Source organism: Bacillus sp. D386 (assembly GCF_006346415.1).
The window spans coordinates 57,672-115,342 of sequence record NZ_VEMV01000003.1 but is presented as its reverse complement, the minus strand read 5'-3'; the positions used below and the strand labels follow the sequence as shown (position 1 = coordinate 115,342).

Below are 57,671 nucleotides of genomic sequence, written 5' to 3'. Positions count from 1 at the left end.
TGGTCGTATCATTCCTCTCGCTGACGCCGCCTAATTTATATCTGCCCATTCCAAAAATCCTAATTTGTCCCCCATGTGTATGGCCGCTCAATACTAAATCAATTCCATATGATTTCTCAATTTCCTTTTCAATTTTCGGAGTATGACTGGCTAGAATTCTAAAACTGTCAGATTCCACTTCTTCCATTGCCAAATCAAGCCGCCCCGTTTGTTCCTCTTCATCATAAAAGTCAATTCCAAGCAGGCGTATTTTACCGCCATCCTTTGTTTCAAACAGTACGCTTGTATCTAGTAATTCATGGATATCCAACTCTACAAAAAGTGCATCCAGTTCATGTCTATCTATTTCATAATCATTATTACCCCATATGAAATAAACAGGACCTACACTTTTTAATTTAGTTAAATTTTCTTTTATTCTATCTAGCGGTACCCCTTTTTCAGCTAGGTCACCGCCAATTAAAACAAAATCAGCCTTCCCTTTTACCTGCCCAATAATTTCATTACTGATGACCCGCCTATGTATATCTGAAATAAAAAAGATTGTGATGGTCTCATCACTTGGAAATGTACTGAATTCAAACGTATGATCAATCACTCGGTCCTGATGCGCAAGCCTGTACATATATATGAGTAAGCACACACATAAAGCAATTAATAAACCAAAAAAGAACAGCACTGCCATAGTATCTCCCTTTCAATCCTTTATATCTTATAACTAAAAGAAGCCAGCCTAATAAATGACTAGCTCTACATTTATTTATATCTTTATTTTTGATCAATATGCAAAACTTTTTCATCAATATGCAAGACTCTAAAGCCTGATTCCTCTAATTTACGGATAAATTTATCTACATTCGGCGCTTTCACTACTTTAATGACAATGCGCCTTAAAAGTTTATCGGTTTCATCAAAGGTAACTAATGAAATTATTTGTTGCTGATATTGCCTTGCAATCTCAGTTAACCTGGCAATACGCCCCTTGGTTTCGACTGTAGTTAATGCTATCCTCACACCAGGTACATGAACGCCAAAGGTACTCTGGAACTGTTCAATTATATCATAGCGCGTAACAATGCCATGGAAATACTCGTAATCATCCACTACGGCTAATAAAGGTGTCTCTTTTAAGTCCAAAAATATATTTTCGTATATTTCGTCTTCTTTTAATGTTTTGTTTACCTCAGCGATCGATTCTGCTTTTGTTTCCTTTAAAAAAATATCTCTCGGCAGCTCTGATAAGAAGGCTGCTTTGTATACTCGATACCTTGTGATCGTACCTATATACTTATTTCCTTTAAGAACTGGCACTCCCTCAATTTGATGTTCATCCAGCACCGAGAAAACCTCTTGAAGAGTATCATTGTAAGAAACCGTATGACAATGATATTTTGAAATCATGATATTCTTTACAAACATCAAAGCACCCCCACCGCAATCTAGTATAAACATTCCCTATAATTGATACTTATTCGACAAATCTCAGACTTTACCTGCCTATTTTGTGAAAAATTATTTATTTTCGTGAAAAAGATTAATATCATATAAATCTTTAAATTTATTAAAGAGGATATGTCTATTTTTCCAAGCTACATCATTTTTCCATAGATCCTTACTCCTATCTATAATCTCACATCGCAGTGCGTGAAATTCCTTTTCTGCCTTGTCCATCTTTTTTTTGTAATAAAGCATCCCTCCATACATAAAGGCAAGCATTAGCATACAGAGAATGATAAACTCATTGTCAAAAAAATAGTTATACATGGACATAAAAGAATAAGAATAAAGAGGAATAATGTTCTTATATACATAAACAACTAGAATTGCTGTTAAACCTAATGTAATGTAAATAAATAAAAAATGACGGGATTTATAATGATCGAACTTGCGTTTTCTTTTCACCACATTGTTGAGCATTATTTTTGTAGCCTCATCGGTATGTTCGTCCAAATCATTGATATACGCTTCCATAAACCACCTCTCCTTTTCATAATCATGTTTATGAAAAGAAGCGGTCAATTATGTAATTCTTGTCCATTATTTATTTACCCGTTCCCTATACATGCTTACTTTTACTAAATCTATTATAAGACTGCTTTTACCTTGCCAGCTTGCTTATTTATGACAAATCCAAGGATTAAATCAATGGTGAAATGCATCGCGATTGTAACAAATAAATTGCCTGTCCACTCATAGATAAACCCAATAAAGAAACTTAACAGTAAGATATTCACAAACAAGTATACATTATATAAATACCTTATATGGATTAGTGCAAATATGAGGCTGGCCATCCATAAACCAACATATGTTTGAATGATTCCCCTGAATAATAATTCCTCACTGATAGAAACTAAAAGGACAATAAAGACTAGTTGCCGTCCATTGAGAGAACTAAAAATACGTTGATTGATTCCGCCATCATTAAAGTATCTCTCGGGAAGATACCTCATCGAAAGTAAGTCGTAGAGAACTACCAGCAATCCTGCTGGGATTCCTATAAGAAGGATAGACCAATCTTGAAAATCAAATAACAATAAAAACTCCTGTATATCATCAAAGACCCATATCCCCAAAAAAGAGGAGATTATAAGCAAAAGCAATTGAGTTTGAATCAATGCCTTGTATAGTTCTTCATCCTTTAACTGACTCACGAGCTCTGCCTGTTTATTTTTCATTTGTTTACTCTGCCCTTCCAGTAAATAATTGTTTCAATTGCATACGCCAATTTTGATCTTCCCGAGGAATGTCTTGCCGTTGTTTTGGAAGGATAGCGATAAGTGCATCTAGTGTTGCTCCACACCGGTCACAGCAAGTCTTTGTTTTATTCTGTAGCTCCTGATTAAAATAGGAAGCGATGCTGCTCTTTCTGCACTCAGTGGAAAGAATCCATTTTTTCAATAGATATAATTTCATGAGTTTTTCTTTTTTTCGATTTTCCAGTTCTACATCTATTCGCTCAATTCGTTCATAGGGGTCAAGAATATTCCCCTTTAATAAAGCCTTATTTAATTCTTTTATCCGTTCTATTTTGTCATCACCAATAAACTCCTCAGCTGTAAGATTGGAGGCCTCATGATGAATAACCCATTCAATTTCTGAACTAATTGGAAAATCTCTTTCAATCAGATGGGAAGCTTGCCATTCATCTCCTTCTGAATATAACAATATGGCCACTGCCGGCAATCCATCTCTTCCAGCCCTGCCTATTTCCTGTACATATGCCTCCACACTCAACGGCATGTTTACATGTAAAATAAATCGTATATCATTTTTATTAATCCCCATACCAAATGCATTGGTGGCCACGATGATTCTTAACTGCCCAGATAAAAATTGCTGCTGAATCAGGATTCGGTCACTAGTTTCCATACCGCCATGATAATAAGCAACACCATCAAAGCCCTTTTCTAGTAGAAATCCACTTAATTGTTCAGCAAGTTTTCGGCTGGATACATATATAACCCCTGCACCTGGCACTTTATTCAGTGCATCAATTAAAATTTGAAGCTTATGCTGATAATCAGCGGCTTCTTCTACCAGGATACTGATATTCTCCCTGTTCACACTATGGATTACTCTCGCCGCATCCTCCATACATAAATTTTTTAAAATATCCTCTTGAACCTCAGGAGTAGCAGTAGCTGTTAAAGCTAAGGTCAATGGGTTATTCAGTTCTTCTCTAATACGGCCGAGCTGCAAATAACTCGGTCTGAAATCATAACCCCATTGTGATATACAGTGCGCTTCATCTACAACAAACAATGCAATGTTGAGCTTTTTTAATTTATCTAAAATAAATCTGGATTGCAGCATTTCTGGCGAGATATATAAAAATTTTAATAATGATAATGACCTCAGCACCATATCCCGTTCCTGCAGGGTTAAAAATGAATTTAAGGAGGCAACCTTTTTTTCGCCTTTCGCCTTCATTTGTTCTACCTGATCTTGCATAAGAGCCAACAATGGTGAAATGATAATAACCAATCCATCCATCAAGTATCCGGGCATCTGAAAACACAAGGTTTTACCGGTCCCAGTTGGCAGCATAGCAAGTGTATCTTTGCCGGTGATAATGGATTCTATTACTTCCTTCTGTCCAGTTCGAAACGTTTGGAATCCGAACATTTTTTCTAATTGAGCTTCTAGCGGCTGCATACTTACACTTCCTTTATAGTTGCCATAACGAGCCTGATTTTAAAATAAGTTATCTCAGATGGAAGGACCATTTTTAAAGATCTTAACTGTTTTGTTTCATTAGTAGCAATGGCCTGTTTGATTTGTTCTTTCTCTGTTGCACTTACAAAATCATCTATCGGAAAATCAGGTACGTTTGAAACGATTTCAACAAGATGATCTTCAATCGTATTCGTTTTTAAATTCCGTACGGCTGCTACTTCTTCTTTGGACATCCCGGCTTGCAGCATTTTTAATGTTCTTTGCGTAGAAGCAGTTAAAAGAGATTGAACAGGTTTACCTATAAGCACAAGTTCTTTCAATAGTATATAAGGAGACTGAACACTGGCTTTAAGCATATAATGAATAGTATCCCAAAAGAGAAGTCTCGCATAAAATACATCTATATTAAGCTTTCGTGCAGCCTGTTCGATTGTCAAACCCGCATGCTGGTGACCTGAGAAGGCTGAAACAATTAATTCTGCTCCGGCTTCATTTACATTACTTAATAAATCATCAAGCTCCTGATATAGAAGCTGGGCCAATTCCATTGAAGAGAGAGGAATCTTTTTAAATAATTTTTTCACTAACAGTTGTTCCTCTTGATTACGGGAAACCGCAATGAAAGAATGATTGCCATTTAGCAAACAGGAAGACGTTTGTACCAATAATTGCAGCCTCATCCAAAATCCATGAGCTGCATCTTGAAAGGTACGACCATCCAGGTTAGTTAACTGAGGATAATCCTTTTTCCAAAAGGAAAGTGCTTGTTTACCATGCTGCGTACAGACATAGGTATTAATACCTGTTTCTTTTATATATCCTTTTTTGGTTAATTCAATAATCTTTTGATCCCAAGTCTCTCTTTTTAACTTTGGAAGTACGCCAAAAAACCGAGATATATTAAACAAACGAGCATCTTGAATGGGCTGAGAGGATTTTTTCCCATTAAGTATATGTAAAGGGGAATATACTGTTCTTTGCCCCTTTAATGCATTTATTAAATACAGTATTAATCCGTCAAAATATGGTATAATCATGTTTTAACCCCTTTATCCTACATGTCTGACACTTTTTATCTTACCAAATAGTTGTACCCTCATGCTTAAAATTCAATAGCCTATTTTTCCTTTATTCGCTAAAAACACGCGAAATATTGGCTATTGAAAAGTTATACCATGAGTTTTACAATAAGGTGAGGGGTTTGATATCCAGTTCGGTATCAAAATATATATTTTTTTACCTGGGAGGTATTTAGCATGGCTAAATTTACTATTGTTGACAAAGAAACTTGCATTGCTTGTGGTGCTTGCGGAGCAGCAGCTCCAGATATTTACGATTATGATGATGAAGGTATTGCATTTGTTACTTTAGATGATAACCAAGGTATTGTCGAAATTCCAGATGTTCTGCTTGATGACATGATGGATGCTTTCGAAGGTTGCCCAACAGATTCTATTAAAGTTGCTGACGAATCCTTTGACGGAGACGCATTAAAATTCGAATAGTCTCCCATTAATAAAAGCCTCTGCGGTTTCGCAGAGGCTTTTATTTAATCTATTTTATACATTTCGCAATACAGATTGCTTCGAAAACCAGCCCTGCATTTTAGTGAATAACAGCATAAATACAATGGCAATTAAGGTTCCTTTTATTAAATTGAAAGGAATGATCGCCGTGGTGATCATTGCTCGAATCTCTGTACCAGACATGTTCCAATTCATTAACACACTGTAGCTTGGCAGCAAAATGAAGTAATTGACAAGACTCATAAATAAAGCTAATACGATTGTGCCTCCTACAAGTCCGTACACCATGCCTCTTTTGGTGCCGATTTTTTTATAAAAATAGTAGGCTGGAAGGATAAACGCGACGCCTCCGATAAAGTTAGCAAAATGCCCAATCGGAATTCCTGTGTCGCTTCCTGTCATCATGTAATCCAGAATATTTTTTAATAATTCTACCAGGATACCCGCAACCGGCCCAAAAATGATGGCCGCAATTAAAGCTGGAATATCACTAAAATCAATTTGTAGAAATGTTGGAAAACCAGGGAATGGAAAATTAATAATCATCAGAACATATCCAATCGCACCCAACATCCCAATCGTAACCATTTTTTGAATCTTACTTACACCACTGCTTTTCATTATTTCCTCTCTCCTTTAGGTTTGGTACTACCTCTTCCAGAAGAAAGGCTCTGCCTAAAACGTCAATCATGAAGCCATGCCATAAAAAATCCCTTTATCTTAATTAGATAAAGGGAGAAAAAGGCAATGTGAAACAAAACGTTCACGAAAGATCGTTTTTTGAACGTTAACAGAGACCTCCATCTTCTCCCATCCAGACTATACTGTCGGCTTTGGAATCTCACCAAATCCTGCCTTTACAGGCTCGCGGGCTTAGATTATAAATCATCACCGCCGGTAGGGAATTTCACCCTGCCCCGAAGATAGACCGTATTTAATTAGTAAAATGCTTTAGAAAAATAATCAGGCTAGACATTCCACCTGTATATTTAACTAGACCATTTCTATATTGATTTTATCCCACTAAACTAAATAATACAAGAGATTAGAATCACTATATAAATAGATCAAAAAATATATATTTGTAAAAAATTCATAAATTAATGGCCTCACCTCTATTTTCCTCGAACCAACTAAGCCGTCTAAATTATAGAAAATGAAGTCTTTTTAGTATCTGCCGGCAACAAAAATTAGACTTTTCCAAAATTTTAAAATAGTAAGCGCTTGCAATGTTGAATCTTGATTGACACACAGATTATAAGTCTTGTAGAGTGGAAACAAGATTAAATACTTCTACAGGATGGTGACAAGATTGTTTAAAGTGCTCATAGCTGATTCAATAAAGCCTGATGGTTTAACACCATTCATTGGCAGGAATGACATCGAGGTTGTCCAAAAAAAGATAGATGAAGTAAGCAGTGAATTGCATCTGTTTGATGCACTTTTAGTTAGAAGTGCTACAAAAGTAACAAATGATTTACTTCAAAAAATGACAAACCTAAAAATTGTAGCCCGGGCTGGCGTAGGGATCGACAATATAGATGTTCCTTCCTGTACAAGTCGTGGAATCATTGTGGTCAATGCACCGGATGGCAATACAATTTCTACCGCTGAACACACTTTTGCCATGATGGCATCCCTGGCCCGAAACATTCCTCAGGCTCACCAATCTTTAAAAAATGGTGCTTGGGAGCGAAATCGCTTTGCCGGAGCTGAATTAAAAGGTAAGACGTTAGGAATCGTTGGTATGGGGAGAATTGGTACTGAATTATCCAAGCGGGCGAGAGCTTTTCAGATGAATATTTTTGCCTTTGATCCTTTCATTACGTCAGATCGGGCAAAAGAATTAGGCATAACGGTCGGTTCACTCGATAACCTGCTTCAAGTATCTGATTTCATCACCGTCCACACCCCATTAAATAAGGATACAAGAGGCTTATTAAACAAAAATACAATACATAAATGCAAAGACGGTGTCTATCTGATCAACTGTGCCAGAGGAGGCATAATTGACGAGGACGCTTTATATGATGCGGTTCTTGAGGGAAAAGTAGCCGGAGCTGCACTGGATGTATTTGTAGAAGAACCTCCGGTGAATAATAAATTATTGTCCTTGGATCAAATCATTGTCACACCTCACCTTGGAGCGTCCACTGCTGAAGCGCAATTAAATGTGGCTAAGCAGGTGGCAAAAGAAGTAGTCTCATTTGTGGATGGAATACCAGTTTCAAACTCCATCAATTTACCAGCTATACCTGCTGAATTATTTAATAGAATACAGCCATATTATCAATTAGTGAAAAAACTTGGCTCTTTCCTATCACAATATATAAACGAAGGCATAAAAGAAATTTCCATTACATATGGCGGTGATGCTTTTGATTTTGATTCATCAATTTTAACAAAATCACTTGTTTCTGGATTTTTTAAAGAACGGGCTGATGTCACCATCAACGAAGTAAATGCCCTGTTATACGCTAAGGAACGTTCCATCACTATAGGTGAAAAAATCTCAAACGAAACATATGGTTATTCAAATAGTATAACGGTAAGAATTAAAGGCGATACCAGACAAATTGAAATGAAAGCAACCTATATAAAAGAATATGGGCCGCGTATCATTGCCATCGATGACTTCAAAATCGACTTTTACCCTGATGGCCATATCCTATATATCCAGCACCACGACAGACCAGGCGTGATTGGCATTGTCGGTAAAAAACTCGGCGATCTTAATCTCAATATTGCCACCATGCAGGTAGGACGGAAAGAAGCCGGCGGTGAAGCCATTATGATCCTTACGTTTGATGAAAAAATTCCTCATTCCGTCATAAATGAACTTGCCGGCAATGATGAAATATCCGTCGCCAAAGCAATTAATTTGAGTGAGGCATAGAATAATAAGAATAGGGCATCTCATAAGCTGGCTTAGCTTATCGATGCCCTTTCCTCTTATATTCTATTAAAATTACTTAGTCTCAGTTCAATAAGCCACTTTATTCTCATGTTTTTGGATTTGCTCATGCAATGTCTCTCTTACAGCTCCGGGTCCCCCAATCAGTTGCTTAAAAAATTCTTCGATTGTATTTCCTAAGCCAACTTCGTACAAGTCCACCCCAAAAATTCTTTCGTTTGAAAGAATAGGCTGTAAGTGGTTACTGACTGATTCAGGTTGGCCGAACTCGATTCCATGAAGATACTGCTGCAAATCTTCTAAAATAGGATCAGGACTGATGTTCATTTTTTTACCAGCATCATTCACACCAAGTAGATACCGGCACCAAGCCGCAATCGTTAAAGGAATAAATGTTAAATCAGTTATTTGAAGGTCATTCCTTTGGGCATATAATTTGATAGTCCCCCAAATCGGATTCCTAATTTCTGCGAAGTGTCTGTAGCGATCCTCCCAGGTGTATCCGGAAAAGTGCTTGTACACCGTTCCGTAGAGTTTTTCATGTTAAATACCAGTATCAGGATTCAATAGCTCTCCTATAAAATGTCCAGTATCAGAATGCAAAAAAGCACATCACCTAAGTGATATGCTTTCATCAAACAGTTCCTTGTGTAACAAGAATTATCTTCTTAATTCTACTTTTTCGCTGGCAGGAAAAATGTAAATGTCGTACCCTGTCCAACCTTGCTGTAGACATCTATTTTACCGCCATGACCATGAATAATATTTTTTGCTATTGCAAGGCCAAGGCCTGTGCCAGCTCTCCCTCTTGTTCTTGCTTTATCAACCTTGTAAAACCTTTCGAAAACAAAAGGCAGCTCTTCCTCAGAAATACCTACACCAGAATCCTTCACGTCAAATTGAGTACCATTATCCAATGTTCTTTGGATAATTTGCACTTCACCTCCCCCAGGTGTATGGCGCAGGGCATTATCAATCAAGTTGGTGAATACCTGTTCAATGCGGTCAGGGTCCAGCTCAACAAGCGCCTCAGGATGGTCAAGGGTTGTATAGACATCAACATTTTTTTCCTGAGCTGCCCGCTGGAACTTTTTCGATATTCTACCAAGAAAGCTGCCAACTTCTACTTCCTCAATATTTAAAGTCTGATGTCCTGCTTCCATTCGAGCCAAGTCTAAGAGTTCATTAACCAAGCGTCCCATTCTTAATGATTCATCATATATGACCTGTGCCATTTCTTTTTTCTCATCTGCTGTTTCCGCAATATCATCTATAATTGCTTCACTATATCCTTGAAGCATAGCAATAGGCGTACGAAGCTCATGCGATACATTGGCAATAAAATCTTTTCTCATCTTATCAAGCCGGCGTTCCTCCGTCATATCCCTTAATACAGCTACAGCTCCACGGATATCATTTTGACGGTAAAGGGGATTCATAAGTATTACCCAATCGTGCCCCTGCGTGGTAATCTCGGCTATTTTAGCTTTTCCCGTTCCCTTAACCTCGAGGAATAAATCGCTTAATGCATCAGGGACTTGGTTTCCAGACTGTTTTTTTTGATTGGTTTCATCCAAAAAACTATACCTTAAAAAGTCATCTGCTGGAGGATTCGTTACAAGAATTTCACCGTCTCTGTTAAACATGATCACTCCATCAGCCATATTAATTAAAATATTCGATAAATTCTCTTTCTCCTGCTGTAATGCCGTCATATTATACTTCAGCTGCCGTGCCATTTGATTGAATGCAATCGCCAATTCGCCAATCTCATCGTTTGTTAAAATGGGAACCTTCATGTCAAATTTTCCTCTGGCCAATTCAGATGCTGCTTCCCTCATTTTTCTAAGCGGAGCAGTCACTCTTGATAACAGGAAGAACGCAAAAATCGTCGTTAAAACAATCCCTATCCCGACAGCTATCAAGATGAAGATTGTCGTTTGTGCGTTTGTACTCTCACTCGAGTCTACAGACTGAAATGCATAGATGGCGCCATCCATTCCGTCATTAGTGATTGGAATTCCGACAATTGTACCCTGAGTAACATTATCCCCGCCCAAAATAGACGATAGATAAGTGGTTTCTGAAACTTGTCTATCATTCACTAATGACTTTTTTAAGGTTTCATCACGAGAAAAGAGTTGATAGACTTCTTTCTTATTCAAATCATTCAAACTGCTGTATATATTGGTATCATCTAAAATAATAACAATATCCTTATTCGGATCGATGATTTGCCAAACAATTTGTGTTGATTGCTCGATATCTGAATGTTCCTCTAAAATCATTTCAACTTGTTTGGCTGTTCGAAACAAAGAAGATTTAGCTTCCTCCATACTTTGATTATGGAAAAACTCCAGCAGTAATACAGTTAAGATGAATAGAACGAAGGAAAACAGCAAAATAATGGTCATCCAAAGTTTCCCGACTACACTTTTCCAAAACATTAGTCGTTGACTACCTCGAATTTATAACCAACACCCCAAACGGTTACAATCATTCTAGCTGCATCCTCAGATACTTTATTTAATTTTTCTCTTAATCTTTTAATATGTGTATCAACGGTACGTAAATCCCCAAAGAATTCATAGTGCCAAACTTCTTTTAGCAATTGTTCCCGATCATACACTTTATCCGGGGTTTTAGCGAGAAAGTATAATAGTTCATATTCTTTAGGTGTTAATGCAACCTCTACACCGTCCGCCAATACTCTATGCGCATCATTATCGATCGTTAGATGATTAAAGACGACAACATCTTTAGTTGAGGTCTCTGATTGAATATAGGAATTTTTCGATGACCTTCTTAACAATGCTTTCACTCGTAAGACTACTTCCCTTGGACTAAAAGGCTTTACGATATAATCATCCGTGCCTGCTTCAAAACCTTGCACTCGGTTTATTTCTTCACCTTTAGCAGTCAACATAATAACAGGTGTTGCCTTTTTTTCACGCAGTTCTTTACAAACCTCAATTCCATCCTTGCCAGGCATCATCAAATCCAGAAGGATTAAATCATAATCATTCGCCAAAGCAAGTTCTAAAGCATCTTCCCCATTAGCAGCCTCATCAATTGTATATTTTTCGCGCTCTAAATACATTTTCAATAGTCTTCTAATACGGTCCTCATCATCTACTATAAGCAATCGTATGTTGTTCTCTTCCATCACCCGGACCTCCTTAAGCATTAACTAATAACGATACAAATTTATCCACGATATCAGTTTTATTATACATGCATACTAAATATTTAGGAATAGAAAAGTGAATATTTACATAAATAAAGCGATTCTATAAAGTTAAATTTATAGAAAAATAATATCTATCATACAACCAGATTTTTTTAATATAAGATTTTGCCTAATTTCCTATTCAGTTGTCATCCAACTTAAAAATAGTAAAAGCATCATAAATCGGAATATAATTGCAGTTAATAGCTTAAGCCTGATTTTCTAAAGAAGAGTTAAGAACAAAGGGCTTCCATACTTGGAAGTCCTCTTTTTTCTTAATTGCTAGCATATGAGTGTAATCCAACGATAATTAAATTCACCGCGATAAGATTAAACATAATGATAATAAATCCTATAACTGCAAGCCAGGCTGACTTTTCGCCATGCCACCCCTTCGATATGCGCAGATGCAGAAATGCTGCATAAAATAGCCATGTAATTAAAGCCCATACTTCTTTAGGATCCCAACCCCAAAATCTTGACCAGGCTATTTGGGCCCAAATCATGGCAAATATCAACCCTCCCAAAGTAAATACAGGGAATCCGATTAGAATGGATCTGTATCCAACCTCGTCAAGTAAATCTAAATTCACTGATTTTGCCAACGGCTGTATAGCTGCTCCTATACGCTTACGTAAAATTAAACGCAGCACTCCATATAGCACGACACCTATCATGATGGACCAAACTACTGTATTCAGTTTTTTTGAATTGATTATTAATGGCAATTCAATTAACGGATCCATCCCTGTACCGGAAACCAATTTTGCTTCCTTCGGGACAAACAACGCCGGCATATTATATTCCTCTGTTTGCTCTGCACCGCTCTTATTGACCCAAGTATATTCAGTTTTATAATCAGCTATAGAAAACATAGTAGTAGATACAACAAAACCAATCGTACAAATTAATCCTAATAAAACGGCTTCCAGCCAAAACGTACTTTTTGATGCTTTCGTTTGTTTAACAGCCCGTATCAGATAAATTAATCCGGCCACAAAACTTATTGCTAAAATAGCTTCTCCCGCTGCTACAGTAGTAACATGTATATACAGCCAATCACTTTTTAATGCCGGAATAAGCGGCGAGATATCCCGTGGAAACATGCTGGCATACGCAATAACTAACAGCGCAATCGGAAGCGCGAATACTCCCAGAATGGCTGTTTTATATATGAAATAAATCATTATAAATGCTCCAACCAACATCATTCCAAAGAATGTTGTAAACTCAAATAGATTACTGACAGGAGCATGTCCTGACACTATCCAACGTGTGATAAAATAACCCAGCTGTGCAATAAATCCAATAATAGTGATAATAATTCCAGCTTTTGCCCATTTTTCATAACTCCACTTATCGTTCTTACCTTTTATGGATCCCGCAAATACAAAAGTTGCTATTAAGTACAGCACAAAAGCAATATATAGCAAATTACTGCTTAAAGTCGCCACTCTGTTTTCCCCCTCTTTCTTGAATCTCTTCCCCTTCGGCTTGATCATACGGTAATGGAATAGAAGTCCCCACTAATATTTCATTAATCTCCCGCCTGATACCAAACCAGTTTTTATTCGTATGAGCGGCCACAAATATTTTATCCCCACTCTTTTGAATCCAAATACGCCTATGATTCCAATAAGCCCCCTGTATAACGCCAATCATAAAGATAAGCCCTCCGAGCGCAAGTACCCATAAAGTTAGGTCTTTACGTACTGTTAATACAGTTGCAAAACCTGTCTCTATATTTTTGAATTTAAGTTTATATTCGGTCTCACCCAAAGGCTCAAGGGTTTGTTTAATCGCAACAAAGCTAACTTCTCCTTCTGGATGCTCTGGTGATACCATTTTGAAGATAAACGCAGGGTTATTTGGAAATCGACTCTTTGTTGTCGGCTGCTCATTCTCATTAAATTCAAAATCAGGAAAATAACTCTCCAGGTGCACGGAGTACCCATTACCCAGGTCATAGCTATCTTTCGGATTATTCAAATCAACGGTTAAGTTGCCATGCTCCTTTTCAGTTGCTTTATCAATTAAGGTGAATGACATTTTAGTCATGTTTTCCTCGTAGGATGTTTGATATAAAGCAAAGGAATCAAATTTCAAAGGTTCATTTACACGTATCGGATAATCTTTAACTTTTTCAAGCTTTACTTCTTCTCCTGGCAAGGTATCCCCTACCGCTTGATAAAGAGTGGCATCTGTTTGATAATTTTTTACGACCGTACCAACCCGGTCAAGCGTTGCCTCAAACTCTTCTTTTTCCTTATCTTTATCATAAACTTCTACAGTAAATTTATGGTTTTCAACAAAGTACTCACCATTCGTTCCAGGTACAGCTTTCTTTTCACCTTCTTGAATTCTGAGGTAATCATTCACATACATCCCTGGAATAAAACGCAACATTCCGCCAATTAAGAAAATGATCAGGCCTATATGATTAACATAAGGACCCCACCTCGAAAAACGGTTCTTCTCTGCTAAAATATTGCCGTTCTCTTCTCTTATGTTATAACGCTTTTCTTTTAATCTCGTTTTGATTAATTCATAGTTTTCTTTTTCCTCTGCTATATCAGCTTCACCAAAAATCCGCTGTCTGCGTAAAAAACCCTCATTCCTGATTACTCTCTGATTCTTTAAAGCTCTGAATAGCGGAATAAAGCGGTCAAGACTGGCGATAACAAGTGAAACTCCTAAGAGGGACACTAACAGTAAAAACCACCATGAACTATATAAATTATGTAATCCTAACTCATAATACACTTCACCAAACCAGCCGTACTTACTTTCATAAAACGTTTCAGCGGGTTCTCCATTTGGAATATACATTTCTTGCGGGAAGATGGTACCGATAGAAGCTGCAATTAATGGAAGAATGATTAAGGTTACGCCAACCTTTACGGATGAGAAAAAATTCCAAATCTTATCAACTACTGATTTATTGTAGGTTTGCGATCTTCTGGCACTGCCTTCATATTTCATATCCAATAATTTTTTTTCTTCTTCTTCCTTATTGAGCACCTTACCGCATGCTTCACAAAATATCGTTCCATATGGATTAACATGACCACATTCACAAGTTATTTCCTTCATCCTTATTACCCCTTGTTATGGCTGTATTTTCTCCATCATCTTTTGAATCTTCTCTTCAGTTAAACTACCAGTGGTTGAATCTACGACCTTACCATTTTTATCAATTAAAAATGTGGCCGGCAAGGGATTAATCAGATACTGATGCTGCACCTGATTGTCCTTATCGATGACAACCGGAAAAGTAAGCCCATGTCTTTGAACAAATTTATTCACGACAAAATCAGATTCATTTACATTGACAGCTAATACCTGTACACCTTTATCTTTGAACACTTCATATTGACTTTGAATATAAGGCATTTCATATTCACATGGTTTACACCACGTCCCCCAGAAATTCAGAAACACTCCCTGCCCCTTATAATCCTCTAACACATGCTTAACCCCTTCAAGATCTGTCAGAGCAAAGTTTGGAGCGGTTTCATTCATTTTAAGGGTTTTTTCCTTGTCCATGGTTAAACTCGAAAATACCACATAAATGACGGCTCCAGCTAAAAGGGCCAGAACCCCTATTCTCATCCATTTACGCTTTTGTTTGGTCAAAAAAGTTCCCTCCCGCTATGCTTTAGACACACAAGAATATAGCGCTGCCAGAAAGGCACTAATTTAGGGCAGCGCTACGGTTGTATTTACTTATCTTTATGAAGCGCCATAGAACGCAGTTGCTTTACTTCATGTGGTGTTAACTCTCTGTAATCTCCAGGACTAACACCGTGCAACGTCAAGAATCCATATCTTTCACGTTTAAGTTTGATAACGGGCATCCCAATCGCTTCAAACATACGGCGGACTTGGCGGTTTCTGCCCTCATGAATCGTCAGCTCTACAATAGAGGACTGTTTTCTGCGATCCATTGATAGCAATTTAGCTTTCGCAGGGGCTGTTTTACCGTCTTCCAATTGAACACCACGTTCCAATTTCTTTATTATTTCGCGGGATGGAATACCTTGAATTTTCGCTACGTACGTTTTTTCTATTTCGTACTTTGGATGCATCAGGGCATTGGCAAACTCACCATCATTCGTCAGCAGGATCAAACCTGATGTATCGTAATCCAGTCTGCCTACCGGATAAATCCGTTGTTTGATCAGTGGAAATAAATCTGTTACGGTCTTTCTCCCTTTGTCATCGTTGGCAGCGGAAATGACACCTCTTGGCTTATAAAGCAGAAAATATACCGGTTCTTCCTTTTCTACAGGTACTCCACTTACCTCTATTTGATCATTTGGGCCAACCTTAACGCCAAGCTCTTTTACAATCTTACCGTTAACAGTTACTTTGCCTTCTACGATTAACTGTTCCGCTTTTCTTCGGGAGGCGATTCCTGCCTGTGCTATCACTTTTTGTAATCTTTCCATTTTAATCACCTGTCTAATTTTACTTTTTCTGTATTCTTTACTCAAATAATAGGCATTCTACCTAGTTGTTCATTATACTTTGTTTTTGCAGAAAGTGATATGTCCTATCACGCATATTATTTCATTACTTACTAAGAAACACAAAAAAATCGGCTTTTTATACCGATTTTTGTTAAATCTGACTATTTTTTTCACTTCTTTTAGCATTTTGTGACAAATTTGTGTCTATTGGAACATAATAGCAGCTAATAAGATTGCCGCACCAATCCCGACAAGATCAGCTAACAATCCCACCTTTAAAGCATCTCCCATTTTCTTAATTCCTACTGCACCGAAATAAACAGTTAAGACATATAAGGTTGTATCCGTGCTCCCCTGGATTGTGGAAGCAACCTTCCCTATAAAAGAGTCAGGTCCATATGTGGCAATCAAATCACTGACCATGCCGAGAGAAGCATTTCCCGATATGGGTCTTATTAAGGCTAAAGGTACTACCTCTGAAGGCACACCTAAGAAGTTTAATACCGGTTTCATCCAGCCTATCAGCAAATCCATAGCACCTGAAGCACGAAAAATAGAAATGGCCACCATCATACCAATGAGATAGGGAATAATCGAAAATGTGATTTTTATCCCATCTTTTCCGCCTTCCACAAAACTCTCGTAGGTCGGGACCTTCTTTATGGCACCCATGACAAGGATGAGCAAGATAACCACAGGTATCATCCAAATTGATATGGTTGAGATCCAGTGCATCAATCCATCCCCTTTCTTACTCTTTTCCAGTAGAAGTACCGATCTAAAATTATAGCTGCTATCGTTGCAATGACGGTTGCCAAAAAGGTCGGGCCGACAATTTCTGTCGGATTGGCTGAATTATAATGAATGCGGATTCCTATGACGGTTGTTGGAATAAGCGTCAGCCCAGAGGTATTCAATGCCAGAAACGTAATCATAGAGCGGCTTGCTGTATCCTTTCCGCCATTTAAGTCCTTTAATTGTTCCATCGCCTTTATACCCAGGGGTGTAGCTGCATTTCCCAGTCCAAATGTGTTCGCCATTATATTGGATACGATATATCCCATTGCAGGATGATTTGGCGGCACATCTGGGAAAAGCCTGGATACGATTGGCTTTGTCAAACGTGTTAAACTATCCAATAGACCTGCCTCTTCTGCAATCTTCATGATGCCCAGCCAAAAAACAAGGACACTCATAAGGCCGAAGCATAGAGTGACCGATTCTTTTGCACTCTTAAAGATCGCTTCATTAACTTCCGCCATTGTTCCAGTAAACATCGCATAAATGATTCCAATTATACTGATTCCGACCCATATATAATTAACCATTTGTGTTTACACCTGAAAAAGTATAGAAGACGTCTTTCCATATATCGAAGACAGTTTGATCTTTTTTATGTAGATAAACCGGTTTAGATATAAGCGTTTGTCCATCAAGAATTAAATTCACCTTTCCAACCTTAGCCGGAAGATTTTTTCCTTTTTTCCACTGTTTTTTGGGCTTTTTCAGTTCATACTTTACTTCGACCTCCTCTTGTTCTTTTTGCGTAAGCGGGTAGGATAACGATGATTTTAAATAAGCTTTATTTTTATAAAATCCTTTTTTTATCGTTTTTATGTCTCCACGCGGTACTACTTCAGTTAATGTGTAATTGTTAAATCCCGCCTCAAAAAGAGCTATATGATCAGCCCAATCTGTAGAATCATCGATAGTAACCGTAATAAGATCCAATCCATCCTTGGATGCAGTTGTCACTAGCGTGCGGCGCGCTTTTTTTGTATAACCTGTTTTACCGCCTGTGGTGTATTTATATTTTTCCGTTAACAGCCTGTTTTTGTTTTTCCAAACACGGTCCCATACTTCATTCGGGTTGGGTGCCCGATGGATCTTAGTTCCGGCAATTTTCTGATACATTTTATTCCCCATCGCATACTTAGTTAGGATTGCCATATCATAGGCTGTGGAATAATGGTTATCAGAATCATCAAGACCATGCGGATTGGTGAAATGACTGTTCTTCATGCCAATCCATTCTGCTTTCTGATTCATTAATGCAGAAAAACCCTCCACACTTCCTCCCACATATTCAGCAATGGCAATCGCCGCATCATTTCCTGATCTGAGCATAAGTCCATAAACAAGGTCGCTTAATTTTATTTTTTCTCCTACCTGCAAATAGATCGCCGATCCCTCTGCTTTTAAAATCGCATCTGTCACCGTTACAGTTTTATCCATCTTCCCCGATTCAATCGCAAGAATTGCGGTCATAATTTTAGTAATACTCGCTATCCTTCGTTTTGTATGAGCATCCTTCTCATATAAAATCCGGCCGGTGCTCTGCTCAATCATAATTGCACTTTTAGCCCCTGTTTGGATTCTTTCAAGTTCTTGCGCTTGTGCAGAAACTGTTTTTATCGGCGAAAGTAAACTTGCCAAACACAAAATCATAATGAGGATGGTGCCTGCCAGCTTCCATAACACTAAGCGGATTGGATCGTTCTTTACTGAAAGATTACGTTTCGAGTTATATTTCTTACGTTTATATTTGAAAGAGTACACTTTCACCACACTCGTCCCCTTCATGTTTTTGTACAAGTCTATGCGCTTAATTTCTTAAATATTCGAAGACAGGTTATTCAGGGTGAGTGATAAGTGAATTAGATTATGTATGAAGGAGGATGCTAAAATTCTTCAGGTAATAATTACATAAAAAAGGCAACTAAAAGTTTATGTAAACTTCGTTGCCCATTTACGATCAGTGATGAATCTTCACTCTTTTTTTAATTGAATCACGAACAGCATGAGAAAAGATAGTAAGAATATAGCTAAAACCCACATCCATGCCATGAGCATGTTGCCCGAATCAAGGGCTGTATAAATAGCTATCGGAACTGTTTGCGTAACGCCTGGAATATTTCCAGCAAACATTAAAGTAGCGCCAAACTCCCCCAATGCTCGAGCAAAGCTTAAAATACCGCCCGTCATAAGCGCTCTCGATGCTAACGGAAGGGAAACATGAAGAAAAACCTGCCATTTACTTGCTCCATCTACTCGAGCAGCATCTTCGATTTCATGGTCAATACCTTGAAAACCAGACTTAGCTGATTGATACATAAGGGGAAAAGCCACAATCGTAGCAGCAATGACAGCCGCCCACCAAGTAAATATGACTGGCTTCTCAAAAATCCACTCAATTGCTTGTCCAATGATACTTTGCTTTCCCAACAAGACAATCAAAATAAATCCTACTACTGATGGCGGCAGAACTAGAGGCAACATAAGAAATGTCTCAAAAGCCGCTTTTCCCTTAAAAGATTTCATAGCTAAATAGCGGCCAATAAATGTCCCTGATATGATAACAATTATTCCCGAAACCACTGCTATTTCAATTGAAAGAATAATAGGTGATAAAAATTCATGTAACATATTCATTCCTCAGTTCACTATGAATCCGTATTCCTCAAATATGGCCGTTGCTTCCTTCGATTGAAGAAAGTCATAATATCTCTTTGCTTCAACAGGAAATTTTGTATCATTTAGAATACCTAAAGGATACATAATAGGTGTATGGTGTTCTTTATTTGCCGTCGAGATGATCCTACTGTTATCTGATACAAGAGCATCTGTTTTATATACAATACCAGCGTCTACATTACCTGTTTCAACATACGACAGAACTTGTCGAACATCTTTTGCTAAAATGAGTTTACTCTCTACCTCATCCCATATTTCTAGTACTTCTAATGTTTCCTTGGCATATTTTCCTGCAGGAACAGATTCAGGAATACCAATTGCGATCTTATCGATTGTTCCATTCATTAAATCTTCAAAACCACTAATTTTGTTAGTTTCATTAGGACTCGGAGCAATTAAAACAAGTTCATTTTCTAATAAATTGATATGCTCCCCGTCCGCAATCATTTCTGCCGTAATTAATGATTCAAACTTATCTTCTGAAGATGATAAAAACAAATCCACAGGAGCACCTTGCATGATTTGCTGCTGAAGCACACCGGAGCCAGCAAAATTATATGTAATATTCATTTCTGGATTTTCTTTTTCAAAAACAGCTTGAATGTCTCTTAGCGCATCCTGCAAACTAGCTGCAGCTGAAATTCTTAGTTCTACTTTTTCTTCTTTAACTTCTTGTTCAGAACATGCAACTAGAGTAATGACTAAAAGGAATAGCATTGTAAAAATCGATACAGATTTTTTCATGTAATCCTCCTTGATGTATACCTACTTAAACAGAAATCATCTCAAGATTCAGTCTAATTTTAATGAAGAGCGTTTCTGATTTCACTTAATCCAGCTTAGTCTCCTGGTTCCTCAAGGGTTTATGGATCCCCTTTAAGATGGGTATCAGGGGGTGTGGGTCACAAAGGCTTAGCCTCATAACGTGATATTCTTAGCCTATGTTCCTTGACCAGTCCTTCTTAGGACTTCACTAAAAAAATCTAGTAAATTGATCTATTAACCACCTATAAAGAACATCCCTATCTTTTTTCTATTAGATATCGTTTGTTCCGTCCGTTCATCAGAATAACGGTCCGCCCTCAATTCCCAAACTTGACGAATGTGGTCCAGCAGTTCCTCATCTGTTACACCTCTACGGATTAATTCTTTTAAATCATAGCCCTTTGAGGCAAACAAGCACGTATAAAGATGTCCATTCGATGAAACCCGTGCCCTTGTACAGGAAGAACAAAAAGAATCCGACACGGATGTGATAAAACCAATTTCGCTCTTGCTATCTTTATAGCGATAGCGTTTAGCTACCTCTCCAAAATATTGCTCATCAACATCCTCTAAATCGAAAACCTTAGACAGCTTTTCATATAGTTCTTTTTTCGCTACAACCTCTTTGAAACTCCATCCATTATCATTACCTACATCCATAAATTCGATAAAGCGCAGAGTTACACCCATCTTTTTAAAATAAGAAGCCATTGGGATGATATCATGATCATTGACTCCCTTTTGTACGACCATATTAACCTTGACCTGAAAGCCAAGGTTAACGGCATTCTCTATATTACGAAGAATAATAGAGGGCTGAATGCCACGACCATTCAACTGACCGAATACTTCGTTATCTAAAGAATCAAGACTAATATTTAAACGTCTTAGCCCAGCATTGTATAAGTCATGAGCATACTTTGAAAGCAAAAGACCATTCGTAGTTAAACCAATATCCTCAATTCCCTCTATTTTCACTAACCTTTCAACTAATTTAGATAAATGACTTCGTAATAAGGGCTCCCCGCCTGTTAAACGCAGCTTTTTTACACCAAGACCTGCAAATAAACGGACTGTTCGTTCTATCTCCTCAAATGTCAGAAGCTCTTGTTTCTTTAAAAACGCATAATCATCTCCAAAGATTTCTTTAGGCATACAATATGTACAGCGGAAATTGCAGCGATCCGTAACTGATAGCCGCAAATCACGAATCGGTCTTTTTAATTTATCCAATAAAGACTGTGAGGTCATGGTTATTCCCTTCTTTTCATTCGGTTTCCAGGTCATTGATATTATCAAATACCACCCTTTGTATTCTCCGGCGGAATTTCATTTATCCATCTAACTCTTACTGTCCTTAACAGCTGTAAAAACGCGTTTTCTTTAACCTCCACTAACTGGAGGTATAAATACCACCACATCTCCATCTCTAATTTTCTCATCTTCTGTCACATATTCTTCGTTTATCGCAACAAGGACTGAATGCTTTTCGAAGTTTGGATAGGTTTCTTCTGCCCATTGCAGCAACTCTCGGACAGACCATTCCATTCGTTCGATGTTCTCTTCCGCTTTACCGGTCAAGTCTCGCATACTTGCAAAATAGAGAATTTTTATCATTTTATTGACTCCTCTGATAATGGCTTTTTATGTTGATTCCCCACCCATACTTCCCCATTTTCCCAAATCTCCTTTTTCCAAATTGGGACAATTTGTTTAATCCGTTCAATCGCATATTCGTTTGCTTCATAAGCATTCTTTCTGTGAGGTGAAGAAATAGCTATAACAACGGCTATATCTGATATTTCCAATTGTCCAATACGATGAGCAATCGCCACTCGTGTACCCGGCCATTTCATTTCAATTTCTCTACCAATTTCCGCCAGCTTTTTTTCAGCCATTGGTCCATACGCTTCATATGCCAAGGATAATGTTCGAATACCGTTTGTCCATTCCCTTACATGACCGGAGAACACGGTTACTGCGCCCGCTCCCTCGTGTAATACATAATCTGCATATTTTTGAACCTCTATTGGATCTTGAACTATTTCAAATGGTTTCATGATCATCACATCCCTGTATAATCTAGCATCCATCACTAGCATCCATCTATTCAATGACTCTTCTTCTACCGACTGCGACATCATATGTTTACTGACGGACATAGATTTTTTGATAATATCCAACCGGTTCCCATAAGTGTTGTTTTCCCCTATTTTTATAAACCTACGATTAATCAAACTTTCATAGCATCCATCGAGATGCACCTTCTTCTACTCCCAATAGCAATAAATCAACTTCATCTCCAGCCTTCCAGCCCTTTTTTCCACCGGGGAGAACGATAAATGCATTTCCCCTAGCAATGGATGTAACCGCATTCGATTTATTAAAACCAGCAGGAGTCGCGCTTAATCCTGAAGAAGTTACTTCATACGTTGCTCGAATAAAACGAGTAAACGGATTAGCATCCAAAAAATCTTCTGCTAATGCAGCCTTTACGTTTGGCATAAACGGTTTACAGCTACCCATCATTTTTAACAGGGTAGGACGAACAAATAATTCAAAGCCCGAATAACAGGCAGATGGATTTCCAGATAAACCAAATAAATACTTTCCATTATTCACTGCTACTGTCGTAACACTACCTGGGCGTATGGCTACTTTATTAAATAAGACATTCGCTCCAAGATGTGAATAAATGACTGGCATAAAATCAAAATCTCCAACTGAAACACCACCAGTTGTAATAAGACAATCTGTCTCTTCAATTGCTCTTTCCACTGTTTGTAGGGATTGCTTTAGATTATCCGCTTGAATACCATATGTATGATTTTCAATTCCCATCCGTTTCAGCTGTGCTTCAATCATGGGTCCGTTACTATTGCGGATTTTGCCTGGTACAAGATCATCCTCTACTGCCAATAATTCTGTACCTGTAGATAAAATACCAACTACTGGCTTCTTGGCTACTTTCACGTGCGTATATCCAAAGGTCGCCAACAACGCAATCACACCTGGAGTAATGAACGCCCCCTCTTCAATAAGCCGTTCATCTTTCCTGGCATCTTCTCCTTTAGGAGAAACATTTTCATTCATTTCAAATGATTTATAAATAGATATGTGATCTTCCTGTTCTATCACCTGTTCAAGCATAACAACAGCATCTGCATCCTTAGGCATCATCGCCCCGGTCATAATCCGAATGGCTTCTCTGGGAGCAAGTGTCTTTTTAGAAATATATCCAGCTCCAACCTCATCAATTACCTGAAAGGATACGTGATGCCCGTCTGAGGCTCCAACTGAATCGGAGGAATGAATGGCAAATCCATCATATGCCGATCGATCAAATGGAGGAACATCATGTTTAGCAATAATCGGTTCCGCTAAAATTCGGCCATATGCTTCTGACAAAGGGACAATTTCAGCTGAAGCAGGTTGTATTTCCTTCATAATTTTCTCTATTGCTGCTGAAATTTGAATTGGTATTCTTTTTTCTACCATTCTTTTATCTCCTTACAAATAGAATGCTATACTATGGATAAATCATATAGAAAGGATGTTTTTCCATGACAGAATTCACTCATTTCAATGAACAGGGTCGTGCCAAAATGGTTGATGTTTCCCATAAAGATAAAACCGTTCGGACTGCTCTTGCTAAATCTTCTATTCTTGTAAACCAACATATTTATGCTCAAATTTTTGATTATTCAAATAAAAAAGGAGATGTCTTTGCCGTTGCCCAGGTTGCTGGAATTATGGCTGCCAAACAAACATCTTCTATTATTCCTATGTGTCACCCTATCCCGCTATCTGGTATCAATATCGAATTCAATTGGGAAATAGATGAAGCAAACTCCCATTATGAAATTAGTATTCTTACTGAAGTTAAAACAATAGGTGCGACCGGTGTCGAAATGGAAGCACTTACGGCAGCATCTGTTTCAGCATTAACCATTTATGATATGTGTAAAGCCTCCGGTAAAGAAATGGTCATTGGGCCAACCATGCTTTTGAAAAAGACTGGTGGCAAAAACGGTGATTACACGCGTAGCTGAAGAGATAAATTGAAGGTTTAGCTACACTTTTCGGTTAGCTATATATTTTATAAAAGTTAACCGAATGGACTTCCTTCCATTTCTCCTGCAGCAAGCTAGACACAGTTGTCCAGTCTTCCATGACCTTTTTCCGACACTGTACTACCCAAACATTTGATGAAATAAATTTCGTCCTTCCGTGCTATCCTTCAACCCATGTATTAACAATCTCCCATTTGTAAACAAGATTATTCGATATTGTTCTGTATGAAATTGGATAAAATAAGGAGTCTTTTTAAATCGATATCCCTGCCTTATTGCCAGTCGCTCTGCATCTTCTAAAGATACACGGCGATTAGCTTGAGGGATGATTTGTATAGTGTCTCTCCCGCATAACACCATCGATTTCATTTCTTCACTTTTTTCGAGCGAAGGATATACAGGACAATGCCCGCATGTAGGACAATCCTCTTTTTTAATACGAGCCACTCCAACCTCTAAGCTGGTGCGATTCCAAACATCAAAATGATATACTTTTTCCCGCAACTTCTCCGGATGACCAGTTAACCATTGCATTACCTCTGTGCATTGATGGGCTGCTGTAATTTGAACGGCTGGAGCAATAACTCCAACCGTATCACAGGTTTCATTTAACGAGGGCAAAGCCGGGAAAAGACATCTGAAACAAGCCGTTTTACCCGGTATGAAAGTGAAAACAGTGCCACTCGCACTTACACAGGCCCCATACACCCAAGGTATCCCATATTTATGTGCAGCATCATTTATAGCCATTCTTGTTTCAAAATTATCAGTTGCGTCTACCAAGATATCACATTTTTCTGCTATGTCTTCGATGAATGGACCATCTGCATTATCTAAATACGTAAAGAGGTGAACATCTGAACGGATTTCCTTCAATCGTTGCTCAGCAGCTATCACTTTAGCTGTCAGATTCAAAGCATCTTTCTCCACAAATAACTGCTGTCTATGTAAGTTGGACATTTCTACAAAGTCACGATCCACTAAATGTATCGCCCCTATACCGGCACGAACAAGTGCCTCCGCTATTACCGATCCAAGTGCACCGCAACCGATAATACCTACTGTTGATTCAGCCAAGCGTATTTGACCATCGCAGCCAATAGGCTTAAACAACTCTTGCCTAGAAAATCGGGTACCCATGTTCATTGGCTCCTTTATTTAAACGAACTATCTACTCATCTCTTTAATAGTCTTACACGTTCTCCAATCTGCCGACCAGATAATGGATTGTATTCCATTTTATATTATCAGAAAATTAAATACAATAGACCTCACCAGTGAATCATTATTTGACTAAAAAAGATGAAACCTATTACATGAAGGCTTCATCTTTTTTATACCTTATAGATCCTTTTTCAGTTCTCTTACGACATGTGCTAACTCCGGCAAAATCAATTTATTCATTGCCAGCTCCACTGCCCCAGTGGAACCAGGTGTTGCGAAGATTACCTTCCCTTGCGTTACTCCGGCGATGGCTCTGGATAAAATAGCTGCGGAACCAATATCCTCCTGATAACTCAGCATTCGAAAAATCTCACCAAACCCTGGCATTTCTTTATCTAGTAAACCCTTAATTGTTTCAATCGTTACATCCCGATAGGCAATCCCAGTACCGCCATTACAAATAATGGCATCAACCTCTTTATCCTCTAACCCAGCTGAGAGTTCCTGCTGAATCGCATCCTGCTCATCCTTCACTATTTGGTAGCGCGTAATGATATGTCCAGCTGACTGCAACAAACGCATCATAAGCTGCCCGCTTCGATCCGTATGCTCATCTCTTGTATCACTTACCGTAAGCACCATTACCTTCACACAATCCGGAGCCGATCCCCGATGCTCTATTAAACTCATGCCTATCCCTCCCTCCCATCATATTATCACAAATATTGGAAGTAATAGATTGCCCAGTAAGGAAGTATAAGGGGATAAACTAGACCTCAACTAAAAAGGTCAACCAAAGTCTTGGTCAACCTTTAAGAATAAACCTGGTGTATTTGAACGTACTTTTATTTCTTATATATTTTCCAGCCAATTTTCCGTGCCTGTTCAAATCGTTCGCTAACATCGTCCCAATTCACCAAATTCCACCAGTTGTTTATATAAGCCGGACGATCGGTCTTGTATTGTAAATAATACGCGTGTTCCCAAACATCCAATACTAATAAAGGGATTGTATCCCATTGCGTCAGTATCATATGCCGTTCAGATTGTAAAATTTCCAGCCGATGGGCTCGATTGGACCAAACTAAAATCGCCCAGCCTACACCTTCCACTTTTTTGGCAGCTTCGGTAAATTCCTTTTTAAATTTTGCAAAGCTGCCAAAATCTCTTTTAATAAAGTTCATTAATTCACCTGTTGGTTCCCCACCGCCATCAGGCTTCATATTGTACCAAAATATAGTGTGCAAATAATGCCCTGATCCGTGAAACGCAGCTTCTCTCTCCCAATGCTTTAAAAGGTCATAGTCATCCTTATCGCGGGCTTCTTTCATTTTAGTTTCGGCTTTATTCAGACCATCTACATATGTCTGATGATGAATAGTATGATGCAATTTCATAATCTCCCGGTCTATAAAGGGCTCCAAAGCATCATAGGAGTATGGCAATGGCGGCAAGGCATGTCTTCCAGGCGGTACATATGAATCGCCATTATGTGCCTTTTGAACAGATTCATCCAGCTCCTCCATCATATTTTGAAGCTTTATTAGCTCATGTTGGGATGGAGTTTTATTTTTCATGCTGTTTAAAAGGGCCGTGAGATTATCAACCCGCTCCATGATCAAGCTTCGAAATGACTCCTCTTGATTGGTTGCCCATTCAACAATCGCAGTCTTCCATTTATCTACTTCTTCCCAATACTTTTTAAAAGGATTCATATTCATCAACCTCCCCGTCATACAACAATATTCAAGAGGAGGTTGACTTAATTCTTATTTTTTCAATGAAATAGGTATGACTTTCCAATTAAAAATAAATCCAAATAAAAATGCGATTACACTATACGTAATCGCACTTCATATCCTGTTAATTTGATTGAACCATCTTTGTCCGATAATCGGTTTCATAGTATTCAAGTTCTTCTCTGATTTTTTGAACATCAAATTCCAGTTTTGTAATCAGGCTTTTCAAGCTTTCTGGTGCTTCTTCACGGAATTTTATACAATTGCGCCCTGTATACGCTGAACGGCTGTCCTCAAACCATAAATCACTTTTTGGAGCAAAATATTCTTCAATACATTTATGATATACGCGGTAAAGAACTCGCTCTGCAGCGCCTTTATTAAATGGTTCGTTTTTAAGGACAATCCTGCAAGCCTCTAAGCCTTCTTCACAATAAACCAGCAGCTTGCGGATTGTTGAAAACAAGCCCTTATAATAGAGCTCATCGCCGCTTTTTTCCTCCATCAAACGATCAATTGTCATTTCATTCATGTAAATCTCGAGAGTTTGTACTGTTTGCTCCAAAAATGTTGTTACATCCTCCAACTGGCTCTTCACTAATGTATTACCCAACCGGAACCCTCCCTTAAAAATTCAAACCCTTTGATCATGTAAAACTCCACTATTCCTTGTGTTCATTTACTTTCTAATAGGACAACAAACTCTTAACCTTCCCTGGCCATAATCGTTTCTTTTAAGCTCAGTTACTAAATAGTTTACCATATTCAACCTACTTTTTATTGTTGATTAACGTTCAGGGAGGAATAATTTACATTATTATACGACAATTCAAGCTCAAACTTCTGGATTTTTTTCCATTTTATTTAAAATTTCTTTTATTCGGGCGTATGGTAAATCTTTAAAAATAGTTAAAAAGATAGCCTCAGAATTTATATATACCCGTTTTCTTTCATGAAAATGCGAATTTTGCAACAAACAAAGGAGGGCAACAATATCTCTCAACGTATATCCAGTCAGTAATTCCCGAACTGGGGACATCCACTCAGCCTTTTGTTCTAACAAAACTTCTTCAAAATACCGAAGATAAATAACCTGAAATTCTTTTATTTTTCCATTTTGCTTGTATGTCACGGTTGAACGATTGAAAAAATCCTCAGGTGAATTGGGTTTTTCCTTTTCTAACTCATATCCTATACAAGACAAGATTTTCAAGCTTCATCCTCCTTATTCCATCTCTTGGAATTTATGAAAAAACAAATCTGCTTCCTCGTCATTAAATCCATCATCTGTGTCATCCTGCAGCGCCGGCAGCTCGTCCAAAGATTTTAAACCGAAGTAATCCAAAAACTCCTTGGTCGTTCCGTATAAATAGGGTCTTCCCACCCCTTCTGCACGACCCGTTTCCTGAATTAAAGCCTTGGCCATTAAGGTTTGTAAAGGGCGTTCCGTTTTGACACCGCGGATAGCCTCAATCTCAATTCTGGTTATAGGCTGTTTATAGGCGATAATCGCCAATGTTTCCAGTGAAGCCTGCGAAAGTGTGTGTGCCGAAGGTGTTTCAACAAGCTTTTTCAAATAGGGTGCATGCACTTTTTTTGTCGCCAATTGGTAGACACCGGCCAATTCAACAACACAGATCCCGCGATCTTCATTTTGATATAGCTCTTTAAGATCATATAACGCATCTTTTGCCTCTTCTTCTGTCACTTCCATTACGGATGAAATTTGCTCAAGAGATAACCCTTCATCACCTGCCGCAAAAAGTAATGCTTCCAATATTGATTTCCAATTAACGATATCCAACTGTAAAATCCTCCTGCTTCCATTCTATGAAAATTTCCTCGAAGTTATTTGTTTGTTCCACCTGAATTTCATTTTGCTTCATCAATTCCAGGACAGCAAGAAAGGTGACAACTAACTGCTCTTTTTCCTCTGTGTTAAAGAGAGAGGTAAATAAGACCTTTTCTCTTTTTTCCTTAAGATAATCCTTTATTTCCTGAATCCGTTTATCTATCGTAATTTCCTGACGTGTAATTCGAGTTTGTAACGGTTTTCTTAATTTTTTTCGTCTCATTAATTTTTGAAAGGCGCTCAGCATATCATAAAGGCTGACATCTAAGTCATGGCGTTCCGTTTTTACATCTTCCGTATATGGCGATAAATCAATCGGAGGTTTAGTAAATAATAACGCCCTTTCAGCTTCCATATTTTTAAACTCATCAGCTGCCTCTTTATATTTTTTATATTCAAGCAGCTGTGTAACTAATTCTTCACGAGGATCGTCACTCATCAAGAATTCATCCTCTTCCTCATCCCATTCCTCTTCATGTTTGGGTAGGAGCATTTTACTTTTAATAGCTAAAAGTGTTGCCGCCATGACTAAATATTCACTGGCTATATCCAGTTCCAGCTCCTTCATGGTGTGGATATAGGCAACATATTGTTCGGTGATTTCAGAAACAGGAATATCATAAATATCTATTTCTAATCGATTTATTAAATGCAGTAATAAATCGAGTGGACCTTCAAATGCATCTATCTTTATTTTATAACTCATCTCTTTATAGGCACTCCTACTTATTTCAACTAGTTTAAGTATAATTTAACTCAAGCTTCTTTCCAATAGAATGAACAAATTGATTTTCTAAAAGGTGGGCAAAAGCCCATACATTCCAGTATGGATTACATAGTATGACAATGTAAAGAAAAGATCCAAAGAGGAGGATTCACAAATGGGAGATGGCGCAGTTGGAGGTTACGGTAGCGGATTTGCGCTAATCGTAGTGTTATTCATTCTACTCGTAATTGTTGGAGTAGCTTGGTGTTAATTAAATGATGAATCTAAGGAACAGGCTGTCGACTAGGTTGATAGCCTGTTTCTATTGTTATCAGCTAGATAATCCCGCTCTTCTCACCATTTAAAATCCTTATTCTTTTCTTATCCATGTTCGTTCATGTATATTTATCTATAATCATAGAGAGATATTGAGGTGACAATAACCAAATGAACTACCCAATTGAGTTCATTCAGTACTTAGCCGAATTTCATGGAAGCAGAGATTATTTTGAATGCCATGAAATACTTGAAGAGTACTGGAAAAAACATCTCCCGTTAGATCGAGAATCTGTATGGGTCGGATTTATCCAGCTGGCCGTCGGTATGTATCATTACCGCAGAAATAATGAATCAGGAGCTATTCGCACCTTACAAAAATCAAAGCAAATTTTAAACAAACATACCGAAGAAATGAATCAATTAGGTATGGATTCAGATGGTTTACTCCAATTACTGACTGACTCCATACATAGGTTAAAAAACAATGAACCATACAAAAGTCCATTTTTGCCGATTGAAGATCCAGATTTGCTCGCGGCCTGCCAAACCATTTGCAAAGAATATGGATATTCATGGAATTGCAGCAGCAATCTTACTGATCCATTATTAGTGAATAGGCATTCTACCCGTGATCGTACAGATGTTATTCAGGAACGATTCAAGCAACTTCAAAAGCGCAGCAAAAATAAATAGAGAAACCCTCTTAAATAAGGGTTTCTCTATTTTCATGCTTTATTATCGGCTTCACAATCCAGACATTTTGAAATAAACTCCGCTGTTATATCTCTGGAAATAATTTCGTATCCCTCATATAATTCAATCAGACAGTTTACCATTTCATGGCCAACTCCCAGACCCCTATGAGAGGGATTAACGGATAAATCGGTTACCGTAACCGTCTTTCCATCCAAATCTACCCCGATCAGACCTATAATGTCCTCATCTTGTTTCCAAAGATATAGTTGCCTGTCTGATTCTGTTTCATATGATTTAACAGTATTCTGGAGCTTCTTTAAATCTTTTTCATCAGGCATAAAAGATAATAAACCCATTGCGATTTTTTCAAAGCTCTTCTTGTATCTAATTAACATGTTTGATCCCTCATTAAATGAGAATAATAGAATGGTATTTAATAATCTTTCTTATCATACTAGTTTTTAACAATGAATTCAACTGACACAAATGCAAAGTCCTTTCTTTGCCATGCTAGACAACAGACATACATTTTATCCCAAAAAGGCTTTATATATACAATTCTAACGATTCGTACCCTATACAATATAGCCAAAATGGATAGAAATAACTGTAAAAGAACGCAAGAAAGAATAGACAATCTTCCAATTCCATTATAATATGACAGAGTTAACACAATTGGCAATTTGTTTGCCTAGATTACTATAACTACATAAAAAAATGAAACTTTTATCATTTTTTTACGTCTAACTGGTACGGGAGGTTATCACAATGAAAAAACAGCTTTTAAAATTAATGTCAGTTTTGTTGGCAGTTAGTTTTCTCATCCCTAGTGTAGCTTTGGCTGATATGCAAAGAGGCGACATGGTCGTTACACTTGGCGAAAACCTGACTCAGGAACAAAAAAAATTATTGTTAGCTGAAATGGACGCTCCAAAGGATGTAGAGATTGTAACAGTTTCTAATTCAGAAGAGCATAAATACTTGGATGGTAAAATTGCAAGCAGACTAATTGGAACAAAAGCAATCTCCTCTTCATCCATTACGATTGCTGCCAAAGGTTCCGGGATTACGGTCAAAACGAAAAATATCAATTGGGTAACAGAAGATATGTATAAAAACGCCTTGGCAACTGCCGGTATAAAAGATGCAGAGATTTATGTTACGGCTCCTTTTGAAGTTTCCGGTACAGCTGCCTTAACGGGCTTAATTAAAGCATACGAAGTGACAACAGACACCAAAATATCTGAGGAACAAAAACAAGCCGCCAATGAAGAAATGGTTGAAACAGCCAAACTAGGTGACCAAATCGGTACAGATGAAGCTACATCACTGGTTGAGTCCATTAAAGAAGAGATCGCTGTTAACCCGCCTCAAAATGATGCTGATTTGCGCAGCATCATCGAAAAGGCAGCAGAGCAGCTTGGCATCACGTTAACGGAGCAACAGATCCAGAGCCTAATCGATTTATTTAACAAGCTTCAGGATCTAGGAATTGACTGGAACAAAGTTGGAGAGCAAATAAATGCCGCTAAAGATAAAGTGACCAATTATCTTCAATCAGAAGAAGGGCAATCCTTCCTTGATAAATTAAAAGCATTTTTTGTAAGTCTAATCGACGCAATTAAATCCTTATTCTCCTAATACAATTAGAGGCTGCCGGAAATGGCAGCCTCTAATTATTTATTCATATAATGGCAGGTCATTTTTTATTAGATCTTCAAGACTCTCTCTTTTCACAACAAGACGCGATTCCATATTTTCTACAAACACAACCGCAGGACGACGGAGCCTGTTGTAGTTATTGGACATTGAGTAACCATATGCACCTGTACAAAAGACCGCCAGCAGATCCCCAGGCTTAACCTTAGGCAGCGGAAGATCCCAAATTAACATATCCCCGCTTTCACAGCACTTCCCTGCTATGGCTACTTCTTCAAATACTTCATCATTCAGGCGATTGGCAAGAGCAGCTTCATAATTTGCCTGATAGAGAGCAGGACGAATATTATCACTCATTCCTCCATCAACCGCCCAATATTTACGAGTTCCCGGCACATGCTTACTTGATCCAATTTCGTAAATGGTTGTTCCGGCATCCCCAACCAATGAGCGCCCTGGTTCAATCCAAATTTCCGGCATAGACAGACCAGCTTCTTCAAAATCGGATTTTACTTCACTCACAATTTCTTCTACATAGCGAGAGACAGGAATAGGCTCATCCTCTTCTGTATAACGGATTCCAAAACCACCACCTAAATTTAAAACCTTTGGTGAAAATCCATATGTTTGATTCCAATTCGCAATTTGTTCACTAATCTTTTTAGCGGCCAAAATAAATCCGGTTGTTTCAAATATTTGTGAACCAATATGGCAGTGTATACCCAATACGTCAAAATACTCGCTCCGCAGTACAATTTGCAGAGCTTGTTCCGCCTGGCCATTCCATAGATCAAATCCAAATTTAGAATCCTCTTGTCCTGTTAGAATATAATCATGAGTATGCGCTTCAATTCCAGGAGTTACCCGTAAAAGTATGGAGCATAGTTTACCTTTCATTTTGCACAGCTCTTCTAAAATAGCAATCTCGTGAAAATTATCAATTACGATACAGCCAACCCCCGCTTCAAGCGCCATTTCTAATTCATCAACACTTTTATTATTTCCATGTAAATGAATCCGTTCAACCGGAAATCCGGCCTGGAGGGCTGTATACAATTCGCCTGCAGAAACTACATCCAAAGATAGCCCTTCTTCCATAGCAAGCTGAAACATCGCAATGGAAGAAAAGGCTTTGCTCGCATAGGCCACCTGAGCATCAACACCCAGCCTGCCAAACGTATCTCTGAATATTCTTGCCCGTTCTCTAATTAAAGCCACATCATATATGTATAAGGGAGTGCCATATTGCTCTGCAAGAGAAACAGTATCTACTCCCCCTATTTCTAAATGGCCATGTTCACTCATTTTTCCTGTCCCATAAAAGTGCATGTAAACTCCCCCTTGACGTTATAACAAAAATAGACAGCCATTAATGCTGTCTATTTTTTTGAATAGTATAACTACTTTATCACACTAATACCCTAATTCAAAATGAATTATTTTGTACGATCCACCGGATGTAAAATCCGCGGTCTTAAATGTCTGCCAGGCACCGGCCTTCTGATAATAATATTCGAAAGGGCTTTGGGTGCAAATGGGATAAACGGCCATAAATAGGGTGTAGATAACGTATTTAATCTGGTTAGAAAAAAAATGAAGAGCGTATTGGCAACCATGTACCCGGGTACATGGAACAAAGCAGTAAAAATTAAAATCAGATAGCGCATATATTTATTGGCCAAGCCGAGCTCCAAGCTTGGAGTGGCAAAACTGCCAATCGATGCAATGGCTACATATAGTAATACCTCAGGTACCATCCAACCAACATCAATGGCTATTTGACCAATTAGGACGGCAGCAATAAGTCCCATGGCTGATGATAAAGGAGCAGGTGTATGTATCGAAGCAATTCTGAGCAGTTCAATTCCAACCTCCGCTACAGCAATCTGTAATAGAATATGAACATGTGCATCATCCTGCGGACCAATAAACTTCATAGTTTCTGGTAGCAAATGGGGTTCCAATACAAATAATAACCATAATGGCAATATAAAAAGAGAAGCAAAAATACCGAGAAAACGGAACCATCTAAGAATGGTGCCCACTGAAGCTGCCTGTCTGTATTCCTCTGCATGCTGGACATGATGGAAAAAGGTCGTCGGTGTAATCATGATACTTGGCGACGTATCTACATAAATAAGGACATGCCCTTCGAGTAAATGGTTGGCTCCTACATCTGCCCGCTCGGTATAGCGAACCATTGGATAAGGATTATACCCTTGATTGACCAAATATTCCTCAACCGTTTTTTCGGCCATCGTCAATCCATCAATTTCAATTGATTTCAGTTCATCCCGAATGATATTAACGAGCTTCGGATTAGCTACCCCATCAATATATCCAATCGCAATATCTGTTTTGGAGCGTTCTCCAACACGCATAATTTCGAATCGCAAACGTTCATCGCGAATTCTCCTGCGTGTTAAGGCAGTGTTAATAATAATATTTTCAACATAACCGTCCCTTGCTCCTCTTGTGATCCTCTCTGTATCCGGTTCCTGGGGCTGTCTCCCCGGATAACTCCTCACATCTACGATCAGAGCTTTTCCGCTGCCTGCAACAATAATGGAAATCAAGCCTGACAATACCTGATCTACCATTTCATCCATCGTTTGAACAACCTCGACAGATTGTTGTACTAGCCGATTTTTAACCAGGTCATAGATAGGGACATCCAAGGCATTGTCTTCTTGTTCATTAATATCAGTCAATGTCTCTAAAATCTCTATGATAAAACTGGTATCACACAAACCATTAACATAATACATTTGCATCATTGTATCGCGAATCAGGATTTCTCTTACTCCTAAATCAAAACTTACTCCAAGACCCACATTTTTCTCCATGTATTGCTTTACGGCCTGTATGTCACTCGATATGGGTGTTTTCTCCTTTTGATTGGCCTGCATGGTATCCACTCCTTTCGAGAATCAGTTTTACAGCACTAAGTGTTATGGGACTGCCTTTAGCAATATCATCATATTTAGACATTTTGCCTATATCACCAATACCGACAACAATAGGTGCATGAATAGAATCGATACTATAGACTGTATCTCCATTAATTCGTTTAACATCCATTTCTGGTATTCCAAATTTATCAACGCCAAATCCGGTAAGATTCCCTTCGCGATCAATACAGACATCTACTTTTGTCCATTCTTCCTGTTTCGTTTTTGAAGCAACGGCAAGAATTCCAAGAAGATTGATATCAGGGTGTTCCGCAACATATTTCATTAACTGCTCACCAGCCCCTTCTCCGACCAGACCACTGTCATCAAACATAACCAACACCGGGTCATGGGCTGCAGATTTAATGAGTTTAATCAGTTCAGCTCCGCCCATTTTTGTTGGATTTCCATAGGAGGATGAAATGCAGCGACCGCCGATTTCTTTTGCTACATATTCGATCGTTCTTTTCGCATATTCGTCTCCATCTGTGATAATGATGATATTTCGCTTCCCTTTCAACTCTTTCACCGCCCTATGACTTTTATTGATTATAAACAATCCACTGAAATAGTGAGCCCATTATTTTCCCGAGAACAAGCGCCATCAGAATATATAGAATCCGCTCCTGCATTCCGATTCTTTTTGCCAAGATCGGAAAGACATTTAAAACCTCTGTCAAAGCTGCTGCTAGCATCCCGTTAAAAACGCCGCTAAATATGCCCATGATTGATAGGAGTATCGGAGTTAATCCCAATGAAAAGTCCCATAAGCTGGATATGGTCCCACCTATTGCTCCGAGTATAACCGCACTTTCAAAATAATGAACAGATTGAACCTTCGTAAGCTGTGTAAGCCTTGGTATAATATTAAGGACAGTCAGGAAAGCCACATATCCGGCTCCGACCGATACCCCACCTGAGAATCCAACTATCAGCACAAAAACGAACTCAGTCATCTTTTACGGAAGTAATCGAATGTTTGTTTTCATTCATAATGATGTATTGATCTAAATCCTGCTGATAGTTAAACATCTCTACTTCCATTGGACTTGGTTCATCATTTAATCTTTTTGTGAAAATATGATTAAAGAACAAAATCATCCCAATTCCGAGTCCAAATGAATAGGGTATTTGAAATACAAGTGGATTTGCAGAATGCTTACCGGTAATCATATAATAGAGACGTTCATGCAGCTCCCTCATACTGACATCCTCATGAAAATTCATAATCGCAAAGCCAGCCCCTATAAAAAGGACAATCCACACAAGAATAAACAAAAGGTTCGATACTTTCTTCGTTTTACGTTCTACCTCTACAATTGTTTGCGATGGGCCATAGGTGTCCATTTTCATTTCGGGAAAATGCTGAAAAATTGCTTGGAGAACAACCGTTACATCCAGAATAAAAACATTTTTATTCTTCGAAAATTCACCCAGAACTAAACTTCCAACCTTTTCTTTTACTTCGTCTGTCCCAATTATATTGGCAATATCCGAAAGTCTTATCGGATGGTTCGGCAAAACTTTCGCCCGATATTTTAAACGGATATAAACACATTCCTCCATGAATATTTTCATCCCCATTTCCTTAATTCACATGTATTTATAGTATGGTTAGAAAAATCAGGAACCATACCAAAAATCATAAATTAGTTTATAGAGAGATACATTCAATCGCAAAAAAAAAACCGTACGAACCAGCACTCTAGTCCATACGGTCTTTCATTTGATTTAAAATCTTTTTTTCTAATCTAGATACTTGTACCTGGGAGATTCCTAGCCTCTCTGCAACCTCCGTCTGCGTTTGATCCTTATAATACCGTAAATAAACAATTAATTTCTCTCGTTCATCCAATAAGGCGATTGCCTCTTTCAAAGCAATTTTTTCAAACCACTTTGTCTCTGAACTATCTGCTATTTGGTCTAGCAAGGTAATCGGATCGCCGTCATTCTCATAAACCGTTTCATGGATTGAAGAAGGCGATCGGCTTGCCTCCTGTGCCATAATGATTTCCTCAGGTGATAAATCCAAATACTCACTGATTTCTGTAATGGTTGGCGTCCGTCCGAAGTGCTTAGATAATTCATCCTTCGCTCTTCTGATTTTGTTGGACATTTCCTTCAATGAACGACTGACTTTTACCGTGCCGTCATCACGAATGAAACGCTGAATCTCTCCAATAATCATGGGAACTGCATAGGTTGAAAATTTAACATTATAGGATAAATCAAATTTATCTACAGATTTCAATAAACCAATACACCCTATTTGAAATAAGTCATCTGGTTCATATCCTCTGTTAAGAAATCTTTGTACAACTGACCATACAAGCCTCATGTTTTTCTGGATGATTTCGTCTCTAGCTAATTGGTCACCTTGCTGGCTTTGAAGTATAAGTGTTTTTACCTCTTCGTCCTTAAGCTGGGCGGTCTTTTTACCCTTTTTGACTTCCACATCCATTGTATTAGTCTCCTTAATTACATAAAGCTTTGCTTTTGGAAAGATTTTTCATAAGCCTTACCTCTGTTCCTTCACCTCTGGATGAATCGATATAAATCTCATCCATAAAGTTCTCCATTATGGTAAAGCCCATACCGGACCTTTCCAATTCTGGCTTTGTTGTATACAAAGGCTGCCTTGCTTCATCGATATCTCTGATTCCAATGCCATTATCCCGGATTGTCAGTTCCACTCTTTCTTCCTCAAGATCCAATATCGCAGTGATATAGATTTTGCCCTTGGCATCTCCCTCATATCCATGGATAATCGCGTTGGTGACCGCCTCCGATACAACCGTTTTAATTTCGGTTAACTCATCAAGTGTAGGATCCAATTGCGCGATGAAAGCTGCCACCGTAATCCGTGCAAATGATTCGTTTTGACTCAATGCAGAAAATTCTATAGCCATTTCGTTTTTCATTTACGCTACCCCCAATCCCTGTATAGCTGCTTCCTCTGAAGATTCAAGACGAAGAATTTTAAACATTCCGGACATCTCAAATAACCTATGAACAGAAGGCGAGATGGCACAAACAATCATTTCCCCTTCAAATTGCTGAATTTGTTTATATCTGCCTAAGATCACCCCAAGACCGGAGCTATCCATAAAACTCAACTCGCCCAAATTTAAAATGATATGGCGAATGCCACCAGTTTCTATTAATTGAGATGCCTTGTTCTTTAAATCCTCCGCCGTATGATGATCCAATTCTCCCTTCAGGCGAATACATAATATATCCTCAATCGTCTTCATATCAATTTCTAGACTCACAGTACCTTTGCCCCCTTCAAAGAAAGTATAGTGGTGATTTTCGCCAAGCTCCACTTCAATTCCTTCTTAAAGACAAAACTAGTGATATTCTCTTTCTATTCGTTTAATTTCGCATACCAATGCTTATTCGTCGCCGGTATGGGTAAACATGCCGAAAGAACGCTTAAATAAATCAAACCAGCTTGCTCGTTTTACATCTTTTGATGCAATAAGAGGGGTTTCTGAAATTACTTTGTCGTCTCTCATCATTTTTAAGACACCAAGCTGATCCCCTTTTTTGATTGGGGCCTGTACATCTTTTTTCAGTACGATATTCGGACGGATATTCACATTGTCTTCCCCTTTTTTATTTAAAAGAGAAACTGAATCGTTTGTGACCAGACTTACTTTCTTCTGTTGACCTTTTTCAATTTTCAAAAGTGCAAGAGGCTGTTCTTTCTTATAGACCGGACGTGATTGATAATTAGCAAAGGCATAATCCAGCATTTTTGTAATTTGAGAATTTCGTTCCTTTGGATTCTCAGCTCCAAATACAACTGCAATGACTCGTAAATTATCTTTTTTAGCTGTTGCGGTTAAGCAATATCCTGCTTGATGTGTAAAACCTGTTTTTAATCCGTCCACACCTGGGTAAAATTTCACCAGTTTGTTCGTATTCACAAGCCAGAATTTTTTATCTGAATCCTCACGTAAGTAAGATTCATATAAACTCGTAAAATTTGTGATTTCCTCATGCTTTAGTAACTCTTTTGCTATAGTCGCCATATCAAATGCTGAACTGTAATGATCAGTTGTCGGCAGTCCCGTACAATTTTGAAATTTAGTGTTCTTCAATCCCAATTCCTGCACTTTGGCATTCATTCTTTTCACGAATTCCTCTTCGCTTCCAGCAATTTTCTCAGCCATGGCAACGGAGGCATCATTCCCTGAACCAATCGCAATTCCTCTAAGCATTTGCTCAACTGTCATTTCCTCACCTGGTTCAAGGAAGATTTGCGAACCACCCATTGAGGCAGCATATTCACTTGTTCGAACTTTATCTTCCATCGTTATACGCTTTTGATCTAATGCCTCCATGATTAACAGCATAGTCATAATCTTCGTCATACTGGCGGGAGACAGCCGCTCATCTTTATTTTTATCATATATGACAGAACCCGTATCCTTTTCTATCAGTATTGCTGACTTCGTTTTAGGTGCTAAATCTAATTCCGCCGTTTTTGTTTTTTCGGCTGCAAATGATGGTACAGACATACTTAAAGTGAACACTACTACTAATAAAGCTGAAACATACCGTTTCATGGACAGACCTCCTACTCATGATAAATTCCAGTTTTACCAACAACACTACTTTTATACAGTCCAGAATCTTATCTCAGATAAAATTATATTTCCTGGTGAGGACCTAATTAATTTGAATGAAGATTTTAAATATGCAGTCTTAATTTCAAAGGGAATTCAGCTATTTCTGTGTTAGTAGAACCAAATTAACTAACATTAGATGTTCTGAAATTAAATTATCGAGCAAAACTCGAGAGGAGAGAAATTTGAGCCTGTAAATCATAAAAACATCCTTATTTTTAAAGGAAATTGGTTAAAGCGAAGACTTTTCAGTCTGCTTTTTATAATCAGTATTTAAATTTCATCTATATAACAGGCAACCTATAAACAATTGAGCGAAATTTTATAGCAATAGTTCGATTTTGAAAGGAATTGAGCGAAAAGGGAGTGGAATTGAGCGATATTTCAATTTATTGAGCGAACGGTAAAGCAATTAGCGGAAAATGAGGTTAATTGAGCGGGAATTCTGGTGATTGAGCGATCATGTAAGACTCTTAAGCGATTAGCATGGCTATTGTGCGATCATTAAGCATTTGAACGAACGATTTACACAGTAATTGAATCAAATTTGGACACTAGAGCAATTTATATCAGGCCAAAGTGAATTATTTATTCATTTTACCCTAGCATGTCATTACGCATGGTATCTTACTCCTACTATTAACCGTAAAAAAATAGAGGCTATCTAATAAAAACTATTAGACAGCCTCCTGTTAAAACTTACTTACGCTTCAATTTTCATTTCTGATACGATTGATTTCACTAAGTTCAAGAACGTAGATTTTACTTTTTCAGTCGTTTCAATTACCTCGTCATGTGCCAAAGGCTGATCCAGGATTCCAGCAGCCATGTTTGTAATGCATGAAATACCGAGTACCTTCATGCCTCCATGAGCAGCAACGATAACTTCAGGAACTGTTGACATTCCCACTGCATCTCCGCCTAAAATACGTGCCATTCTTACTTCTGCTGGTGTTTCATAAGTAGGACCTGTAAATCCAATGTAAACACCTTTTTGAATCGCAATATTTTGTTTAGAAGCAACTTGTTCTGCCAATTCCACTAATGATTTTGTATAAGCACTTGTCATATCAGGGAATCTTGGTCCAAACTCACTGTGATTCGGTCCAATTAATGGGTGTGCGCCCATGTAATTAATATGATCTGTGATAATCATCAAATCACCAGGCTTGAAGCTTTCATTTACTCCGCCTGCTGCATTTGTTACAAGAATATGCGTCATTCCCATTGCCTTCATAACACGTACCGGGAATGTAACTTCTTGCATGGAATATCCTTCATAATAGTGGAAACGCCCCTGCATAGCCGCTACTGTTTTGCCTGCCAGCGTTCCAACAACAAGTTGGCCGGCATGTCCTTCAACAGTAGAAACTGGGAAATGAGGTATTTCACTGTATGGGATTACAGTGGCATTTTCAATTTCATCAGCCAATACTCCCAACCCTGAACCAAGAATCAATCCTAGTTCCGGCTTTTGACCGGATACCTCTAAAATATGCGCTGCTGCTTCATTTACTTTTTCAAACATTCTGTTCTCTCCTTTTAATTTAGTTCCTTAAGGAAGCTTACTCCATGCTCAGGCATTTTCACACCGAAGTTATCAGCAACGGTTGCACCAATGTCCGCAAATGTACTGCGGATCGGCAGTTCTTTACCTTCTTTAAATTGTTTGGAGTATACAAGTAAAGGAACATATTCTCTCGTATGGTCTGTTCCAGGATGAACCGGATCATTACCATGGTCTGCTGTAATAATTAGCAGATCGTCTTCCTTCATTTTATCCAGTACTTCCTGCAATCTTCCATCGTACTCTTCTAATGCTTTACCGTACCCAATAGGATCGCGTCTGTGGCCAAATACAGCATCAAAATCAACAAGGTTCAGGAAGCTTAGACCAGTAAAGTCCATGTCCAATGTTTGGACCTGCTTATCCATTCCATCCATATTACTTGTTGTGCGAAGCGCTTTTGTTACGCCCTCGCCATCGTAGATATCAGCAATTTTCCCAATGGAGATTACATCAAAGTTACTATCCTTCAACTCATTCATTACCGTGCGTCCAAATGGTTTTAACGCATAATCATGGCGATTTGGCGTACGTTTGAAATCACCAGGCTCTCCAACGAATGGGCGAGCAATAATTCTGCCTACCATATATTCTTCACGAAGAGTCATTTCTCTGGCAATTTCACAGATACGATAGAGCTCTTCAAGAGGTACTACATCCTCATGAGCTGCAATTTGCAGAACGGAGTCAGCAGAAGTGTACACGATTAATGCTCCGGTTTTTACGTGTTCTTCTCCCAATTCTACTAGGATTTCTGTACCGCTCGCCGGTTTATTCCCAATAATTTTTCTGCCGCTCTTTTCTTCCAGCTCCTGAATTAATTCCGGCGGAAATCCATCCGGAAATACACGGAACGGTGTATCAATGCGCAGCCCCATGATTTCCCAGTGGCCAGTCATCGTATCTTTCCCATTGGATGCCTCTTGCATTTTTGTATAATAAGCCATTGGCTTGACTGCCTTTTGAATCCCTTTAATTTCTCTGATGTTTGACAAGCCTAATTTACCCATGACAGGCATGTTCAACCCATTCATTTTTTCAGCTATATGTCCAAGTGTATCCGAACCTTTATCGCCAAATTTCTCTGCATCAGGCGCTTCACCAATCCCAACAGAATCCATTACAGTTAAAAATACTCGCTTAAATTTCATACCTGAAACCTCCAGCTTCTTTTATATGTAGGTTACCCTTTCTCAACGCCTGTAATCTTCCATAAATTTCAGTAGAATTTACGGGTCAAAAGTTGCAGGCGTCAGAGGTCTGACTTCTTTATTTTACATCACCGGGGAAACGTTGCCAATTTAAGTTTACCAAATTTTAATAGTTTTATTTTTCGGTATTCACTCAATATTCAAAAAGTCTTTAGACCTACTGCTTATTTCTTTTTAGAAACGTGTTCAAAAATAAAGACGGCACCTTACCGGAAACCGCCGTAACTATCCTAAACTTAGAGAATCCCCTTTTAAGCTCGGGGATGGAACTTACTGTATACATCCTTTAAACGGACATTCGTGACATGTGTATATATTTGTGTTGTCGAGATATCAGCATGTCCGAGCATCTCCTGAACAGCCCGCAAATCCGCACCATTCATTAGTAAATGAGTGGCAAATGAGTGGCGAAGGGTGTGAGGTGTCAATGACTTTTGAATATTCGCCTGCTCAGCAAGCTTCTTGATAATTTTCCATAACCCTTGGCGGCTGAGACGTCCGCCGTGATGATTCAAAAATAAAGCATCCGATTTATTCTTTTGGCTAACCAATCTAGGTCTACCTGATGTTAAGTAGGTGGTAATCGAATCAAGGGCCATTTGCCCCACCGGGATAATTCGCTCTTTATTTCCCTTCCCTATACAGCGAACAAATCCCATTTCTATATGTACATTATCAATATTTAACTCTATTAATTCACTAACCCGCATACCAGTTGCATAGAGCAGCTCTAAAATAGCCTTATCCCGTATACCGAAAGCGTCAGCTGGGTTAGGTGCATTCAGCAATGCCTCCGTTTCCTCCTGGCTTAAAACCTTTGGCAATGATTTCTCAGTATGAGGGCTTTCAATCAAGACAGACGGATCTGTTTCCGAAATACGTTCCCTTAATAAAAATTGATGGAAGGATCGAATGGAAGCTGTATGGCGTGCCAGCGTTTTGGACGATTTTCCATCATCCCTTAATTTACCCAGGAACTGGACAATATGAACACGGGAAACGTCCTTCCAGTTGTCAATTTGTTGATTTTTCAAAAACTTATAATAGGAATCCAAATCTCGTTTATACGATAGGAGGGTGTTTTTAGCCAACCCTTTTTCGATTGTTAAATAATGGATAAAATCCTGCAATGGATCTTTCATTTTCATTTACTCCCCATCTAAATAAAATAGAAAGAGTCTTTCTCTCCATCCAGGCTCCTCTTCATCATTGATGGATTGAAAAACCTTTACAGCCGTTCCCTTAGGCTCGTCATAGCGATGATAATTTTCATATTCCTCATTAAACCAAACAATAGCAAAATAAAATAATATCGTAAAGCCAACAAACATGATGAATACCTTGCTTGTTTGCCAAAATAATTTAATCAAATTTCTCATAATTCTCTAGTCCTCCAGGCCTTTTTATCAATTTATGCCTGTTTGGACATGTTTTATACATATCATCCACGTTTTATGAGTAAAAGATAAAACCTTTCCACAACGGAAAGGCTTATCTTGCATGGTTATTCCCGGACCCTGCAGTCTCCGGCTCTTCTTTTTTATCTTGGCAACGATGGCAAACCCCATGAAATGTCAGGCGATGATCCTTAATTTTGAATCTGAATTTCTGTTCAACAATCGGTTCTACATCATCTAATAAATCTTCAAGAATTTCATCTACTGCTCCACATTCTATACAGACTAAATGGTGATGAAAATGCGCTGCTCCCTCTTGTCGCAAATCATAACGGGATACCCCATCACCAAAATTAATTTTATCTACTATTTTAAGCTCAGTAAGCAATTCAAGCGTTCTATATACAGTTGCCAAACCGATTTCCGGTGCTTTTTCTTTAACGAGCAAATATACATCCTCTGCACTTAAATGGTCTTCTTCATTCTCGAGCAACACTCTAACCGTGGCCTCTCGCTGCGGCGTCAGCTTGTAACTTGAAGAATGTAATTGCTTTTTTATTCGATCTAATCTAGATTCCAACCCTTTTCCTCCTCGCCGCTGAATCTGTCCGGATTTCATCATCATATTATAGAAGAAGGCAAAAAGGGATTATGAGTCCGGCCTTCTATCACCATTTATAGTATAGCAAAAAAAACGTCCATGTAAAATATAATAATTATAAACAACTTATAATAATGATTATTATCTAATAATTATTATTAACTCATATTATCAATTACAGCTTTCATTAGCCCCGGTGATAAAAAGGATTCAATCAAGGCTGCAACAACAAAAGACACTAAGGCCATTCCAAGCAACAGAGAATACTGGAAAAAATAAGGCCTTAATTTTTCGCGGCTTGATTTTAAAAATTGGCGTTTAATCATTTTAATGGAGATAATGACGGCGCATGATGCCATGATAATGGTTACGGGTACAAGGATGATATTCTGAGGTAAAATGGATACACACGCAAGCATAAAGCCCTGCCACCCTGTTTGGCTAACCAAAAAACCGACAGTAAAGCCGATCACGATTCCTTTTATAAAAAGAAGGATTAAAATCATTGGTAACCCGATAATCGAGATTCCAAGAATCCACATTAAGATAATAAACTTCGCATTCTCCTGAAAGCTATAGATGAAAATTTCACTGCTTGCACTGACTTTCCCTTGCTTTAATTCTCCGAAGAACTGAGACAAATAATAAAACAGGTCCTCTTTCTGAGTTAAAGATAAGCTGTTGACAATAATTGCCCCAAAAATGATTCCCATCAGGAATAGGACCATAATAAAAATGAAAATAGATAAATGATCTTTAATATGAAAAAGCAAAGCTCTTTTATAATACGATTTTTTCACAGGGGAATTCTCCTCTCCGGTTCCATTACTAGATTCTATGTATTTACTAGAGATTGTATTCTAGTAAAAAATAAATTCTTACTAGTCTAAATAGTATGATATAATCTCTTTAATTTACATAAAAGGAGGAGATTGGCATGAATCCGATCCTGATGGACATACCAGAAAAACTTGATGGAAGCCGAATTTATTTGCGTTCTTGCAAGCCGGGAGACGGGCCTATGGTCCATGATGCCATATTGGCTTCAAAAGAAGATTTAAAACCCTGGATGCCCTGGGCTAATCGAGATCAGACATTAGAGGAGACAGAGGACAATTTACGAAGAGCACAGGCAGAGTTTATTTTAAGAGAAGATATACGTCTATATGTGATGAGAAAAGAAGATAATATTTTCCTTGGTTCCACCGGACTACATAGAATGAATTGGGAAACAAGAAAGTTCGAGATCGGATATTGGATGGATTCTCGTTACACTAAAAAAGGATATATGACAGAGGCTGTTGAATTATTGACGAACTTCACATTCGATAAATTACTAGCTAACCGGGTGGAAATTCGCTGTGATTCAAAAAACATAAACTCCAGACGGATTCCTGAAAAACTGGGTTACACTCTTGAAGGGACATTAAGACACGACAGCTATGATTCTACAGGTACCTCCCTTCGTGATACATGCATTTTCTCTAAAATCAGAAGTGATTTGTAAAATAGAAAAAAGGGCAGTGAATGCTATTCACTGCCCTTTTTCTCCATTAATCCGTAATAATCTTCCCGTAAATACCGCCTCCGCCTTTTTGCAGAGACAATGTACCACCCCGTGCCTGATAGATGAGCATGGCTATTTTTTCAGGAACTAGCCCCTTTAGCTCCTCCAGGCTGGCTTCATGGATGACAGCCATTTCTGAACCAAAACCAGCTACTAATTTATCCAATGTTCTCGGTCCTAGCCCTGGAATAAACTCAAGCGGGATATGATGAATATAAGGCGGTCTCTCTTGCAGAACATCTCCCAGCTCTGCATCTGCAAGATCATTGATACGTTCAGCTACTCCACGTGTCACCTGATTAGAGCCGCAATAAGGACAGCGCTCTGAATACACAGCTAGAGTTTCGCCGCAATTCTCGCAAACTGTTTCATGGTATTTACCTAAATACGGATTCAGTCCGTAATTAGCTAAAATGGCACGTCCTTCTTCTTGTTGAAGTGCTTTATGCCATTCGGTAAAGTTAGGCTCCTGCAGCAACAGTTTTTGATATTCACGAGCCAGCTTTGGCAACGAATGTGCATCACTATTTGTTAAAAAGGGATAGCGGTTCAGCTCGCTTAACTTGGATGCCATTGTCGTATCAGCACTGAGCCCCAGCTCAACAGCGTCAATCCAGTCTGGATTCAGAACCTCGTTTAGGCTCTTTAAGACCCCTCTGCCGTACAAACTTTTATGGGGAGTGAAAATATGTGCAGGGATAAATAACCCGCTCAAATCCTTTACTTTTTTCTGCAATACGGTAGCACTCTCATAAATACGCTGAGAGCTGAGAGTATTATTTTTAACTCTCGTTGCAAACCATTCCGAAAACAGCTTCATTTTTTCAAGAGTAGGAAAATAAGCCAGCACATGAATGGGCCCTTTGCAGTTTGCATCATTGATTTCAATCTCACTCCCAGGAATCAAAACGGTACCGTCTTTATGTTGAAGACCGCCGCCCTCGAGTTCTTTCATCTCTCCTTTTGCCATGAGCCCCTCAAGTTCTTCTATCACCTCAGGAACATGGCAGTCGATGACCCCAACCATATCGAGTCCTTTTCTTGTCGCAGCATATTCAAGAATAGTTGAAATCGTTAGGGTCCGCGCTCCTGTAATTTTGACAGGCTTCCCAGATTTCGTTCTCCCCACATGAATATGAAAATCCGCGTAATATGTCTTCATTTATTTAGACAGTGCCTCTTGGAGCTGTAAATATTGAACCGCATAGGCTGTTTTGGCATCCTGAATTCTCTCTTCTTTAATCAGTTCCAAAGCCTCTTCTAATGTGACTTCCATCAAGTCCACGAATTCATCCTCATCAAGGCCTCTTGCATCTTCCTTTTTAGAAAGACCCTTAGCCAGGTAAATATGTACAATCTCATCTGCAAATCCAGGCGATGTGTAGAGGGAAATAATATGTTCAATGGACTCGCAGGCATATCCGGTTTCCTCTTCCATCTCGCGAACCACACAATCTCTTGGATCTTCACCGGCATCCAATTTACCGGCAGGAATTTCAACTAACGCTTTTTCCATCGGCTTACGGTATTGCTCAACAAGCACGAGCTTATTTTCATCTGTAACGGCAATCACTGCGACCGCTCCAGGATGTTTAATTAATTCTCTGGTCGACGTCTTTCCATTCGGAAGAAGCACTTCATCCACACGTACATCTAAAATTCTTCCTTTAAAAATAGGTTCTGATTTGATCGTTTTCTCTTCATATTTGTACATCGTTAAATCTCTCCTTTTGTTCTAAAAAGCATTCCTCTGTTCATACATTTTACCATATAGCATGTCCAAAGGGGTGCGTTATGAAAATATGGATCAGTGACAATCAAATCATTTTGAGCGGAAAAGCTTGGGAAGTAAAAGAGAAATTAAAGCAATATAGCAATCAATATGTGTATGTTACGGACTGGCTGCAGGCCGCTCGGCAAATAAAATGACGGATTTAACTCCTTCCATTACAATAAAGAAAAGACACACTGTAATAGCGAAAGGAGATTTCCTGTGAAAAAGAGACAAATTGGAGAATCTGACTTATATGTTACGGAGATGGGACTAGGATGCATGTCTCTCGGCAAAGACGAAAAACAAGCCCGACTAATACTGGAGACAGCTATCGAACACGGAATCAACTATTTTGATACAGCCGATTTGTATGATTTTGGCCTTAATGAGGAAATGGTCGGAAGGGTGTTAAAACCATATCGACAGAACCTGATATTAGCTACAAAGGCAGGTAACAGATGGAATGACGAGAAAACTTCATGGTCCTGGGACCCTTCGCGAACCTATATTAAGCAGGCCGTAAAGGATAGCCTAAAGCGTTTACAGACCGATTATATCGATTTATACCAGCTTCATGGCGGTACAATAGACGATCCCTTGGATGAAACCATTTCCGCCTTTGAAGAATTAAAGAAAGAAGGCTATATACGTGAGTACGGCATTTCCTCCATCCGTCCCAATGTCATCAAGGAATTTGCAAACCACTCAAGTATCATATCGGTCATGATGCAATACAGTCTTCTCGATCGAAGACCGGAGGAATGGATGCCATTACTGGAGGAGCATCAAATCAGCATCATTGCTAGAGGCCCTGTAGCAAAAGGCCTTTTAACAGAGGAAATGTTAAATAAAGCTTCCGATTCTATCCGTGAAAATGGATATTTGGACTATACATATGAGGAGCTAGAGTCTCTGCTTCCATCCATTCAAGAAAAAATAGCGAGCCGTTCCATGAATGAACTGGCTTTACAATATATCCTCTCTTCTAAAGCGGTAGCTGCTGTGATCCCTGGGGCAAGCAGCGAAAAACAATTACTTGAAAATATAAAGGCTATAAACAGCAAACCGTTAGCAGCCGAAGAGCTGGAACTATTGCGCTCCTTAACTAAAGCAAATAAATATGAGACACATCGCGATTAAACGGGAGTCAGGCTATTTCATCTAAATAGCCTGATTCCTTTTCTTATTTTTATCCTATACATAGAATAACCAGTCGAAATCTTCCCGTTGGTAATCACAATAAAAATAATCATTCGTTTTTGAATCATACACATAATCCTGCTGGCACTCTTCGAAATGGTCAACAATCCATTTCATGGCTGAAATAAATTGGTAGGCTTCCGCATTCGTCATGGTTGGATGAATGGAAAATCGAATCCATCCAGGTTTAACCTCTAAATTGCCCTGATCAACCAATTCCATGATTTGTTGGGAACTCTCCTTGGAGATTCCCAATAAATAATGCCCATACGTTCCCGCACAGGAACATCCGCCCCGTACCTGAATTCCAAACCGGTCATTTAATAGTTTAACAATCAGATTATAGTGTACCCCCGGAATCATAAATGAAATAATACCCAATCGTTCTTCTTTCTCTGGTTCGAGAACCTTAATTTCAGGTATGGATAACAATCCCGGAAGAAGGATGGAAAGCAATTCTTTCTCTCTTGCCAACATATTGTCTACCCCCATTTCCTCCTTTAGCCTTATACATAATGCTGTTCGAATGCATTGCAGGATTCCTGGTGTTCCACCGTCCTCCCTCGTTTCAATATCCTCATAATAGCTTTTGTTTCCCCACGGATCCGTCCAATTGACAGTGCCGCCGCCAGGATGATCAGGTATGTGGTTGTGATACAAATTTTTATTAAAAATTAAAACACCACTCGTACCGGGTCCGCCCAGGAATTTATGCGGAGAAAAACAAATCGCATCCAGCTGTTCTGCAGGATTCTCGGGATGCATATTGATATTTACATATGGAGCGCATGCAGCAAAGTCTATCACACAGATACCACCGTGCTTATGCATCACGCTTGCCAGTTCATGATATGGAGTAATGAGTCCGGTTACATTGGAGCATGCGGTAAAAGCACCGATTTTCAACGGTCTGTTTGAATACGATTGTAACTGCCGTTCTAATTGCTCCGGACTTACATTCCCTTTTTGATCAGGTTCCACGATAACTACATCGGAAATCGTCTCAAGCCAGGAGGTATGGTTGGAATGATGTTCCCGATGGGTAATAAATACAACCGGTCTTTCCTCAGGCTTTAGTTCAAGCCTCGATTCCCATTTTTCTGGTATGCGCAAGCCAAGTATACGTTGAAATTTGTTAATGACCGACGTCATTCCAAAGCCATCAAGAAGAATCGCATCATCCGGACCAGCGTTTACATGCTCTTTTATGATTTTCTTTGCATGATGATACGCATTCGTCATGAATGAGCCGGTTTGGTTTGATTCCGTATGGGTATTTGCCATAAACGGTCCAAATTCCTTCGTGATTTTATCCTCTATCGGTTTATATAATCTTCCGCTTGCTGTCCAGTCCGCATATATAATCGGCTTTTCTCCGTATGGGGTTGAAAACGTTTTGTCATTTCCTATAATGTATTTGCGAAAATCATAGAAATATTGCTCCAGCTCTCCAAACCATTCTCGCTGATGATTTCCAATTCTTGCCCTCAGCAATCCTGTTCACCTTCTATCTGCATAAGTCAGTAACAGTATATGAATAAAAAGCCTATTGGTTATTGCCGTGGAGAAAATAGTACTTTCTTACAAAAAAGCCCTATCACTTTTCAGTGATGAGGGCCTTCCATTATTCTTCCATTGATTTCTCAGTTTTAAATTTCCCTGTCAGAGCAATAAGTTCATTTGTAATTTGAGCAAGTCCATTAGCATATTCTGCTGTCTCTTTTACCATCGCATTCTGTTCCTCTGCGGATGCAGAAACTTCTTCAGCAGAAGCCGCTGATTCCTGAATGGTTGTGGATGTCTCTTCAATCATGCCCTCAACTCTTTTAACATCTTCATTAATCATTTGAAAGGACTCAGTTAATTTCTCTAAATGATTCTTTGTATACCCAACCTTTTCATTTATGATTGTCAGTGTACTGCTGCCTTCCATCACTGTTTCAACCTGAGTACGGAACTGATTTAAATTATTTTCCATAACGTTCATCGTGTTAAATGTGTCTTTTTGAATTTTATTAATTAAATCCTTGATCTCTTCAGTAGCTTTATTTGTCTGTTCGGCCAGCTTACGTACTTCATCTGCCACTACTGCAAAGCCTCTCCCTTGCTCCCCCGCTCTTGCGGCTTCAATAGCTGCATTCAGAGCCAATAGGTTCGTTTGGGCCGAAATATCTGTAATAAACCGAATTATATTTTCAATTTCATTTGCTCGTTCGCCTAAATGCTTCACTTGTTCGTTGGCATGAGCAATATCGTCACCAAGTGCTACTAATACCTGCAGTCCTTCGAGAATCATCACTTGTCCATCCCTTGCTATAAGTGATGATTCCTCTGCATTGCCCAATGTTTCTTTTGTAAAATAAGTCCCTGTTTCAACCTGTTTTGTAATATTCACCATTGTCTCAAAGATATGGTTAGCTTTATGTGATTGAGTATCAATTCCAGATGCGATATACGAAACAGTGGTGGCAATTTGATCAGCAGCCACACCGGTTTGCTGAGTACCCTCTGCCATCTTAACGGTATTGGCATGGATTTTATCAGATGATTCCTTGATGGCACCTATTAAGTACACAAGCTCTGTACGCATTTGTTCCATTCCACTCGCAAGTGTGCCGATTTCATCCTTTGTTTCTGCAACAATTGGTTCTGTTAAATTTCCCTTGGCAATCAACATGACTTGTTTAGATAACTTCTCTATTCCCCGAGTAACCGGACGTGTCACTCTATAAACCATGGTGTAGCCGATCGCTAGGTTCATAACAAAAACCGTTAACGCAGTCGTTAAGGCCTTTCTCGTCTGCTCTGTCAATTGATTTATATCCTTATGAATTCCATCAACAGCCTGTTTCTGTAAGTCACCAAGCTGCTGTTCCATAGTTTGTTCAAATTGAGTAAAGATCACCTTAGGCTCATTACCAGCTTCTATCCCCTTTTCTGTGAAACTCTCAGCCATTAGCTGCCCGGATTGATAAAACTCGGTAAAGGAATCTGCTAATGAATCCAATTTTCCGGATGATACACCCAGTTTTTTTAAATCCTCGGCATGATTCTTAAATTCTTCTGCATACGTATCAGCCAACGAATAAGTATCAATCGTGTCCGAGCCTTTCGTAGCACTGATTCCTTTGAATACCTGCTGCACCTGAATAACATTGACTTTCATTTGATCTGTTAGTAGTACAATCTCTAAGGAACTCTTATTTATTTCCTGAATGCGCTTTTCATTCGAATACAGATTGTAAGCGAGAACAGCAGCTACTATTAAACTTAAAACAGTAACGCTGATAAAAGTGATAACAATTTTTCGCCTGATATTCATCTCTAAAATTCCTCCAAAAATTCCCGATATATCTTCCCGTTATCTATATCGGCCAGTTCTGCGTAATATGTAACCATTTTGTGGAGAAACCTATAATTTTTTGCAGAAATAATGGTAAATAGTGGTTAGAGCTATTTACTTATACAAATAAAAAGACCACCCTGCTTTGCAGTGCCTCGAAAAGGTAGTGTTCAACTTCCTTTTAAGAGTGCATTACATTTAGGGTGGTCCCTTCCTTTATCCCTTAAACTGCTTCCAGTTCAGATTGCTCTCATTTAATAGCTCTTCAAAGCTTTTATTTTTCTCGCGGCGTTTTCGTTCCTCACGCTTTTGTTTTTCCATTTGCTGTATTCGACGTTGCTCTTCTTCCTTTAATTCACCTTTTTTATTCTGCAATTGGCTCAAAATATCTTGATTTAGCAGATCTCCCAAGCTAATTGAGCCATCATCGTTTTTCTTGGATGGTTTATGTTTCATCATCGGATATTAGCTCCTTTTTTCTTTCTATTATAATGGGTCAGTCAAATTAAGTCAGGTATGGTTTTAATACTTTTTAATAGCCTCTATTTCCTTTTTCCTATTTAAGGCAAAAATTGTAACTTTATACCATATTATTCATATAAATATGATATGATTTATTAGGAACTAAAGGAGGGGTATGATGGGCAGAGAATTTGACCAGCTATTTGATGAATGGGCTGCTAATTATGATGAAACGGTATCCGGTTCTGATGACCAATATACCGATGTTTTTTTACATTATGAACAAATCCTAGAAACAGTTGCATCCCATGCGGAAGGCTCTGTAATCGAATTCGGAGTCGGAACAGGGAATTTGACTGCACGGCTACTGGAAAAAGGAAACCAAGTTCTCGGAATTGAGCCTTCCACAGAAATGAGAAAAAAGGCAAAGAAAAAGCTCGGATCCTTATCAATTGTAGACGGTGATTTCTTTCACTTTCCGGTTGAAAATGGAGTCGACACATTTGTAAGCACCTATGCCTTTCACCATTTAACCGATGAGGAAAAAGAGAAAGCTTTTGCTCTATACTCCAATCTTCTAACACCAGGCGGAAAAATCGTTTTTGCGGATACGATGTTTTTAACGAAAGAGGATCAGCAGGCGGTCATTGATAACGCTGAGCGCAACAATTTCGATCGATTAGCAGAGGATTTACGAACTGAATATTACACGACGATCCCTTACTTGAAATCAATCCTGGAAAAGCATCAATTTCATGTAACATTTGAGCAGCTAAATACATTTGTCTGGCTCATGCATGCCACTAAACAATAATTAAACACTAGCATCTATCCCTATAGCAATATAGGGTTTTTTCGTTTGTGAATCTGCCTATTATTTCAATGTTTGTTTTCTCTGCAGAATGGTAAACTAAAGGATGATAATGTGTTTTTCGGAGGGTTTCATTTGAAAAAGAAAAGATGGTATTTTATCTTCGGTGTCATGATTGCATACATAATCGGAATTGGCGTATTCTTCTCTAACATGCTGATGTATATGAAACGAAAAGATGTTGAGGTCGTTCGGAAACGTGAAATCGAGGCAGGCCGTTTTGACACTGCTTCCTTTCAAAAACTGCCTCAGGAGGAGAAATGGATTCAATCCAAACATGGATACCGGATTCATGCTATATTTGCAGAACCACATAAGGAATCAAAAAAATGGATGATCATTGCGCACGGAATCACTGAAAATAAGTGGAATTCGATTCGCTATGTCAATTTATTTGCAAAAAAAGGATTTAACACCGTCATTTATGATCATCGCCGCCATGGTGATTCGGAAGGAAAAACAAGCAGCTACGGATATTATGAAAAAGATGATCTTGCCGCTATTGTAGAAGAATTAAAGGCTCAAAAGGGTCATGATATTTTGCTTGGCATCCACGGTGAATCAATGGGTGCGGTCACCCTGTTACTATATGCCGGCGCCGTTGAGGATGGAGCTGATTTTTACATAGCGGATTGTCCATTCTCCGAATTCTCCGAGCAAATAGCTTACCGCCTAAAAAAAGACTTCCATCTTCCAAAATGGATGGTTCTCCCCTTTGGGGATTGGTGGCTTAAACGGAGAGATGGCTATTCATTTAGAGAAGTTTCTCCTTTAAAGGCAGTAGAGAATATAAAAAGCCCTGTTCTTTTTATCCATAGTTTAGAGGATGCGTATATTCCCTCAACCATGAGCGAGGAATTATATGAACACAAAAAAGGACCGAAACAGCTGTACCTAGCCGAAAAAGGCCAACACGCCCAATCCTATAATACGAATCCTGAAGCTTATGAAAAAGTAATCGATTCTTTTCTTAAAGCACATGTGCCCCCTTTCTTTTAGGGTGGCACTTTTTTAATGGCTGTTTTCGTAAGGATCATTTTTGCTATTATTCAATTAACTCGTTATTCTACTAAAGCCCCATTCGTATTATAAGGTTGATATGTTCTATTTTATTTTGACATTGATAACAACAATACCAATCAAAAGCCATAAAATATATAATGCAAATACATAATAGAAAAAACTGTCCGGAACCAAAGGGAAAAAAACAGATATAATGCCAAGGCCAATAAATAATATGCCCGCATACTTTGAAAGTTTCTTTTTATCTTTAACTTGACCTTCCACATATCCTGCTAAAATATGCACTTTCCCCTTTCCCCAAATGATATAAGCAAGCAAAAAATGAAACCCTGCAGTGATAAGACCAACAAAAAGCTCCACCATTTCTCCTCCTTTTATACAGCATTTGTATTATATATCTTATAATATTATTTCTTTCGCTAACCTGCCCCTACACAGCTCCTGATATTAGAACAATGCCCTAAGTAAGATAAGAACTTACTTTTTTATTCCATTTGTATTTCCGTAATGGTCAACATGATCTCAAGTCCTCTAATGTTGAGGATAAAAAAGTTTGGTCACATTCCATTTCAAAGTGTAATTCATTTTCCATATGTGCTTTTTCCTTAAAGTAACCTTGTAAAACAACTTGCCCCATTTGATTGAATACAACCTCTAATTTAAGAGAAGTTTCGTAATTCCAAAAAGTAGCCATTCCTTTAAGTTCACGATAGCACTTATCTAATTGCTTATAAAACTTATATATATCCCCAGTCGTAAACCACAATTCACCTAAGACATAATAGTTTCCGCTCTTAATTTCAACGATGCCCACAGCATCATAACCACCAAAATGACTTGTATCTTCAGGAAAACCACTTATATTTTGTGATTCAATTCGGATAAAGCCTTGATTGCCTTTAACAGTAAAACCATTCATAGTTTCAACTCGTTTCCCAGAAAGCTCATGTTCAATAATAACCATTGCGAATTCCATTTCTTCCTTAAGAGTTCAACAGAAAAGAACATTAATCCTCCCTAGATCTATGCTCCAGTTCGTTTTAATGCAACTCTCCACTATCTATCGTCCCTTTTCATCTAATCTATTGGTATAGAAATTAAAAACTTCTTCTGATTTTTCATATTCTACAAAGTTCTATATCATATCCCTTACTTTTCTTATTACTGCCCCCTTAGTTAATTAAACATATGTAAAAATCAAAATATCGACTTTACTTAACCATAAGAGATATGGGCTGTTCTTATCTAACACTTTAGAAGCTCGATGTATATCTAAAATTAATAACTATACTTCTTTACCTTAGAAATAGGTTCATTTTTGTATTACACAACAGAACCCGTTAAGGATACCCTCGCCTTACATATAATAAAACCGCCTATCCATTAGGCGGTTTTATACTTTATCATCAATTATTTTTCCCTAATTCCTCAAATATTCCAATCTTAAGCTTCACTTTTCCATTGTCATTTTCATACACATCTAATACAAACATTTTATAATCGCCGTAATTCTCATCAAAGAAATCTCTTGCGCTTTTTGGCATATAACAAATTTCTTCATAGTCTATTTCTAACGTGTCTTTGTCCTTTTCAAAATCATAGCCCGTATTTACTTCATTACCTACGTTATAAATCTCTGTAATAGCAAATTCATCCCTATGAGTGACAGTGAAAGTTTTAAGGGGTTTAGTGTCCTTGTAATAGTCCCATTCTGTTCTATCAGCTTCATTACAATATTTGCATTTTCTGTAGCCCATTTTTTCTGCTTCATCTGTTGCTATTGCTTTCCATCCTTTAAAATTTTCTTGATATTCGGCAGGCCAGTTCTTAAAACAATTAACGTGTGTATGATACGTTTTCCCGCCGTCAGATAACAAGCAAATATGGCTGTCATTAAGTGTTAAGTTAAGGTTATATTCCTTAGTTGTTCCATCTGAAAATGTAACGGTAACGGTTTCTTTTTCCAGCTTTTCAACCGGGCTTGATTGTTCAACAGGTTCAATAGATACAACGGGCGCTTGCTCTTGTTTTAAGATTTCAGCGTCTTGTGCAGTCTCATTTTTTGTCGGCATAACGGTCTGTATAGTTTCTTGTTTTATTGGTTCAGCCTCACGCGTCGTTTGTTGATTTCGATTTACTGGGCTTTCTTTTTGACGCTTAAAATATAGATACGCCGCCAAGCCCAAAATCAAAAGTAAAATACCAAGCATTTATCACATCTCCTCAAATATAATTACCATTTTGGTACATACTCGGACTGAAAATTTGTCCATGTCGAAAAAAGCATTTCTATTATTTAGAATCTCCTTTGATATCCTATCTTATGAGGTCTTTTATTAAGCC

65 protein-coding genes and 1 riboswitch (1 of these 66 only partly in view) are annotated in these 57,671 nt (G+C 38.4%); of the genes, 11 read left to right on the top strand and 54 right to left on the bottom strand.

The annotated features are described in order from the left end of the window. The 6 genes from FHY45_RS09380 to FHY45_RS09355 form a co-directional block, all read right to left on the bottom strand. Positions 1–685, bottom strand: partial view of a metallophosphoesterase gene (locus tag FHY45_RS09380; RefSeq protein ID WP_066107533.1) — the 5' portion only. It extends 101 nt beyond the left edge of the window; 685 of the gene's 786 nt are visible here — the first part of the coding sequence; it begins with the start codon at positions 683–685; its stop codon lies beyond the left edge, outside the window. Between the two features lie 83 nt (positions 686–768). Further along, entirely contained in the window at positions 769–1,419 is a 651-nt protein-coding gene (locus FHY45_RS09375) for a CBS domain-containing protein (RefSeq protein WP_066107536.1), read from the bottom strand. 93 nt (positions 1,420–1,512) lie between these two features. After that, a complete protein-coding gene (locus tag FHY45_RS09370; protein ID WP_066107539.1) occupies positions 1,513–1,971 on the bottom strand; it encodes a YpbF family protein in 459 nt (152 codons plus the stop codon). Between the two features lie 113 nt (positions 1,972–2,084). Continuing rightward, a complete protein-coding gene (locus FHY45_RS09365) occupies positions 2,085–2,678 on the bottom strand; it encodes a CPBP family intramembrane glutamic endopeptidase (RefSeq protein ID WP_066107543.1) in 594 nt (197 codons plus the stop codon). Between the two features lie 4 nt (positions 2,679–2,682). Further along, complete coding sequence (locus FHY45_RS09360; protein WP_139891726.1) at positions 2,683–4,158, bottom strand: RecQ family ATP-dependent DNA helicase; 1,476 nt, start codon at positions 4,156–4,158, stop codon at positions 2,683–2,685. Between the two features lie 2 nt (positions 4,159–4,160). Next, positions 4,161–5,216: a YpbB family protein gene (locus FHY45_RS09355; protein ID WP_139891725.1), complete on the bottom strand. Its 1,056-nt coding sequence runs from the start codon at positions 5,214–5,216 to the stop codon at positions 4,161–4,163. Positions 5,217–5,435: 219 nt separating this feature from the next. Between FHY45_RS09355 and FHY45_RS09350 the strand changes: the two genes are divergently transcribed. After that, positions 5,436–5,684, top strand: coding sequence for a ferredoxin (locus FHY45_RS09350; protein WP_066107552.1), 249 nt, complete (start codon positions 5,436–5,438; stop codon positions 5,682–5,684). Positions 5,685–5,738: 54 nt separating this feature from the next. Here FHY45_RS09350 and FHY45_RS09345 read toward each other — a convergent pair whose 3' ends face one another. Next, positions 5,739–6,326, bottom strand: a complete 588-nt coding sequence (locus tag FHY45_RS09345) for an ECF transporter S component (RefSeq protein ID WP_066107555.1) — start codon at positions 6,324–6,326, stop codon at positions 5,739–5,741. A gap of 177 nt (positions 6,327–6,503) precedes the next feature. Next, positions 6,504–6,634, bottom strand: a riboswitch (FMN riboswitch). A gap of 383 nt (positions 6,635–7,017) precedes the next feature. Here FHY45_RS09345 and serA point away from each other — a divergent pair. Further along, positions 7,018–8,601, top strand: a complete 1,584-nt coding sequence (serA, locus tag FHY45_RS09340) for a phosphoglycerate dehydrogenase (RefSeq protein ID WP_066107558.1) — start codon at positions 7,018–7,020, stop codon at positions 8,599–8,601. Between the two features lie 87 nt (positions 8,602–8,688). Here serA and FHY45_RS09335 read toward each other — a convergent pair whose 3' ends face one another. The 16 genes from FHY45_RS09335 to FHY45_RS09260 all read right to left on the bottom strand — a co-directional run bounded on the left by FHY45_RS09335 (position 8,689) and on the right by FHY45_RS09260 (position 24,057). Further along, complete coding sequence (locus tag FHY45_RS09335) at positions 8,689–9,141, bottom strand: hypothetical protein (protein ID WP_139891724.1); 453 nt, start codon at positions 9,139–9,141, stop codon at positions 8,689–8,691. 152 nt (positions 9,142–9,293) lie between these two features. Continuing rightward, the gene (locus tag FHY45_RS09330; protein ID WP_139891723.1) at positions 9,294–11,066 is read right to left on the bottom strand and encodes an ATP-binding protein; all 1,773 of its coding nucleotides are present in this window, start codon (positions 11,064–11,066) and stop codon (positions 9,294–9,296) included. Beyond that, a complete protein-coding gene (locus FHY45_RS09325; RefSeq protein WP_066107568.1) occupies positions 11,066–11,785 on the bottom strand; it encodes a response regulator transcription factor in 720 nt (239 codons plus the stop codon). Before FHY45_RS09325 ends, FHY45_RS09330 begins: the two co-directional genes overlap by 1 nt. Positions 11,786–12,123: 338 nt before the next feature. After that, positions 12,124–13,302 carry a c-type cytochrome biogenesis protein CcsB gene (ccsB, locus tag FHY45_RS09320; RefSeq protein ID WP_066107571.1) on the bottom strand — a complete coding sequence of 393 codons (1,179 nt, stop codon included), beginning with the start codon at positions 13,300–13,302 and terminating at the stop codon, positions 12,124–12,126. Beyond that, positions 13,283–14,941 carry a cytochrome c biogenesis protein ResB gene (gene resB / locus FHY45_RS09315; RefSeq protein ID WP_139891722.1) on the bottom strand — a complete coding sequence of 553 codons (1,659 nt, stop codon included), beginning with the start codon at positions 14,939–14,941 and terminating at the stop codon, positions 13,283–13,285. The genes ccsB and resB overlap by 20 nt, the downstream gene beginning before the upstream one ends. Before the next feature lie 15 nt (positions 14,942–14,956). Beyond that, positions 14,957–15,484 (bottom strand): thiol-disulfide oxidoreductase ResA, encoded by a 528-nt coding sequence (gene resA, locus FHY45_RS09310; RefSeq protein WP_066107578.1) that lies wholly within the window; start codon positions 15,482–15,484, stop codon positions 14,957–14,959. Positions 15,485–15,570: 86 nt separating this feature from the next. Next, the gene (rluB, locus tag FHY45_RS09305; RefSeq protein ID WP_066107581.1) at positions 15,571–16,299 is read right to left on the bottom strand and encodes a 23S rRNA pseudouridine(2605) synthase RluB; all 729 of its coding nucleotides are present in this window, start codon (positions 16,297–16,299) and stop codon (positions 15,571–15,573) included. 225 nt (positions 16,300–16,524) lie between these two features. Then, positions 16,525–17,055 (bottom strand): spore maturation protein, encoded by a 531-nt coding sequence (locus FHY45_RS09300; protein ID WP_139891721.1) that lies wholly within the window; start codon positions 17,053–17,055, stop codon positions 16,525–16,527. After that, positions 17,055–17,648, bottom strand: coding sequence for a nucleoside recognition domain-containing protein (locus FHY45_RS09295; RefSeq protein WP_066107588.1), 594 nt, complete (start codon positions 17,646–17,648; stop codon positions 17,055–17,057). The genes FHY45_RS09300 and FHY45_RS09295 overlap by 1 nt, the downstream gene beginning before the upstream one ends. Beyond that, entirely contained in the window at positions 17,641–18,768 is a 1,128-nt protein-coding gene (locus tag FHY45_RS09290; protein ID WP_066107848.1) for a D-alanyl-D-alanine carboxypeptidase family protein, read from the bottom strand. Before FHY45_RS09290 ends, FHY45_RS09295 begins: the two co-directional genes overlap by 8 nt. A gap of 321 nt (positions 18,769–19,089) precedes the next feature. Then, positions 19,090–19,746, bottom strand: coding sequence for a molybdate ABC transporter permease subunit (gene modB / locus FHY45_RS09285; protein ID WP_066107591.1), 657 nt, complete (start codon positions 19,744–19,746; stop codon positions 19,090–19,092). A 9-nt stretch (positions 19,747–19,755) separates the two neighbouring features. After that, complete coding sequence (modA, locus tag FHY45_RS09280) at positions 19,756–20,538, bottom strand: molybdate ABC transporter substrate-binding protein (RefSeq protein ID WP_139891720.1); 783 nt, start codon at positions 20,536–20,538, stop codon at positions 19,756–19,758. Between the two features lie 255 nt (positions 20,539–20,793). Beyond that, the gene (gene moaA / locus FHY45_RS09275; RefSeq protein ID WP_218975781.1) at positions 20,794–21,810 is read right to left on the bottom strand and encodes a GTP 3',8-cyclase MoaA; all 1,017 of its coding nucleotides are present in this window, start codon (positions 21,808–21,810) and stop codon (positions 20,794–20,796) included. A 132-nt stretch (positions 21,811–21,942) separates the two neighbouring features. Next, entirely contained in the window at positions 21,943–22,176 is a 234-nt protein-coding gene (gene moaD, locus FHY45_RS09270) for a molybdopterin converting factor subunit 1 (RefSeq protein ID WP_066107599.1), read from the bottom strand. After that, entirely contained in the window at positions 22,173–22,619 is a 447-nt protein-coding gene (locus tag FHY45_RS09265) for a molybdenum cofactor biosynthesis protein MoaE (protein ID WP_139891999.1), read from the bottom strand. Before FHY45_RS09265 ends, moaD begins: the two co-directional genes overlap by 4 nt. Before the next feature lie 181 nt (positions 22,620–22,800). Next, positions 22,801–24,057 (bottom strand): molybdopterin molybdotransferase MoeA, encoded by a 1,257-nt coding sequence (locus FHY45_RS09260; protein WP_066107602.1) that lies wholly within the window; start codon positions 24,055–24,057, stop codon positions 22,801–22,803. A gap of 65 nt (positions 24,058–24,122) precedes the next feature. Here FHY45_RS09260 and moaC point away from each other — a divergent pair, with 65 nt between their 5' ends. After that, a complete protein-coding gene (gene moaC, locus FHY45_RS09255) occupies positions 24,123–24,611 on the top strand; it encodes a cyclic pyranopterin monophosphate synthase MoaC (protein WP_066107605.1) in 489 nt (162 codons plus the stop codon). Positions 24,612–24,752: 141 nt separating this feature from the next. Here moaC and FHY45_RS09250 read toward each other — a convergent pair whose 3' ends face one another. The 7 genes from FHY45_RS09250 to FHY45_RS09220 all read right to left on the bottom strand — a co-directional run bounded on the left by FHY45_RS09250 (position 24,753) and on the right by FHY45_RS09220 (position 30,093). After that, positions 24,753–25,772, bottom strand: coding sequence for a ThiF family adenylyltransferase (locus FHY45_RS09250; protein WP_139891718.1), 1,020 nt, complete (start codon positions 25,770–25,772; stop codon positions 24,753–24,755). A gap of 201 nt (positions 25,773–25,973) precedes the next feature. After that, entirely contained in the window at positions 25,974–26,486 is a 513-nt protein-coding gene (locus FHY45_RS09245) for a MogA/MoaB family molybdenum cofactor biosynthesis protein (protein WP_139891716.1), read from the bottom strand. Positions 26,487–26,641: 155 nt separating this feature from the next. Further along, positions 26,642–27,511, bottom strand: a complete 870-nt coding sequence (locus tag FHY45_RS09240; RefSeq protein ID WP_139891715.1) for a superoxide dismutase — start codon at positions 27,509–27,511, stop codon at positions 26,642–26,644. Between the two features lie 148 nt (positions 27,512–27,659). Further along, entirely contained in the window at positions 27,660–28,148 is a 489-nt protein-coding gene (locus tag FHY45_RS09235; RefSeq protein ID WP_139891712.1) for a DUF3907 family protein, read from the bottom strand. 222 nt (positions 28,149–28,370) lie between these two features. Next, positions 28,371–28,748 carry a hypothetical protein gene (locus FHY45_RS09230; RefSeq protein ID WP_139891710.1) on the bottom strand — a complete coding sequence of 126 codons (378 nt, stop codon included), beginning with the start codon at positions 28,746–28,748 and terminating at the stop codon, positions 28,371–28,373. Between the two features lie 12 nt (positions 28,749–28,760). Beyond that, a complete protein-coding gene (scpB, locus tag FHY45_RS09225) occupies positions 28,761–29,339 on the bottom strand; it encodes an SMC-Scp complex subunit ScpB (RefSeq protein WP_139891708.1) in 579 nt (192 codons plus the stop codon). Then, the gene (locus tag FHY45_RS09220) at positions 29,326–30,093 is read right to left on the bottom strand and encodes a segregation/condensation protein A (protein WP_066107623.1); all 768 of its coding nucleotides are present in this window, start codon (positions 30,091–30,093) and stop codon (positions 29,326–29,328) included. The genes scpB and FHY45_RS09220 overlap by 14 nt, the downstream gene beginning before the upstream one ends. Positions 30,094–30,268: 175 nt before the next feature. Here FHY45_RS09220 and FHY45_RS09215 point away from each other — a divergent pair, with 175 nt between their 5' ends. Together FHY45_RS09215 and FHY45_RS09210 are read left to right on the top strand one after the other, a co-directional pair. Further along, on the top strand, positions 30,269–30,364 hold the full coding sequence (locus tag FHY45_RS09215) for a YjcZ family sporulation protein (RefSeq protein ID WP_066107625.1): 96 nt from the start codon (positions 30,269–30,271) through the stop codon (positions 30,362–30,364). 176 nt (positions 30,365–30,540) lie between these two features. Continuing rightward, on the top strand, positions 30,541–31,065 hold the full coding sequence (locus tag FHY45_RS09210) for a DUF309 domain-containing protein (RefSeq protein WP_066107627.1): 525 nt from the start codon (positions 30,541–30,543) through the stop codon (positions 31,063–31,065). Positions 31,066–31,097: 32 nt separating this feature from the next. Here FHY45_RS09210 and FHY45_RS09205 read toward each other — a convergent pair whose 3' ends face one another. Next, positions 31,098–31,463: a GNAT family N-acetyltransferase gene (locus FHY45_RS09205; RefSeq protein WP_066107629.1), complete on the bottom strand. Its 366-nt coding sequence runs from the start codon at positions 31,461–31,463 to the stop codon at positions 31,098–31,100. Positions 31,464–31,836: 373 nt separating this feature from the next. Between FHY45_RS09205 and FHY45_RS09200 the strand changes: the two genes are divergently transcribed. Then, positions 31,837–32,709, top strand: a complete 873-nt coding sequence (locus tag FHY45_RS09200) for a DUF1002 domain-containing protein (RefSeq protein ID WP_066107633.1) — start codon at positions 31,837–31,839, stop codon at positions 32,707–32,709. A 39-nt stretch (positions 32,710–32,748) separates the two neighbouring features. Here FHY45_RS09200 and lysA read toward each other — a convergent pair whose 3' ends face one another. The 15 genes from lysA to spoIIM form a co-directional block, all read right to left on the bottom strand. After that, complete coding sequence (gene lysA / locus FHY45_RS09195) at positions 32,749–34,056, bottom strand: diaminopimelate decarboxylase (protein WP_139891706.1); 1,308 nt, start codon at positions 34,054–34,056, stop codon at positions 32,749–32,751. Between the two features lie 107 nt (positions 34,057–34,163). Next, positions 34,164–35,636, bottom strand: a complete 1,473-nt coding sequence (locus FHY45_RS09190; protein ID WP_066107639.1) for a spore germination protein — start codon at positions 35,634–35,636, stop codon at positions 34,164–34,166. Then, the gene (gene spoVAEA, locus FHY45_RS09185; protein ID WP_139891704.1) at positions 35,596–36,198 is read right to left on the bottom strand and encodes a stage V sporulation protein SpoVABEA; all 603 of its coding nucleotides are present in this window, start codon (positions 36,196–36,198) and stop codon (positions 35,596–35,598) included. Before spoVAEA ends, FHY45_RS09190 begins: the two co-directional genes overlap by 41 nt. Before the next feature lie 22 nt (positions 36,199–36,220). Then, positions 36,221–36,634 carry a stage V sporulation protein AB gene (locus tag FHY45_RS09180; protein ID WP_066107644.1) on the bottom strand — a complete coding sequence of 138 codons (414 nt, stop codon included), beginning with the start codon at positions 36,632–36,634 and terminating at the stop codon, positions 36,221–36,223. Beyond that, a complete protein-coding gene (locus FHY45_RS09175; protein WP_066107645.1) occupies positions 36,627–37,244 on the bottom strand; it encodes a stage V sporulation protein AA in 618 nt (205 codons plus the stop codon). The genes FHY45_RS09180 and FHY45_RS09175 overlap by 8 nt, the downstream gene beginning before the upstream one ends. Positions 37,245–37,383: 139 nt before the next feature. Further along, the gene (gene sigF / locus FHY45_RS09170) at positions 37,384–38,139 is read right to left on the bottom strand and encodes an RNA polymerase sporulation sigma factor SigF (RefSeq protein ID WP_066107647.1); all 756 of its coding nucleotides are present in this window, start codon (positions 38,137–38,139) and stop codon (positions 37,384–37,386) included. A gap of 13 nt (positions 38,140–38,152) precedes the next feature. After that, positions 38,153–38,599 carry an anti-sigma F factor gene (spoIIAB, locus tag FHY45_RS09165; RefSeq protein ID WP_066107650.1) on the bottom strand — a complete coding sequence of 149 codons (447 nt, stop codon included), beginning with the start codon at positions 38,597–38,599 and terminating at the stop codon, positions 38,153–38,155. Beyond that, complete coding sequence (gene spoIIAA / locus FHY45_RS09160) at positions 38,600–38,950, bottom strand: anti-sigma F factor antagonist (RefSeq protein WP_066107855.1); 351 nt, start codon at positions 38,948–38,950, stop codon at positions 38,600–38,602. Positions 38,951–39,073: 123 nt separating this feature from the next. Then, positions 39,074–40,252 (bottom strand): D-alanyl-D-alanine carboxypeptidase family protein, encoded by a 1,179-nt coding sequence (locus FHY45_RS09155; protein ID WP_066107653.1) that lies wholly within the window; start codon positions 40,250–40,252, stop codon positions 39,074–39,076. Between the two features lie 763 nt (positions 40,253–41,015). Further along, positions 41,016–41,840 carry a purine-nucleoside phosphorylase gene (locus FHY45_RS09150; RefSeq protein WP_139891702.1) on the bottom strand — a complete coding sequence of 275 codons (825 nt, stop codon included), beginning with the start codon at positions 41,838–41,840 and terminating at the stop codon, positions 41,016–41,018. 14 nt (positions 41,841–41,854) lie between these two features. Next, positions 41,855–43,030 (bottom strand): phosphopentomutase, encoded by a 1,176-nt coding sequence (gene deoB / locus FHY45_RS09145; protein ID WP_066107658.1) that lies wholly within the window; start codon positions 43,028–43,030, stop codon positions 41,855–41,857. 311 nt (positions 43,031–43,341) lie between these two features. Beyond that, positions 43,342–44,232 carry a site-specific tyrosine recombinase XerD gene (xerD, locus tag FHY45_RS09140; protein WP_066107858.1) on the bottom strand — a complete coding sequence of 297 codons (891 nt, stop codon included), beginning with the start codon at positions 44,230–44,232 and terminating at the stop codon, positions 43,342–43,344. Positions 44,233–44,238: 6 nt separating this feature from the next. Further along, positions 44,239–44,469, bottom strand: coding sequence for a YqzK family protein (locus FHY45_RS09135; RefSeq protein WP_066107661.1), 231 nt, complete (start codon positions 44,467–44,469; stop codon positions 44,239–44,241). Between the two features lie 112 nt (positions 44,470–44,581). Then, the gene (gene fur, locus FHY45_RS09130; RefSeq protein ID WP_066107665.1) at positions 44,582–45,067 is read right to left on the bottom strand and encodes a ferric iron uptake transcriptional regulator; all 486 of its coding nucleotides are present in this window, start codon (positions 45,065–45,067) and stop codon (positions 44,582–44,584) included. 179 nt (positions 45,068–45,246) lie between these two features. Continuing rightward, on the bottom strand, positions 45,247–45,888 hold the full coding sequence (spoIIM, locus tag FHY45_RS09125) for a stage II sporulation protein M (protein ID WP_066107668.1): 642 nt from the start codon (positions 45,886–45,888) through the stop codon (positions 45,247–45,249). Positions 45,889–46,025: 137 nt separating this feature from the next. Between spoIIM and FHY45_RS09120 the strand changes: the two genes are divergently transcribed. After that, entirely contained in the window at positions 46,026–46,595 is a 570-nt protein-coding gene (locus tag FHY45_RS09120) for a GNAT family N-acetyltransferase (protein ID WP_066107671.1), read from the top strand. Positions 46,596–46,641: 46 nt separating this feature from the next. Here the strand turns inward: FHY45_RS09120 and FHY45_RS09115 are convergent, their stop codons facing one another. Together FHY45_RS09115 and FHY45_RS09110 are read right to left on the bottom strand one after the other, a co-directional pair. Then, on the bottom strand, positions 46,642–47,817 hold the full coding sequence (locus tag FHY45_RS09115) for an endonuclease Q family protein (RefSeq protein ID WP_066107675.1): 1,176 nt from the start codon (positions 47,815–47,817) through the stop codon (positions 46,642–46,644). Continuing rightward, positions 47,818–48,369 carry an NUDIX domain-containing protein gene (locus tag FHY45_RS09110; protein ID WP_139891700.1) on the bottom strand — a complete coding sequence of 184 codons (552 nt, stop codon included), beginning with the start codon at positions 48,367–48,369 and terminating at the stop codon, positions 47,818–47,820. A gap of 80 nt (positions 48,370–48,449) precedes the next feature. Here FHY45_RS09110 and mciZ point away from each other — a divergent pair, with 80 nt between their 5' ends. Both mciZ and FHY45_RS09100 read left to right on the top strand, forming a co-directional pair. Then, positions 48,450–48,584 carry a Z-ring formation inhibitor MciZ gene (gene mciZ / locus FHY45_RS09105; protein WP_077248152.1) on the top strand — a complete coding sequence of 45 codons (135 nt, stop codon included), beginning with the start codon at positions 48,450–48,452 and terminating at the stop codon, positions 48,582–48,584. Positions 48,585–48,648: 64 nt separating this feature from the next. Continuing rightward, the gene (locus tag FHY45_RS09100; protein WP_139891698.1) at positions 48,649–49,569 is read left to right on the top strand and encodes an aldo/keto reductase; all 921 of its coding nucleotides are present in this window, start codon (positions 48,649–48,651) and stop codon (positions 49,567–49,569) included. 54 nt (positions 49,570–49,623) lie between these two features. Here FHY45_RS09100 and FHY45_RS09095 read toward each other — a convergent pair whose 3' ends face one another. The 3 genes from FHY45_RS09095 to FHY45_RS09085 all read right to left on the bottom strand — a co-directional run bounded on the left by FHY45_RS09095 (position 49,624) and on the right by FHY45_RS09085 (position 53,431). Beyond that, positions 49,624–51,123, bottom strand: a complete 1,500-nt coding sequence (locus FHY45_RS09095; RefSeq protein WP_139891696.1) for an aminotransferase class V-fold PLP-dependent enzyme — start codon at positions 51,121–51,123, stop codon at positions 49,624–49,626. Positions 51,124–51,253: 130 nt separating this feature from the next. After that, a complete protein-coding gene (locus FHY45_RS09090) occupies positions 51,254–52,366 on the bottom strand; it encodes a methyl-accepting chemotaxis protein (RefSeq protein WP_373925475.1) in 1,113 nt (370 codons plus the stop codon). A gap of 822 nt (positions 52,367–53,188) precedes the next feature. Then, positions 53,189–53,431 (bottom strand): YqkE family protein, encoded by a 243-nt coding sequence (locus FHY45_RS09085; RefSeq protein WP_306821548.1) that lies wholly within the window; start codon positions 53,429–53,431, stop codon positions 53,189–53,191. Positions 53,432–53,612: 181 nt separating this feature from the next. On the opposite strand from FHY45_RS09085, the gene FHY45_RS09080 reads away from it, so the two are divergent. After that, positions 53,613–54,248 carry a class I SAM-dependent DNA methyltransferase gene (locus tag FHY45_RS09080; RefSeq protein ID WP_139891998.1) on the top strand — a complete coding sequence of 212 codons (636 nt, stop codon included), beginning with the start codon at positions 53,613–53,615 and terminating at the stop codon, positions 54,246–54,248. Positions 54,249–54,380: 132 nt separating this feature from the next. Then, positions 54,381–55,304: an alpha/beta hydrolase gene (locus tag FHY45_RS09075; RefSeq protein ID WP_306821547.1), complete on the top strand. Its 924-nt coding sequence runs from the start codon at positions 54,381–54,383 to the stop codon at positions 55,302–55,304. A gap of 105 nt (positions 55,305–55,409) precedes the next feature. Here FHY45_RS09075 and FHY45_RS09070 read toward each other — a convergent pair whose 3' ends face one another. The 3 genes from FHY45_RS09070 to FHY45_RS09060 form a co-directional block, all read right to left on the bottom strand. Beyond that, on the bottom strand, positions 55,410–55,688 hold the full coding sequence (locus FHY45_RS09070) for a DUF3784 domain-containing protein (protein ID WP_066107697.1): 279 nt from the start codon (positions 55,686–55,688) through the stop codon (positions 55,410–55,412). A 151-nt stretch (positions 55,689–55,839) separates the two neighbouring features. Then, on the bottom strand, positions 55,840–56,292 hold the full coding sequence (locus tag FHY45_RS09065; RefSeq protein ID WP_139891691.1) for a WapI family immunity protein: 453 nt from the start codon (positions 56,290–56,292) through the stop codon (positions 55,840–55,842). A 442-nt stretch (positions 56,293–56,734) separates the two neighbouring features. Further along, entirely contained in the window at positions 56,735–57,538 is an 804-nt protein-coding gene (locus FHY45_RS09060; protein ID WP_139891689.1) for a hypothetical protein, read from the bottom strand. Between the last annotated feature and the right edge of the window lie 133 nt (positions 57,539–57,671).

Bases quoted from the DNA above. Each gene is read 5' to 3' on its own strand.
- FHY45_RS09375 (WP_066107536.1), bottom strand. From the start codon at position 1,419: ATGTTTGTAAAGAATATCATGATTTCAAAATATCATTGTCATACGGTT.
- FHY45_RS09370 (WP_066107539.1), bottom strand. From the start codon at position 1,971: ATGGAAGCGTATATCAATGATTTGGACGAACATACCGATGAGGCTACA.
- FHY45_RS09365 (WP_066107543.1), bottom strand. From the start codon at position 2,678: ATGAAAAATAAACAGGCAGAGCTCGTGAGTCAGTTAAAGGATGAAGAA.
- FHY45_RS09360 (WP_139891726.1), bottom strand. From the start codon at position 4,158: ATGCAGCCGCTAGAAGCTCAATTAGAAAAAATGTTCGGATTCCAAACG.
- FHY45_RS09355 (WP_139891725.1), bottom strand. From the start codon at position 5,216: ATGATTATACCATATTTTGACGGATTAATACTGTATTTAATAAATGCA.
- FHY45_RS09350 (WP_066107552.1), top strand. From the start codon at position 5,436: ATGGCTAAATTTACTATTGTTGACAAAGAAACTTGCATTGCTTGTGGT.
- FHY45_RS09345 (WP_066107555.1), bottom strand. From the start codon at position 6,326: ATGAAAAGCAGTGGTGTAAGTAAGATTCAAAAAATGGTTACGATTGGG.
- FHY45_RS09330 (WP_139891723.1), bottom strand. From the start codon at position 11,066: ATGTTTTGGAAAAGTGTAGTCGGGAAACTTTGGATGACCATTATTTTG.
- FHY45_RS09325 (WP_066107568.1), bottom strand. From the start codon at position 11,785: ATGGAAGAGAACAACATACGATTGCTTATAGTAGATGATGAGGACCGT.
- resB (WP_139891722.1), bottom strand. From the start codon at position 14,941: ATGAAGGAAATAACTTGTGAATGTGGTCATGTTAATCCATATGGAACG.
- rluB (WP_066107581.1), bottom strand. From the start codon at position 16,299: ATGGAAAGATTACAAAAAGTGATAGCACAGGCAGGAATCGCCTCCCGA.
- FHY45_RS09300 (WP_139891721.1), bottom strand. From the start codon at position 17,055: ATGCACTGGATCTCAACCATATCAATTTGGATGATACCTGTGGTTATC.
- FHY45_RS09295 (WP_066107588.1), bottom strand. From the start codon at position 17,648: ATGGTTAATTATATATGGGTCGGAATCAGTATAATTGGAATCATTTAT.
- FHY45_RS09290 (WP_066107848.1), bottom strand. From the start codon at position 18,768: ATGATTTTGTGTTTGGCAAGTTTACTTTCGCCGATAAAAACAGTTTCT.
- modB (WP_066107591.1), bottom strand. From the start codon at position 19,746: ATGTTACATGAATTTTTATCACCTATTATTCTTTCAATTGAAATAGCA.
- modA (WP_139891720.1), bottom strand. From the start codon at position 20,538: ATGAAAAAATCTGTATCGATTTTTACAATGCTATTCCTTTTAGTCATT.
- moaA (WP_218975781.1), bottom strand. From the start codon at position 21,810: ATGACCTCACAGTCTTTATTGGATAAATTAAAAAGACCGATTCGTGAT.
- moaD (WP_066107599.1), bottom strand. From the start codon at position 22,176: ATGATAAAAATTCTCTATTTTGCAAGTATGCGAGACTTGACCGGTAAA.
- FHY45_RS09265 (WP_139891999.1), bottom strand. From the start codon at position 22,619: ATGAAACCATTTGAAATAGTTCAAGATCCAATAGAGGTTCAAAAATAT.
- FHY45_RS09260 (WP_066107602.1), bottom strand. From the start codon at position 24,057: ATGGTAGAAAAAAGAATACCAATTCAAATTTCAGCAGCAATAGAGAAA.
- moaC (WP_066107605.1), top strand. From the start codon at position 24,123: ATGACAGAATTCACTCATTTCAATGAACAGGGTCGTGCCAAAATGGTT.
- FHY45_RS09250 (WP_139891718.1), bottom strand. From the start codon at position 25,772: ATGGGTACCCGATTTTCTAGGCAAGAGTTGTTTAAGCCTATTGGCTGC.
- FHY45_RS09245 (WP_139891716.1), bottom strand. From the start codon at position 26,486: ATGAGTTTAATAGAGCATCGGGGATCGGCTCCGGATTGTGTGAAGGTA.
- FHY45_RS09240 (WP_139891715.1), bottom strand. From the start codon at position 27,511: ATGAATCCTTTTAAAAAGTATTGGGAAGAAGTAGATAAATGGAAGACT.
- FHY45_RS09220 (WP_066107623.1), bottom strand. From the start codon at position 30,093: ATGAGTTATAAAATAAAGATAGATGCATTTGAAGGTCCACTCGATTTA.
- FHY45_RS09215 (WP_066107625.1), top strand. From the start codon at position 30,269: ATGGGAGATGGCGCAGTTGGAGGTTACGGTAGCGGATTTGCGCTAATC.
- FHY45_RS09210 (WP_066107627.1), top strand. From the start codon at position 30,541: ATGAACTACCCAATTGAGTTCATTCAGTACTTAGCCGAATTTCATGGA.
- FHY45_RS09205 (WP_066107629.1), bottom strand. From the start codon at position 31,463: ATGTTAATTAGATACAAGAAGAGCTTTGAAAAAATCGCAATGGGTTTA.
- FHY45_RS09200 (WP_066107633.1), top strand. From the start codon at position 31,837: ATGAAAAAACAGCTTTTAAAATTAATGTCAGTTTTGTTGGCAGTTAGT.
- lysA (WP_139891706.1), bottom strand. From the start codon at position 34,056: ATGCACTTTTATGGGACAGGAAAAATGAGTGAACATGGCCATTTAGAA.
- FHY45_RS09190 (WP_066107639.1), bottom strand. From the start codon at position 35,636: ATGCAGGCCAATCAAAAGGAGAAAACACCCATATCGAGTGACATACAG.
- FHY45_RS09180 (WP_066107644.1), bottom strand. From the start codon at position 36,634: ATGACTGAGTTCGTTTTTGTGCTGATAGTTGGATTCTCAGGTGGGGTA.
- FHY45_RS09175 (WP_066107645.1), bottom strand. From the start codon at position 37,244: ATGGAGGAATGTGTTTATATCCGTTTAAAATATCGGGCGAAAGTTTTG.
- sigF (WP_066107647.1), bottom strand. From the start codon at position 38,139: ATGGATGTGGAAGTCAAAAAGGGTAAAAAGACCGCCCAGCTTAAGGAC.
- spoIIAB (WP_066107650.1), bottom strand. From the start codon at position 38,599: ATGAAAAACGAAATGGCTATAGAATTTTCTGCATTGAGTCAAAACGAA.
- FHY45_RS09155 (WP_066107653.1), bottom strand. From the start codon at position 40,252: ATGAAACGGTATGTTTCAGCTTTATTAGTAGTAGTGTTCACTTTAAGT.
- FHY45_RS09150 (WP_139891702.1), bottom strand. From the start codon at position 41,840: ATGTTTGAAAAAGTAAATGAAGCAGCAGCGCATATTTTAGAGGTATCC.
- deoB (WP_066107658.1), bottom strand. From the start codon at position 43,030: ATGAAATTTAAGCGAGTATTTTTAACTGTAATGGATTCTGTTGGGATT.
- xerD (WP_066107858.1), bottom strand. From the start codon at position 44,232: ATGAAAGATCCATTGCAGGATTTTATCCATTATTTAACAATCGAAAAA.
- FHY45_RS09135 (WP_066107661.1), bottom strand. From the start codon at position 44,469: ATGAGAAATTTGATTAAATTATTTTGGCAAACAAGCAAGGTATTCATC.
- FHY45_RS09120 (WP_066107671.1), top strand. From the start codon at position 46,026: ATGAATCCGATCCTGATGGACATACCAGAAAAACTTGATGGAAGCCGA.
- FHY45_RS09115 (WP_066107675.1), bottom strand. From the start codon at position 47,817: ATGAAGACATATTACGCGGATTTTCATATTCATGTGGGGAGAACGAAA.
- FHY45_RS09110 (WP_139891700.1), bottom strand. From the start codon at position 48,369: ATGTACAAATATGAAGAGAAAACGATCAAATCAGAACCTATTTTTAAA.
- mciZ (WP_077248152.1), top strand. From the start codon at position 48,450: ATGAAAATATGGATCAGTGACAATCAAATCATTTTGAGCGGAAAAGCT.
- FHY45_RS09090 (WP_373925475.1), bottom strand. From the start codon at position 52,366: ATGGTTTATAGAGTGACACGTCCGGTTACTCGGGGAATAGAGAAGTTA.
- FHY45_RS09085 (WP_306821548.1), bottom strand. From the start codon at position 53,431: ATGATGAAACATAAACCATCCAAGAAAAACGATGATGGCTCAATTAGC.
- FHY45_RS09080 (WP_139891998.1), top strand. From the start codon at position 53,613: ATGGGCAGAGAATTTGACCAGCTATTTGATGAATGGGCTGCTAATTAT.
- FHY45_RS09065 (WP_139891691.1), bottom strand. From the start codon at position 56,292: ATGGTTATTATTGAACATGAGCTTTCTGGGAAACGAGTTGAAACTATG.
- FHY45_RS09060 (WP_139891689.1), bottom strand. From the start codon at position 57,538: ATGCTTGGTATTTTACTTTTGATTTTGGGCTTGGCGGCGTATCTATAT.